50 protein-coding genes and 1 tRNA gene (2 of these 51 cut by a window edge) are annotated in these 56506 nt (G+C 65.2%); 23 read left to right on the top strand and 28 right to left on the bottom strand.

The annotated features are described in order from the left end of the window. Both cysN and cysD read right to left on the bottom strand, forming a co-directional pair. A protein-coding gene (gene cysN, locus DEM26_RS01045; RefSeq protein WP_109171519.1) for a sulfate adenylyltransferase subunit CysN crosses the window boundary here: on the bottom strand, positions 1-1301 show its 5' portion. 607 nt of this gene lie to the left of the window's left edge; 1301 of the gene's 1908 nt are visible here — the first part of the coding sequence; its start codon is at positions 1299-1301; its stop codon lies beyond the left edge, outside the window. 58 nt (positions 1302-1359) lie between these two features. Beyond that, on the bottom strand, positions 1360-2298 hold the full coding sequence (gene cysD / locus DEM26_RS01040) for a sulfate adenylyltransferase subunit CysD (RefSeq protein ID WP_075774335.1): 939 nt from the start codon (positions 2296-2298) through the stop codon (positions 1360-1362). An 80-nt stretch (positions 2299-2378) separates the two neighbouring features. Here cysD and DEM26_RS01035 point away from each other — a divergent pair, with 80 nt between their 5' ends. After that, complete coding sequence (locus DEM26_RS01035; protein ID WP_146194419.1) at positions 2379-3356, top strand: helix-turn-helix transcriptional regulator; 978 nt, start codon at positions 2379-2381, stop codon at positions 3354-3356. Here DEM26_RS01035 and DEM26_RS01030 read toward each other — a convergent pair. The 5 genes from DEM26_RS01030 to hemN form a co-directional block, all read right to left on the bottom strand. Continuing rightward, positions 3353-4102 carry a sulfite exporter TauE/SafE family protein gene (locus DEM26_RS01030; RefSeq protein ID WP_075774149.1) on the bottom strand — a complete coding sequence of 250 codons (750 nt, stop codon included), beginning with the start codon at positions 4100-4102 and terminating at the stop codon, positions 3353-3355. The genes DEM26_RS01035 and DEM26_RS01030 overlap by 4 nt on opposite strands. A 12-nt stretch (positions 4103-4114) precedes the next feature. Beyond that, positions 4115-5107 carry an acrylyl-CoA reductase (NADPH) gene (gene acuI / locus DEM26_RS01025; RefSeq protein ID WP_075774150.1) on the bottom strand — a complete coding sequence of 331 codons (993 nt, stop codon included), beginning with the start codon at positions 5105-5107 and terminating at the stop codon, positions 4115-4117. An 11-nt stretch (positions 5108-5118) separates the two neighbouring features. Beyond that, the gene (acuR, locus tag DEM26_RS01020) at positions 5119-5748 is read right to left on the bottom strand and encodes an acrylate utilization transcriptional regulator AcuR (protein WP_109171663.1); all 630 of its coding nucleotides are present in this window, start codon (positions 5746-5748) and stop codon (positions 5119-5121) included. Between the two features lie 31 nt (positions 5749-5779). Continuing rightward, the gene (locus DEM26_RS01015) at positions 5780-5947 is read right to left on the bottom strand and encodes a DUF2256 domain-containing protein (RefSeq protein WP_109171517.1); all 168 of its coding nucleotides are present in this window, start codon (positions 5945-5947) and stop codon (positions 5780-5782) included. A 104-nt stretch (positions 5948-6051) separates the two neighbouring features. Then, positions 6052-7407, bottom strand: coding sequence for an oxygen-independent coproporphyrinogen III oxidase (gene hemN, locus DEM26_RS01010; protein WP_109171516.1), 1356 nt, complete (start codon positions 7405-7407; stop codon positions 6052-6054). 60 nt (positions 7408-7467) lie between these two features. Here hemN and fnrL point away from each other — a divergent pair, with 60 nt between their 5' ends. Continuing rightward, positions 7468-8214, top strand: coding sequence for a transcriptional regulator FnrL (gene fnrL / locus DEM26_RS01005; protein WP_075774153.1), 747 nt, complete (start codon positions 7468-7470; stop codon positions 8212-8214). 12 nt (positions 8215-8226) lie between these two features. Here fnrL and DEM26_RS01000 read toward each other — a convergent pair whose 3' ends face one another. Further along, complete coding sequence (locus tag DEM26_RS01000; protein ID WP_109171515.1) at positions 8227-8637, bottom strand: hypothetical protein; 411 nt, start codon at positions 8635-8637, stop codon at positions 8227-8229. A gap of 380 nt (positions 8638-9017) precedes the next feature. Then, a complete protein-coding gene (locus tag DEM26_RS00995) occupies positions 9018-9857 on the bottom strand; it encodes a universal stress protein (protein ID WP_075774155.1) in 840 nt (279 codons plus the stop codon). A gap of 263 nt (positions 9858-10120) precedes the next feature. Here DEM26_RS00995 and ccoN point away from each other — a divergent pair, with 263 nt between their 5' ends. The 8 genes from ccoN (at position 10121) to ccoS (ending at position 18489) form a co-directional block, all read left to right on the top strand. After that, positions 10121-11725 (top strand): cytochrome-c oxidase, cbb3-type subunit I, encoded by a 1605-nt coding sequence (ccoN, locus tag DEM26_RS00990; protein WP_075774156.1) that lies wholly within the window; start codon positions 10121-10123, stop codon positions 11723-11725. A gap of 11 nt (positions 11726-11736) precedes the next feature. Continuing rightward, complete coding sequence (gene ccoO, locus DEM26_RS00985; protein ID WP_075774157.1) at positions 11737-12465, top strand: cytochrome-c oxidase, cbb3-type subunit II; 729 nt, start codon at positions 11737-11739, stop codon at positions 12463-12465. 13 nt (positions 12466-12478) lie between these two features. Further along, positions 12479-12679, top strand: coding sequence for a cbb3-type cytochrome oxidase subunit 3 (locus DEM26_RS00980; protein WP_075774158.1), 201 nt, complete (start codon positions 12479-12481; stop codon positions 12677-12679). Positions 12680-12710: 31 nt separating this feature from the next. Then, on the top strand, positions 12711-13595 hold the full coding sequence (gene ccoP, locus DEM26_RS00975; protein WP_088722400.1) for a cytochrome-c oxidase, cbb3-type subunit III: 885 nt from the start codon (positions 12711-12713) through the stop codon (positions 13593-13595). A 580-nt stretch (positions 13596-14175) separates the two neighbouring features. Beyond that, positions 14176-15624, top strand: a complete 1449-nt coding sequence (gene ccoG, locus DEM26_RS00970) for a cytochrome c oxidase accessory protein CcoG (RefSeq protein ID WP_075774160.1) — start codon at positions 14176-14178, stop codon at positions 15622-15624. Beyond that, a complete protein-coding gene (locus tag DEM26_RS00965; RefSeq protein ID WP_075774161.1) occupies positions 15621-16085 on the top strand; it encodes a FixH family protein in 465 nt (154 codons plus the stop codon). Before ccoG ends, DEM26_RS00965 begins: the two co-directional genes overlap by 4 nt. A 4-nt stretch (positions 16086-16089) precedes the next feature. Next, entirely contained in the window at positions 16090-18315 is a 2226-nt protein-coding gene (locus DEM26_RS00960; RefSeq protein ID WP_109171514.1) for a cation-translocating P-type ATPase, read from the top strand. Positions 18316-18327: 12 nt separating this feature from the next. Further along, entirely contained in the window at positions 18328-18489 is a 162-nt protein-coding gene (gene ccoS / locus DEM26_RS00955; protein ID WP_075774163.1) for a cbb3-type cytochrome oxidase assembly protein CcoS, read from the top strand. A gap of 191 nt (positions 18490-18680) precedes the next feature. Here the strand turns inward: ccoS and DEM26_RS00950 are convergent, their stop codons facing one another. Both DEM26_RS00950 and DEM26_RS00945 read right to left on the bottom strand, forming a co-directional pair. Beyond that, entirely contained in the window at positions 18681-20498 is a 1818-nt protein-coding gene (locus DEM26_RS00950) for a D-alanyl-D-alanine carboxypeptidase family protein (protein ID WP_233242984.1), read from the bottom strand. A gap of 258 nt (positions 20499-20756) precedes the next feature. Further along, a complete protein-coding gene (locus DEM26_RS00945; protein WP_088725683.1) occupies positions 20757-21455 on the bottom strand; it encodes an HAD family hydrolase in 699 nt (232 codons plus the stop codon). 120 nt (positions 21456-21575) lie between these two features. On the opposite strand from DEM26_RS00945, the gene clpS reads away from it, so the two are divergent. The 3 genes from clpS (at position 21576) to DEM26_RS00930 (ending at position 23911) form a co-directional block, all read left to right on the top strand. Continuing rightward, positions 21576-21902: an ATP-dependent Clp protease adapter ClpS gene (gene clpS / locus DEM26_RS00940; protein ID WP_109171513.1), complete on the top strand. Its 327-nt coding sequence runs from the start codon at positions 21576-21578 to the stop codon at positions 21900-21902. Between the two features lie 79 nt (positions 21903-21981). Further along, entirely contained in the window at positions 21982-23061 is a 1080-nt protein-coding gene (locus tag DEM26_RS00935; RefSeq protein ID WP_088719666.1) for a class I SAM-dependent methyltransferase, read from the top strand. A gap of 40 nt (positions 23062-23101) precedes the next feature. Further along, the gene (locus DEM26_RS00930; RefSeq protein WP_088725685.1) at positions 23102-23911 is read left to right on the top strand and encodes an SDR family NAD(P)-dependent oxidoreductase; all 810 of its coding nucleotides are present in this window, start codon (positions 23102-23104) and stop codon (positions 23909-23911) included. A 4-nt stretch (positions 23912-23915) separates the two neighbouring features. Here DEM26_RS00930 and DEM26_RS00925 read toward each other — a convergent pair whose 3' ends face one another. Continuing rightward, positions 23916-25121, bottom strand: a complete 1206-nt coding sequence (locus tag DEM26_RS00925; RefSeq protein WP_109171512.1) for a hypothetical protein — start codon at positions 25119-25121, stop codon at positions 23916-23918. 179 nt (positions 25122-25300) lie between these two features. Between DEM26_RS00925 and DEM26_RS00920 the strand changes: the two genes are divergently transcribed. Further along, entirely contained in the window at positions 25301-25861 is a 561-nt protein-coding gene (locus DEM26_RS00920) for a hypothetical protein (RefSeq protein WP_109171511.1), read from the top strand. A 4-nt stretch (positions 25862-25865) separates the two neighbouring features. Here DEM26_RS00920 and hemC read toward each other — a convergent pair whose 3' ends face one another. Beyond that, complete coding sequence (gene hemC, locus DEM26_RS00915) at positions 25866-26819, bottom strand: hydroxymethylbilane synthase (protein ID WP_109171510.1); 954 nt, start codon at positions 26817-26819, stop codon at positions 25866-25868. Positions 26820-26917: 98 nt separating this feature from the next. On the opposite strand from hemC, the gene hemE reads away from it, so the two are divergent. After that, positions 26918-27949 (top strand): uroporphyrinogen decarboxylase, encoded by a 1032-nt coding sequence (hemE, locus tag DEM26_RS00910; RefSeq protein ID WP_109171509.1) that lies wholly within the window; start codon positions 26918-26920, stop codon positions 27947-27949. 193 nt (positions 27950-28142) lie between these two features. On the opposite strand, the gene hemF is transcribed toward hemE, so the two are convergent. Beyond that, on the bottom strand, positions 28143-29042 hold the full coding sequence (gene hemF / locus DEM26_RS00905; RefSeq protein ID WP_075774171.1) for an oxygen-dependent coproporphyrinogen oxidase: 900 nt from the start codon (positions 29040-29042) through the stop codon (positions 28143-28145). A 115-nt stretch (positions 29043-29157) separates the two neighbouring features. Between hemF and DEM26_RS00900 the strand changes: the two genes are divergently transcribed. Then, positions 29158-29565, top strand: a complete 408-nt coding sequence (locus DEM26_RS00900; protein ID WP_075774172.1) for a hypothetical protein — start codon at positions 29158-29160, stop codon at positions 29563-29565. Positions 29566-29569: 4 nt separating this feature from the next. Here the strand turns inward: DEM26_RS00900 and DEM26_RS00895 are convergent, their stop codons facing one another. After that, on the bottom strand, positions 29570-30232 hold the full coding sequence (locus DEM26_RS00895) for an arylesterase (RefSeq protein WP_075774173.1): 663 nt from the start codon (positions 30230-30232) through the stop codon (positions 29570-29572). Positions 30233-30272: 40 nt separating this feature from the next. Between DEM26_RS00895 and DEM26_RS00890 the strand changes: the two genes are divergently transcribed. Further along, the gene (locus DEM26_RS00890; protein WP_075774174.1) at positions 30273-30971 is read left to right on the top strand and encodes an ABC transporter ATP-binding protein; all 699 of its coding nucleotides are present in this window, start codon (positions 30273-30275) and stop codon (positions 30969-30971) included. Further along, a complete protein-coding gene (locus DEM26_RS00885; protein WP_109171508.1) occupies positions 30968-33475 on the top strand; it encodes an ABC transporter permease in 2508 nt (835 codons plus the stop codon). The genes DEM26_RS00890 and DEM26_RS00885 overlap by 4 nt, the downstream gene beginning before the upstream one ends. Before the next feature lie 137 nt (positions 33476-33612). On the opposite strand, the gene DEM26_RS00880 is transcribed toward DEM26_RS00885, so the two are convergent. Both DEM26_RS00880 and DEM26_RS00875 read right to left on the bottom strand, forming a co-directional pair. Then, positions 33613-34074: a transglycosylase SLT domain-containing protein gene (locus DEM26_RS00880; protein ID WP_088719674.1), complete on the bottom strand. Its 462-nt coding sequence runs from the start codon at positions 34072-34074 to the stop codon at positions 33613-33615. Between the two features lie 102 nt (positions 34075-34176). Beyond that, on the bottom strand, positions 34177-36405 hold the full coding sequence (locus DEM26_RS00875; RefSeq protein ID WP_109171507.1) for a heavy metal translocating P-type ATPase: 2229 nt from the start codon (positions 36403-36405) through the stop codon (positions 34177-34179). 125 nt (positions 36406-36530) lie between these two features. Between DEM26_RS00875 and DEM26_RS00870 the strand changes: the two genes are divergently transcribed. The 3 genes from DEM26_RS00870 to mnmH all read left to right on the top strand — a co-directional run bounded on the left by DEM26_RS00870 (position 36531) and on the right by mnmH (position 38502). Further along, positions 36531-36737: a YgaP family membrane protein gene (locus DEM26_RS00870; RefSeq protein ID WP_075774178.1), complete on the top strand. Its 207-nt coding sequence runs from the start codon at positions 36531-36533 to the stop codon at positions 36735-36737. Between the two features lie 131 nt (positions 36738-36868). Further along, entirely contained in the window at positions 36869-37453 is a 585-nt protein-coding gene (locus DEM26_RS00865; RefSeq protein WP_075774179.1) for a L,D-transpeptidase, read from the top strand. Beyond that, entirely contained in the window at positions 37453-38502 is a 1050-nt protein-coding gene (gene mnmH, locus DEM26_RS00860) for a tRNA 2-selenouridine(34) synthase MnmH (protein ID WP_109171506.1), read from the top strand. Before DEM26_RS00865 ends, mnmH begins: the two co-directional genes overlap by 1 nt. A 174-nt stretch (positions 38503-38676) precedes the next feature. Here the strand turns inward: mnmH and selD are convergent, their stop codons facing one another. Further along, positions 38677-40842: a selenide, water dikinase SelD gene (gene selD / locus DEM26_RS00855; RefSeq protein ID WP_109171505.1), complete on the bottom strand. Its 2166-nt coding sequence runs from the start codon at positions 40840-40842 to the stop codon at positions 38677-38679. A gap of 137 nt (positions 40843-40979) precedes the next feature. Here selD and DEM26_RS00850 point away from each other — a divergent pair. Next, positions 40980-41056: transfer RNA gene (locus DEM26_RS00850), tRNA-Met, on the top strand. Positions 41057-41131: 75 nt separating this feature from the next. Here the strand turns inward: DEM26_RS00850 and DEM26_RS00845 are convergent. The 10 genes from DEM26_RS00845 to xdhA form a co-directional block, all read right to left on the bottom strand. Continuing rightward, on the bottom strand, positions 41132-43324 hold the full coding sequence (locus DEM26_RS00845) for an OmpA family protein (RefSeq protein WP_109171504.1): 2193 nt from the start codon (positions 43322-43324) through the stop codon (positions 41132-41134). A gap of 160 nt (positions 43325-43484) precedes the next feature. Next, on the bottom strand, positions 43485-44771 hold the full coding sequence (locus DEM26_RS00840) for an NAD(P)/FAD-dependent oxidoreductase (protein WP_109171503.1): 1287 nt from the start codon (positions 44769-44771) through the stop codon (positions 43485-43487). A gap of 211 nt (positions 44772-44982) precedes the next feature. Further along, positions 44983-46068 carry a BMP family ABC transporter substrate-binding protein gene (locus DEM26_RS00835; RefSeq protein WP_075774184.1) on the bottom strand — a complete coding sequence of 362 codons (1086 nt, stop codon included), beginning with the start codon at positions 46066-46068 and terminating at the stop codon, positions 44983-44985. Positions 46069-46123: 55 nt separating this feature from the next. Beyond that, positions 46124-47056 (bottom strand): ABC transporter permease, encoded by a 933-nt coding sequence (locus tag DEM26_RS00830; RefSeq protein ID WP_088719679.1) that lies wholly within the window; start codon positions 47054-47056, stop codon positions 46124-46126. After that, a complete protein-coding gene (locus tag DEM26_RS00825; RefSeq protein WP_075774186.1) occupies positions 47053-47388 on the bottom strand; it encodes a hypothetical protein in 336 nt (111 codons plus the stop codon). The genes DEM26_RS00830 and DEM26_RS00825 overlap by 4 nt, the downstream gene beginning before the upstream one ends. Beyond that, positions 47385-48464, bottom strand: a complete 1080-nt coding sequence (locus tag DEM26_RS00820; RefSeq protein WP_088734952.1) for an ABC transporter permease — start codon at positions 48462-48464, stop codon at positions 47385-47387. The genes DEM26_RS00825 and DEM26_RS00820 overlap by 4 nt, the downstream gene beginning before the upstream one ends. Then, positions 48461-49975: an ABC transporter ATP-binding protein gene (locus tag DEM26_RS00815; RefSeq protein ID WP_075774188.1), complete on the bottom strand. Its 1515-nt coding sequence runs from the start codon at positions 49973-49975 to the stop codon at positions 48461-48463. Before DEM26_RS00815 ends, DEM26_RS00820 begins: the two co-directional genes overlap by 4 nt. Continuing rightward, a complete protein-coding gene (xdhC, locus tag DEM26_RS00810; RefSeq protein ID WP_075774189.1) occupies positions 49972-50907 on the bottom strand; it encodes a xanthine dehydrogenase accessory protein XdhC in 936 nt (311 codons plus the stop codon). The genes DEM26_RS00815 and xdhC overlap by 4 nt, the downstream gene beginning before the upstream one ends. After that, positions 50904-53183 (bottom strand): xanthine dehydrogenase molybdopterin binding subunit, encoded by a 2280-nt coding sequence (gene xdhB / locus DEM26_RS00805; protein WP_109171502.1) that lies wholly within the window; start codon positions 53181-53183, stop codon positions 50904-50906. The genes xdhC and xdhB overlap by 4 nt, the downstream gene beginning before the upstream one ends. Continuing rightward, positions 53180-54550, bottom strand: a complete 1371-nt coding sequence (gene xdhA, locus DEM26_RS00800) for a xanthine dehydrogenase small subunit (protein ID WP_109171501.1) — start codon at positions 54548-54550, stop codon at positions 53180-53182. Before xdhA ends, xdhB begins: the two co-directional genes overlap by 4 nt. A gap of 245 nt (positions 54551-54795) precedes the next feature. Here xdhA and dnaE point away from each other — a divergent pair, with 245 nt between their 5' ends. Next, on the top strand, positions 54796-56506 hold the start of the coding sequence (gene dnaE, locus DEM26_RS00795; RefSeq protein WP_109171500.1) for a DNA polymerase III subunit alpha. The gene runs 1790 nt beyond the window's last position; the window shows 1711 of its 3501 coding nt (coding positions 1-1711); it begins with the start codon at positions 54796-54798; the stop codon falls past the right edge of the window.

The raw sequence follows: 56506 nt of genomic DNA, 5'->3' as shown, positions 1-56506 counted from the left end.
GCAGCCGCAGTCTGGTTGGTCATCTTGTCGATCAGGATGAACCCGCCCAGATCGCGGTTCTCGGCATAGGGGGCGAAGGGGATCTCGCGGTCGGTGGTGATGTTGGCCACGCCGATCGCGTTCAGGTCCAGCGTCTTCGTCGCCAGATGCTCCTGCGTGTTGACGTTCACCTCGTATTTCGGCTCCTGCACGGTCGCCGAGACGGTCTGCGTGCCGATTTTCAGCCAATAGGCGCGGCCTGGCAGCAGTTCGTTCTCGTCCATCCAGACGATGGTGGTCTCGAACTGGTCGGCCACTTCCAGCGGTTCTTTCGCGGAGACGATGATCTGCCCGCGCGAGCAGTCGATCTCGTCGACCAGCGTGATCGTGATGGATTCGCCCGCCACCGCCATGTCGCGGTCGCCCTCCAAGCTGACGATCCGCGCCACTTTCGAGGTTTTGCCCGAGGGCAGCACGCGCACCTCGTCGCCCGGACGCACGGTGCCCGACGCGATCAGCCCCGAGAAGCCGCGGAAGTCGAGGTTGGGGCGGTTTACCCATTGCACGGGCATCCGGAAGGGGCGCTCCTGATCGGAGGTCACGTCCACCTCGACCGCTTCGAGATAGGGTAGGAGCGACGGCCCCTTGTACCATGGGGTATTCTCGCTCGGGCCTGTGATGTTATCGCCCTTGAAGCCCGAGATCGGGATCGCGGTGAAGCCTTCGATGCCGATGCTGTCGGCGAAGGTTTGGTAATCGGCCACGATCTCGTCGAAGGTCGCCTGATCGTAGTCCACCAGATCCATCTTGTTCACCGCCAGCACGATATGGCGGATGCCGAGCTGGTGGACGAGGTAGGAGTGGCGCCGCGTTTGGGTAAGTAAGCCCTTGCGCGCATCGATCAGGATCACCGCCAGATCGGCGGTCGAGGCACCGGTGACCATGTTGCGGGTATACTGTTCGTGGCCGGGGGTGTCCGCGACGATGAACTTGCGCTTCTCGGTCGCGAAGAAGCGGTAGGCCACGTCGATCGTGATGCCCTGTTCGCGCTCGGCAGCGAGCCCGTCGACCAGCAGTGCGAAGTCGATCTCCTGGCCTTGGGTGCCGACGCGCTTGGAGTCGGCCTCCAGCGCGGCCAGCTGATCCTCGAAGATCATCTTGCTGTCATAGAGCAGCCGCCCAATCAGCGTCGATTTCCCGTCATCGACCGAGCCGCAGGTGATGAAGCGCAGCATGGTCTTGTGTTGATGCGCCTCGAGATAGGCGTCGATATCCTGCGCAATCAGCGCGTCGGTCTTGTAGATCGGATCGTTGGTCGTCATGTCGGCTCACCTGATAGGGTGGAAATGAAGGCGCGCGTGCGGCTCGGGAGGGGAGGGCTCAGAAATAGCCTTCCTGCTTTTTCTTCTCCATCGAGGCGCTCTGATCGTGGTCGATCGCGCGGCCCTGACGCTCGGAGGTGGTGGTCAGCAGCATTTCCTGAATGACTTCCGGCAGGGTCTGCGCCTCGCTCTCGACGGCGCCGGTCAGCGGGTAGCAGCCCAGAGTGCGGAAGCGGACCGAGCGCATCACCGGCTCCTCGCCGTCGCGCAGCGGGAAGCGGTCGTCGTCGACCATCAGGATCAGCCCGTCGCGTTCCACCGTCGGACGCGGAGCCGAGAAATAGAGCGGGACGATCTCGATCCCTTCGAGGTGGATATATTGCCAGATGTCCAGCTCGGTCCAGTTCGAGATCGGGAAGACGCGGACGCTCTCGCCCTTCGCTTTCTTGGCGTTGTAGAGGCGCCAGAGCTCGGGGCGCTGGTTCTTCGGATCCCAGCGATGATTGGCCGAGCGGAACGAGAACACGCGTTCCTTCGCGCGGGATTTCTCCTCGTCGCGGCGCGCGCCGCCGAAGGCCACGTCGAAGCCGTGCTTGTCCAGAGCCTGTTTCAGACCTTCGGTCTTCCACATGTCGGTATGCAGCGAGCCGTGATCGAACGGGTTGATCCCCTTGGCCTTCGCCTCGGGGTTCTGGTGCACGATCAGCTCCATCCCCGCATCCTTCGCGGCCTTGTCGCGCAGGTTGTACATCGCCTGGAATTTCCACGTCGTGTCGACATGCATCAGCGGGAAGGGCGGCGGCGACGGGTAGAAGGCCTTCTTCGCGAGATGCAGCATCACCGCGCTGTCCTTGCCGACCGAATAGAGCATGACCGGATTGTCGGCTTCGGCCACGACTTCGCGCAGGATGTGAATGCTTTCGGCTTCGAGCCGCTGCAGGTGAGTCAGGGTCTTGTTCATGCGGGAGGTCTCTGTCTGATCGCGGTTTTCCGAGATATAGGCGGCGGGTTTTGCTGGATAACCCCCCAAATGGGGGGTAAATACGGCTTATGTTGGGGCAGTCCGAGAACACACTGTTGATCAACGCGCTCTTCGCGGCGGCGAGCGAGGCGGGAAAGGCTGGCTGGGTGCGCTTTCTCGAGCGGCTCTGTTCGGTCGCCCATGCCGAGGGTGCGGCGGTGCAGATTCTCGCACCCGAGGGGGAGGGCGCGGGCTGGCAGGTCGGCAGGATCGCCTTGCCGGACGCCGCGCGACTCCACCCGATGCGACTGGATCGTGTCTATTCGCAGATCGACCTGCCGGGTGAAGTGGCGTGGCCCGAACCGCTCCGGGCGCTGAAGGTCGCGGCAGGGGGGGCGGGGCGCGTGGTGCTGATGATCGCGCGCTCGAACCGGGATTTCCGCGCGGCGGAGGCGTTGGCTCTCTCGACGCTCGCGCCGCATCTGGGGCAGGCGGTGATGATACGCGAGGCGCTGGGCGGCGAGCGGGCGCGAGCCGCGCGCGATGCCGAGGCCACGGCGGCGCTCGGCGCGGGGTGGCTGGTCCTGACGCCCGCGGGTACGGTGCTGGAATTCGATCCGCGCGTAGCGGCGGAATTCGATGCGGGAGGTTGGCTGCGGCTGCGCATTGGCGCGCGCCCGGAATTCGCCGATCCCGACGCCGCGCTGCGCTTTCGGCAGAGCCTCGCGAAACTCGGGGAAGGCGGGGCGGTCGTCCGGCCGATCCCGCTTGGCCCCGAGGGGCAGGGCGTGCTCCGGCTCGCGCCGGGGCGATGGCGGGGCAGTCCTGCACTGATCGGACATCTGCGCGCCATGCCACTGGCTGAGGCGCTGCCGGTCGCGCGTGTCGCGGGGGCGCTAGATCTCAACCGGTCCGAGGCGCGGCTCGCGGCGCTTCTATGCGATGGGGCGAGCCTGCGCGAGGCGGCCGAGCGGCTTGGCTGGACGCTGGAGACCGCGCGCTCGACCTCAAAGCAGATCTATGCCCGCGCCGGGGTCAGCGGTCAGACGGGACTGTTGCGCAAGATGTTCGGCTCGGCGCTCTGGCTGGGTTAGCCGCGTACGAAGAAAACCGCCGCCATCACCAGCCCGACCGCAATGATGAAGCCGCGCAGCAGCGCCATATTGGTGATCCGCTTCGACAGATGCGCGCCCAGGTAGCCGCCGACGGCGCTCGCGATACCCAGCACCAGAACCGCCTGCCAGTCGATCAGTCCGGCCACCGCGTAGGTTACGACCGAGACCAGCGACAGCACGGCCGAGACGAGGTTCTTCAGGCCGTTCATCGCATGCAGATCGGTGAAGCCAATCAAGCCGAGCGCGGCGAGCAGCATGATCCCGAGCCCGCCGTTGAAATAGCCGCCGTAGATCGTCACCGCGAGTAGCAGGGCGAAGGCGGACACGGCGCCCATCGTGCGGCCAGAGCGTTGCAGCGCCTTCAGCAGCATCGGCCCGAAGGCAAACGCCGCCGTCGCCAGCAGCAGAAGCCACGGCACCACGCCGGCGAACAGTTTTTCGGGCGTGATCAGCAGCAGGAGCGCGCCGAGGAACCCGCCCGCGACGGCGGCGATCAGGATCGTGCGCAGCGCCATCGGCCCCTTGTGGCGCAGCTCGTGACGGAAGGCCCAGGCGCTCGACAGATAGCCGGGCAGGGCCGCCAGCGTCGCGGTGGCATTGGCGGTGATCGGCGGCACGCCGGTCCAGACAAGCGCGGGGAAGGACAGGAACGTCCCGCCGCCCGCGACCGCATTCAAAGCGCCCGCCGCGAGACCGGCGAGCGCGAGGATCAGGAAAGACAGCATTTCTTACCGTAGTCAGCCGAGGTCAGGTGCGACCGGAACGACGATCCGCCCGCGAACCTTTCCATCGAGGAATTTCGGCGCGGTTGCAATCACTTCGTCCAAGGCGACTTCCATCTCCATAGCGGCGAGCTTCTCCATGTCGAGATCGGCAGCCAGACGACGCCATGCTTCGACGCGATCCTCGATCGGGCACATCACGCTGTCGACGCCTGCGAGCGTCACGCCGCGCAGGATGAAGGGCGCGACCGAGGTCGGCAGGTTCATCGAACCCGCGAGACCACAGGCGGCGACGGTGCCGCGATAGGCCATCATCGACAGAACATTGGCCAACACCTCACCGCCGACCACGTCGACCGCACCGGCCCAGCGTTCCTTGTTCAGCGGGCGCGGCTTGCCAGAAACGTCCTCGCGCGGAACGATCGACGATGCGCCGAGGCGCTTGAGGTAGTCTTCCTCTTCCGGGCGCCCGGTAACGGCAGCCACTTTATAGCCGAGCTTGCCCAGAAGAGCGATCGCGACGCTACCCACGCCGCCGGTCGCTCCGGTCACGACGATCTCGCCGCTCTCGGGCGTCACGCCATGCGCCTCGAGCGCCATCACGCAGAGCATCGCCGTGTAGCCCGCAGTGCCGATCGCCATTGCCTGACGCAACGAGATGCCGTCGGGCAGTTTCACCAGCCACTCGCCTTTCAGATGGGCGCGCTCTGCCAGCCCGCCCCAGTGTTTCTCGCCCACGCCCCAGCCGTTGAGCACGACCCGGTCGCCCTTGGCGAAATCGGGATGCTTGCTGGTCGCGACGATGCCGGAGCAGTCGATGCCCGGCACCATCGGGAAACTGCGCACCACGGGGCCTGCACCGGTGATCGCCAGTGCGTCCTTGTAGTTCATCGTCGAGTAGGCGACGTCGACCGCCACCTCGCCCTCTGCCAGATCGGGCAGGTCGATATCCTTGAGCGCGGCGCTCTGAGTCTCTTCGGGTTTCTCGATCAGGATGGCTTTGACCATGGGGTATCCTTTCAGCTTCGGGCGAGCCGCAGGAAGCCGTCGGTGAAACGGCGCAGCGGCTCGGGGTTGCGTTGAAGTTTCGTGCGCAGAACCGCGCCTTCCCAGCCGGTCCAGAACAGTTCTGCGAGTGCTTCGGGGTCGTGATCGGCGCCGATTTCGCCCGCCATTTGCGCGTCACGCAGGCAGGATACGGTAAGGTTTTGCCAGCGCTCGAACACCGCGATCAGGCGGCTGCGGAACTCTTCGGGCAGGCTGCCCATCTCCTGACCGAGATTGCCGATCAGGCAGCCACGGCGGAAGTCGAACCGCGCCATGCCCGCCTCGGCCTCTTCGGTGAAGGCGGTGAGCCGGGCGAGGGGTGCGAGGTCCGCGCGGTCGAAGGCGCGGCGCAGCTTGTCTTCGAAATAGGCGTCATAGGCGTCGATGAGCGCCGCGCCAAACGCCGCTTTCGTCGGGAAGTAGTGGTAGAAGCTGCCCTTGGTGACACCGGCAGCGGCGGTGATCTCTTCGAGAGCGACGCTTGCGTAGCCGCGCTCGGTCAATTGGGCGAGCCCTGCCTGGATCAGCGCCTTGCGGGCGTCCTGATCCTCGGGCTTGCGGCGCGGGCGGCCGCGGCGCGCGGGGGCTGGGGTAACGCTCATATAGAATAAATATACCATACGGTATGTAAAATCAACCGCCGCGAATGTCCCCCCTCGCCAGTGCGGCCTTTGCCGAGCCGCGGCAGCGATCGGAACAGTAGCGCACGCTCTCCCAGTCACGGGCCCACTTTTTGCGCCACGCGAAGGGGCGGCCACAGCTGGCGCAGAGCTTTGTCGGCAGGTCGGATTTGCGGCGCATCTTCATGCAATTCGATACGCGGTGGACGCGTGGCCGGATGACCGCCGGCCAAAGGAAAAGGGGCCGCGCGCGGCGACCCCTCCCTCGTCCGTCTTTCCCGGCGATCAGATCGCCGAACTATGCCCGGCTTTCGACAGATCGTAGGCATCGAAATGGCGCGCGATCATGCGGGTGAGCGGGCGCGCCTTCGCCGGAATGCGCAGCCCGTCCGCGTTCACCTGAACCATGTCGCCGAAATGCTCCGCGCAGGCGGCGAACATTGCGGCGAGTTCCTTCGGATCGGCGCCGTAATCCCGCACCAGCTCTGCCGCTTTCACTTCAAAATCGCACATCAGCGCCTCGATCAGCCGCGCGCGCATCTTGTCATCCGCAGTGAAGCGGTGCCCGCGCGAGGTCGAGAAGCGATCCGCCCGGATCGCAGCTGTATGGGCTGAAGTAGCTGGCGCGTTCTGTGCATAGCCTTGCGGGAAGCGCGAGATCGAGGACGCTCCGAGCCCGACCAGCGCCTCGGCCTGATCGTCGGTATAGCCTTGGAAATTGCGCCGTAACTGACCTCTCTTCTGGGCGGTCGAGAGCCCGTCGGTCGGCAGCGCGAAATGGTCGATTCCGATCTCGTCATAACCATCGGCCACGAACAACTCGCGCGCCACCTCGAACAGCTTCAGGCGCTCTTGCGGGGTGGGCAGATGGTCTGATGGGATCATCGTTTGGCGGCGCGCCATCCACGGCACATGCGCGTAGCCGTAGAGCGCCACGCGATCGGGGCCGAGCGACAGCAGCTTTTGCACCGAGGCCGCGATTTTCGTCGGTGTCTGGTAAGGCAGACCGTAGAGGATATCGGCGTTGAGGCTCGCGACATCGCGTTCGCGAATCATGTCGACCGCAGCTTTGGTTACCTCATAGCTCTGGTCGCGCCCGATCACGCCCTGAATCTGCGGGTCGAAATCCTGCACCCCGATCGAGGCGCGGTTCATACCCGACTCGGCGAGCGCGTCGAGGCGGGCGGCGTCGATTTCGTTGGGGTCGATCTCGACCGAGAATTCCGCGCCTTCGCCCATCGGTACCACGTCGAAGACCGCATCGGCGAGGCGGCGCATCATGTCGGGGGGCATCAGCGTCGGCGTGCCGCCGCCCCAATGCAGACGCGACAGCGTGACGCCGGGCGCCAGGCGCTCCTTGAAGAGGCGCAGCTCGGCCAGCAGCGTCTCGGCATAGGCGCGGACCGGTTCCTCGCTTTGCGTGCCTTGCGTGCGGCAGGCGCAGAACCAGCAGAGCCGACGACAAAACGGCACGTGCATGTAGAGCGAAATCGACGCGCCTTCGGGGATCGCCTCGATCCAATGCGCGAATTCCATGGGGCCGACATCGCCCGCGAAATGGGGGGCGGTGGGGTAGCTCGTATAGCGGGGCACCCGTGCGTCGAAGAGTCCGAGTCGGGTAAGTTGCGATTCCTGTTCCATGCGCGTATCTTTAGAGATAACACGCGCGACAGAATTTGACCCAGATCAAGCAATATCCATATGGCACATGATGACGTTCAGCCTGCTTCGCTCGCATGCGGAGACTGCCCGATCCAACATCGCGCGGTCTGTGCGCGATGTGACGCGGAGGAGCTCGAGCAGCTTGAGAAGATCAAATATTACCGAAGCTTCGAAGCGGGGCAGACGATCATCTGGGCGGGCGACCAGATGGATTTCGTGGCCTCGGTCGTCTCAGGGATCGCGACGCTGACGCAAACGCTCGAAGACGGACGTACGCAGATGGTGGGCCTGTTGCTGCCCTCGGATTTCGTGGGGCGCCCCGGGCGCACCCGTGCCGCGTATAACGTGACCGCGACGACCGACATCCTGATGTGCTGTTTCCGCCGCAAGCCCTTCGAGGAAATGATGGAGCGCACGCCCCATATCGCGCAGCGCCTGTTGCAGATGACGCTCGACGAACTGGACGCCGCGCGCGAATGGATGCTGCTGCTGGGCCGCAAGACCGCGCGCGAGAAGATCGCCTCGCTCCTGTCGATCGTGGCGCGGCGTGATGCCTCGATCAACATGAGCCCCAGCGCCCGGCAGATGGTGTTCGATCTGCCGCTGACGCGCGAAGCGATGGCCGATTACCTTGGCCTCACGCTAGAGACGGTGAGTCGTCAGATGTCCGCGCTGAAACGCGACGGGGTGATCGAACTGCAGGGTAAGCGCCACGTCACCGTGCCGGACATGGATCGGCTGCTGCTTGAGGCGGGCGATGACAGCGACGGCGGTTTCCTTATCTGAGTATACGTCCGGTCAGGGGGATACGCACTGCCGATAGGTGAGTGGCTTCATTCCGCTCTGCGAGATGTCCTGACGCGAAAGGTAGATGCCGGTGCTCGACAGGGTGAGCACGATATCGCGCTGCCATTTCTGCCCTTCGCCGGTGAAATTCCACGTGGCCCGAACCACGCGATCGGTCGCGCTGTCGATCTCAGCGAGCTTGGCTTGCGACTCGTAGAATTTCAGGCTGTCCGGCTTCACCACCATCAGGCCTTTGTTGTCATCGCGTGAGGCGTCGCAATCGGCCTTTGTCAGCCCCCAGCGTCCGACCATCCCCTCCGGCAGTGTCTTCGGCATCGTCCCGTCCTGTTTCGGCGTCATCTCCTGACAGGCAGACAGCAGGGCGAGGCTGGCGAGAAGGGCGGGAATGATATGGCGGGTCATTGGGGGCTCCGGTCTTTCGTCAGCCAGCCAACCCGCCAGCGCGGCCGGAGTTCCGTGCCGGACACAGATGTCGCGAGAAGGTCGTTATTTCGCACGCGTTCCGTCGCGGTTTGGACATTGTCGTAAGGTAAACAGAAGGAGGCTGCAGCGGGGAAGGGTTATGCGTATCCCGTTTACTTGTGTCTTTCTCGTTGTCGCCCCGGGCCCGAGTGTTGCCAACCGTATTGCAGAGAATGGCGCAATGCTCGGGTCTGTTTCACGACATCCGCGAAATCATGTCCGGCGCCGCGCGGGCAACGGGAAGGGCGTCGGGATCGGTCCCGAGTGACGAAAAACGGCGCCCCGAGAGGCGCCGTCGACAGTCTTGAAAGGCGGCGCGCTCAATGCGCCATGATCACCGGAACCTCGGCCATCTCGAGCATGTGGCGCGTCGCGCCGCCCAGGATCGCTTCGCGGAATCGCGAATGGCCGTAAGCCCCCATCACCACCGCATCGGCGTCGCTGTCGCTGATATGGCGGTTGAGCACGTCCGACACGCGCGGCATCGTCTTGGCGAGCACCGACACCTCGGCGTGGACGCCGTGACGCGAGAGCATCTGGCTGAGTTGGCCGCCCGGATCCGAGCGCTCGGGCCCATGCGCGGGCGGGTCGATCACGGTGATGTCGACCAGATCGGCGGATTTCAGGACGGGCAGGGCGGCCCGCACGGCGCGCATCGCTTCGTGCGACTGGTTCCACGCGATCACGACGCGCTTGGCAGGCATGTCGCCGTTATACCCGTCGGGTACGATCGCGACCGGAACCTGGCCCTCGAAGAGCGCGGCTTCGACTGCGGCCTCGATCTCCGGGCCGCGGCCCTCGCCATAGGGGCGGCCCATCACGACCAGATCGGCAAAGCGGGCGCGCTGCCCGACGACGGTAGCCATCGCCCCGATCTGCGAGACGACCGCATCGACGCCCCAGCGAATGTCTTCGGCTTCGAGGCGCGCGCGCACCGCGGCTTCCGCGTTGCGTGCGTCGTCTTGCGCGCGATCCATCGTTTCCTGTTGTACGAAGGCGGTCGCCCCCGCGTAGTAATATCCGGTCTGCGTGCGATCCACACCGAGGCAGAGCACGTCTAGGTGGGCGTCGCGCCGTCGGGCGACGGCCACGGCCGTGTCGATTTGTGTCGCGGCCGCCTTGGGATCCGTGACGATCGTGAGAAGTGTCTTGTAAGCCATGGGTCCTGTCCTTGCGCCATAAGCGATTAAGCATGTGAGACCAAAGCCTAACCCGAAGAGATCGGCCGCACTTTGACTCGGATCAAGAGACGTGATTGTCAGATCACAGAACTGCGACCGAATGGCGCAGTTCGATCGCGAGCATTTGATGCAGATCAAGGCATCGTGCATACCCTCGGACCACAAGGACTCCAGTCAGGCCCAGGAGGATTCTCGGTTCAAGAGAGTGCCGCAGGGGCAGACCAGACGAAGGGACGCACAAAATGTGGGATTATATCAAGCTGATCGCGCTTGGTCTTGTGGCGGTTCTGGCCGCCATTGCGGCCGGCTACGCGCGCGATCTTGCCTATCAGGTGAATGCTGTCGAGGTCATGCTGGCCGCGGCAATCGCGTTCATCTGGGTGCTTCGCACCATGGGGAGCCGCCAGCCGGTGGCTCACAACGAGTATTTCGACGGCGTGGTTCGCGCCGGGGTTATCGCGACGACCTTCTGGGGTGTCGTGGGCTTCCTGGTCGCCGTCATCATCGCTTTCCAGCTGGCCTATCCGGCGCTCAACTTCGAATGGGCGCAAGGCTACCTGAACTTCGGCAAGCTGCGCCCGTTGCACACCTCGGCGGTGATCTTTGCCTTCGGTGGCAACGCGCTGATCGCATCGTCGTTCTACGTGGTGCAGCGCACCTCGGCAGCGCGGCTGTTCGGCGGCAACGCGCTCGGTTGGTTCGTGTTCTGGGGCTATAACCTGTTCATCGTGCTCGCCGCGTCCGGCTACATCCTCGGCGCAACGCAGTCGAAGGAATATGCCGAGCCGGAATGGTATGTCGATATCTGGCTGACGATCGTCTGGGTCGCCTATCTGGTTGTCTTCCTCGGCACGATCTTCAAGCGCAAGGAACCCCATATCTACGTCGCCAACTGGTTCTACCTGTCCTTCATCGTGACCATCGCGATGCTGCATATCGTGAACAACCTGTCGATCCCGGTCTCGCTCTTCGGATCGAAGTCGGTGCAGGTCTTCTCGGGCGTGCAGGACGCGATGACGCAGTGGTGGTACGGCCACAATGCGGTGGGCTTCTTCCTGACCGCGGGCTTCCTCGGCATGATGTATTACTTCGTCCCGAAGCAGGCTGAACGTCCGGTCTATTCCTACAAGCTGTCGATCGTGCACTTCTGGGCGCTGATCTTCCTGTACATCTGGGCCGGTCCGCACCACCTGCACTACACGGCGCTGCCCGACTGGGCCTCGACGCTGGGCATGACCTTCTCGGTGATCCTGTGGATGCCTTCCTGGGGTGGCATGATCAACGGTCTGATGACGCTCTCGGGCGCATGGGACAAGCTGCGCACCGATCCGATCATCCGAATGATGGTGGTGTCGGTCGGCTTCTACGGCATGTCGACCTTCGAAGGCCCGATGATGTCGATCAAGGCGGTGAACTCGCTGTCGCACTACACCGACTGGACGATCGGTCACGTGCACTCGGGCGCGCTCGGCTGGAACGGCATGATCACCTTCGGCACGCTCTACTTCCTCGTGCCGCGTCTTTGGGCGCGTGAAGGGCTCTACTCGCTGAAACTGGTCAGCTGGCACTTCTGGCTCTCCACCATCGGGATCGTGCTCTATGCCGCGTCGATGTGGGTCGCCGGGATCATGCAGGGCCTGATGTGGCGCGAAACGGACAGCCAGGGCTTCCTCGTGAACGCCTTCGCCGACACCGTGGCCGCCATGCATCCGATGTTCGTGGTCCGTGGTCTGGGTGGTGTGCTCTACCTCACGGGTGGCATCATCATGGCCTACAATCTGTGGATGACCGTCGCTCGTCAGCCGCGCGTGGAATCGCGTTCGGTTGCCGCCGTGCCGGCTGAATAAGGAGGAGATCAATGGGACTTCTCGACAAACACGGCGTCCTTGAAAAGAACGCCACGCTCCTGCTGATCTTTGCCTTCCTGGTCGTCACGATCGGCGGCATCGTGGAGATCGCGCCGCTCTTCTACCTCGAAAACACCATCGAGGACGTGGACGGCATGCGTCCCTACACCCCGCTGGAGCTTACCGGGCGCGACATCTACATCCGTGAGGGCTGCTATGTCTGCCACTCGCAGATGATCCGCCCGATGCGCGACGAAGTGGAGCGTTACGGCCATTACTCGCTGGCAGCGGAGTCGCAATACGACCACCCGTTCCAGTGGGGCTCCAAGCGGACGGGGCCTGACCTCGCCCGCGTCGGCGGCCGCTACTCGGACGCCTGGCATGTGGATCACCTGACCAACCCGCAGTCGGTCGTGCCGGAATCGGTGATGCCGAAATACGGCTTCCTGCTCAATCGCATGGTCGATTCCAAGCATATCGACGAGCGGATCGCGACCGATGCGATGGTGGGTGTGCCCTACACGTCGGACATGATCGAGAACGCCAAGGCGGACTTCGCGGCCCAGGCCGATCCGAACAGCGACACCGACGGTCTGCTGGAGCGCTATCCCAACGCGGTGAACGTCCGCAACTTCGACGGTCGCCCGGGCATTTCCGAGATGGACGCGCTGGTGGCCTATCTGCAGGTGCTCGGCACCATGGTCGACTTCTCGACCTTCGAACCCGTGGCCAGCCGGTAAGGGGGGCTGATCAATGGACTATCATATCTTCAGGGAATTCGCGGACAGCTGGTTTCTGATCTTCATGTTCGTCTTCTTCCTGGCTGTCGTCGTCTGGGTCTTCCGGCCCGGCGCGCGCAAGACCTACGAAGATACGTCCGAGATTCCCTTCCGGTACGAAGACAAACCCGCCAATGCCTCGGAGGCCGGCGAGAGCCGGTCCTCCAAGGACTGACGGCGCCACGTTGTAAGGAGGCGTGGAAAACATGAGCAAGAGACCAAGCAAGCAAAAGCACGAGGTCGAGACCACGGGACACTCGTGGGACGGCATCGAGGAATACAACAACCCGCTGCCCAAATGGTGGCTGTGGACCTTCTATGCCTGCGTCATCTGGGGGATCGGTTACTCGATCGCGATGCCGGCATGGCCGATCTTCAAATCCGGCGCGACGCCGGGGATTCTGGGCTCCTCGACCCGCGCGAACGTGCAGGCCGAGATCGACAAGGTCGCCGCGGCGAACAAGCCGATCCAGGAGAAGCTCGTCTCGGTCGATCTCAACGAGATTTCGAACGATCCCGAGCTGAAGAACTACACCCAGAACGCGGGCGCCGCGGTGTTCCGCACCTGGTGCGCGCAATGTCACGGTGCGGGCGCGGGCGGCAACCCGAAGCACGGCTATCCGAACCTTCTCGACAGCGCATGGCTGTGGGGCGGCACGATGGAGGACATCCATTTCACCGTGACCCACGGCATCCGCAACGAGACGGACCCGGAAGGCGAGGCGCGGTTCTCGCAGATGCCGGCCTTCGGGAAAGATGGTCTTCTCGAGCCCGAGCAGATCGACCAGGTCGTGCAATATGTCCGCAAGATTTCGGACCAGGAGCATGACGAGGCGATGGCCGCGGAAGGCGAGACGATCTTCGCGGATAACTGCGCAGCCTGTCACGGTGAGAATGGCAAAGGCGACAACACCATGGGTGCGCCGAACCTCACCGATGCCGTCTGGCTCTATGGCGGTGACGTCGACACGTTGACCTACACGGTCACCAATGCCCGCTTCGGCGTGATGCCGAACTGGAACGAGCGTCTCTCGGAAGCGGATATCCGCGCCGTCGCGGCCTACGTTCACAGCTTGGGCGGCGGCCAGTAACGGTCGAAAACAAGAGAGATCCCGCGGGGCTTCGGTCTGGCGGGCCGCACCGGCACCCCGTCCTGTTCGCGCGTTTCCTGGGGGTGCCGGTGCCCAATTCCAGAGGGCCCCTTCGCGGGCCCTCTCGTTTGTCGAGGGTTACCTGCTGCCTAAGTTGGGGGGCGTTCCCGGGCAAAACAAGCGCCGTGCCAGCCGTTGCACGCCGTTGTGACCTCGCCGCGATGCCCGGGATCCTTCTGCGCGAAGCGCTGGGTGGCGGACCGGGGAGGCCGGCGGGGGTGCGACCGCGTTGGTCCGGGGCGAACGAAATGTCGCGGCCGGGCGGTGCGGCTTCCGTTTGAAGACAGCGCTCAAAAGCGCTATTACACGGGAGCGCGACCGGGCGTGAGGCGACCGGCGCAACGCCACCTGATGTCGTGGCTTTTCAAGCAGGCAGCACATGCCGATGACGAGTGAAAACACCAACCAGTGACGATTTCCTGTATGGGAGACCTGTCTTTTTGACGCAGGTCAAAGTCTTCACGACTGTGTCATACCAGAAGAACCGTTGACGCAGAATGATTTATGAACGGAGAGAGTCGTGAGCTCCACCGAACCAGTCGATCCCCCGCCGCTCTACGCCGCCCGCGAGCCGATTTTCCCGCGCCGTGTGCATGGCCAGTTCCGCAACTTGAAATGGGTGTTGATGGCGGTGATGCTCGGCATCTATTACATCACGCCGTGGATTCGCTGGGATCGTGGGCCGGAGCTGCCCGATCAAGCGGTGCTTCTGGACCTCGCGAACCGTCGCTTCTTCTTCTTCATGATCGAAATCTGGCCGCATGAATTCTACTTCGTCGCGGGTCTGCTGATCATGGCCGGTCTGGGGCTGTTCCTGTTCACCTCGGCGCTGGGGCGCGTCTGGTGCGGCTATGCCTGCCCGCAGACCGTCTGGACCGATCTGTTCATCCTCGTCGAGCGCTGGGTCGAGGGCGACCGCAACGCACGTATCCGCCTGCTGCGCCAGAAATGGAACGCCGAGAAGGTCCGCAAGCGGATCACCAAATGGGTGCTCTGGCTTCTGATCGGTGTCGCGACGGGCGGGGCCTGGGTGTTCTATTTCACCGATGCGCCGACGCTGCTGCACGATCTGTTCACCGGCAGCGCCTCGCCGATCGCTTACACGACGATCGCGGTGGCAACGCTCACGACCTTCGCTTTCGGCGGCTTCGCGCGCGAACAGATCTGCATCTACGCCTGTCCGTGGCCGCGCATTCAGGCCGCGATGATGGACGAAGACACGATCACGATCGCCTATCGCGAATGGCGGGGCGAGCCGCGCGGCAAGCTCAAGAAGGGGCAGCACGACCCGACGCAGGGCGATTGCATCGACTGCATGGCTTGTTTCAACGTCTGCCCGATGGGCATCGATATCCGCGATGGCCAACAGCTCGAATGCATCACCTGCGGGTTGTGCATCGACGCCTGCAACGAGGTCATGGACAAGATCGGCAAACCTCGCGGCCTGATCGGCTACATGGCCCTGAAGGACGAAGCGAACGAGCGTTCTGGCAACCCGGTCGTCAATGTCTGGAAGCACATCCTGCGCCCGCGCACCATCCTCTATTTCGCGATGTGGTCGCTGATCGGGGTCGGCCTCGTGGTCGCGCTGTTCATGCGCTCGCCCATCGATTTCAACGTGACCCCGAACCGCGATCCGCTCTTCGTGGTGGAACCGTCGGGCGCGATCCGGAACATCTACACGCTGCGGCTGCGCAACAAGGCGGGCGAGGCGACCGAGTTCAAGGTCTCCGTCAAGGCGCCCGATCCGGCCGACCAGAGCACGCTGAGCGTGTTGCTCGAAGGCCAGGACGGGACCACCGTGACGGTGCCCGCGGATGAAACGATGACCCAAAGGGTCTATATTGTCGCCGATCCCGGTTCGTCCATCGCCACCAGCGAACGCACCGAACTGACGATGTGGATCGAGGACATGACCAATACTGACCGCGTGTCGGAAACGACCGTATTCAACGGAAGGGTACAATGACCGAGATGGCGAAACCGCTGACCGGAAGAAAAGTGCTGATGATCGCGGTGGGCTCCTTCGGGGTGATCATCGCGGTCAACTTTGTCATGGCGTGGCAGGCGATCAGCACGTTTCCCGGCCTCGAGGTCGACAATTCCTATGTCGCCTCGCAGTCCTTCAACGAAGAAAAACGCGCGCAGGATGCGCTTGGCTGGACTGTGTCGCCGGACTATTCCGACGGCAAGCTCAGCTTCGTCATCCGCGACGAGAATGGGTTGCCCGCGCGGGTGGCCGAGTTCAAGGCGCTGGTCGGGCGGACGACCCATGTCCGCGAGGACATGACCCCCGATTTCGACTATGTCGGTGGCATCTTCACCTCCAAGGTCGACCTTGCTCCGGGCGTCTGGCTGGTGCATCTCGACGCGAAAGCCGCAGACGGCACGGAGTTCCGTCAGCGGATCGACCTCTTCGTGAAAGGCTGAACCGATGTCGGTGTCGCCCGCTTCGCCCACACGCAACGAACCGTTCGAAGACGAGCGCGTCTCGGCATCGGCCTGTCCGGCCTGCATCGCGGCCCCCTCGGCCGAGCAGATGGCGAAATCGGGTGACGTCAAGGGCGCACGGATCATGCTCTCGCTTCCCACGGCGCATTGCGCGGTCTGCATCACCGATGTCGAGCGCGAGCTGATGAAACAGCCGGGCGTGAAGTCGGCCCGGGTCAACCTGACGCTGAAGCGCGCCTCCGTCGATGCGGCGGGCGATGTCGAACCGGCGGGGCTGATCGCGGCGCTCGACAAGATCGGCTATGAGGCGCACGAGCTTGATCCCGGCATGCTGTCTGCGACCGAGGCCGACAAGCGCGGGCGCGACCTGCTGATGCGGATCGGCGTGTCGGGTTTCGCGATGATGAACATCATGATGCTCTCGATCGCGGTCTGGTCGGGGGCCGAGGATTCGACGCGCGACCTCTTCCACTGGATTTCGGCGGCGATTGCGCTGCCCACCACGATCTTCGCGGGCCAGCCGTTCTTCGCCAATGCCTGGTCTTCCCTGCGCGGCGGGCGTCTGGGAATGGATGTGCCGATCTCGCTCGCGATCCTGCTCGCGCTCGGGATTTCGCTGTTCGAGACGATGCATTCCGGTGCGCATGCCTATTTCGAAGCGGCGACGATGCTCACCTTCTTCCTGCTCGTAGGGCGCTATCTCGATTACCGCACGCGGGCCGTGGCCCGTTCGGCGGCCGAGGAACTGGCCGCGCTGGAAGTGCCGCGCGCGACCGTACTGCGCGACGGCGAGGAAGTCATCGTGCCCGTGGGCGAACTGGCTGTGGGCGACCTGATCCGGGTGCGCCCCGGTGGCCGCATCCCTGCCGATGGCGAAGTGACCGACGGCCAATCCGAGAGCGACCGCTCGCTCCTGACGGGTGAAAGCCTTCCCGTTCAGGTGCTGCCCGGAATGGCGCTCTCCGCTGGCGAAGTGAACCTGACCGGGCCGCTGACCCTGCGCGTGACGGCAGCCGGGCGCGACAGTTCGCTGCACCGCATGGCCGATCTCGTCGCGATGGCCGAGAGTGCGAAGACCAAATACACCTCGCTCGCCGAACGGGCAGCGCGAGCCTATGCACCGATCGTGCATATCCTGTCCTTCACCGCCTTCTGCGCCTGGGCGTGGATCACCGGCGGTGACTTCCGTCTGGCGGTGAATATTGCCGCTGCCGTGCTGATCATCACCTGCCCCTGTGCGCTGGGGCTCGCCGTGCCTGCGGTGGTGACCGCCGCATCGGGCAAGCTGTTCCGCAAGGGGCTGCTGATCAAGGACGGCACCGCGCTGGAGCGTTTGGCCGAGATCGACACGGTCGTCTTCGACAAGACCGGTACGCTGACCATGGGAGCGCCGCGTCCGCAGAACCTCTCCGATCTGTCGCCCGAGGCGCTCTCCGTCGCGATGGCGCTGGCCGAAGGGTCGAGCCACCCGCTCGCCCGCGCGCTGCACGAGGCCGCGGCAGGGCAGGGGGGCGTCCCCGCCACGCTCACCGATCTGCGCGAAGTTCCGGGCTACGGCGTCGAGGGCGTCTGGCAGGAGCAGCGCGTGCGGCTCGGCCGTGCGAAGTGGATCGGTGCCGAGGACGGCACGACCACCGCGACCCATCTCAAGATCGGCGATGCGACCCCGATCTCGATCCGCTTCGCCGACACGCTGCGCACCGGCGCCGAAGAGGCCGTGGCCGGTCTGAAGGCGCAGGGCAAGCAGGTCTGGCTGGTCTCGGGCGATGTCGAAGGGGCGGTGAGCGATCTCGCCGCGCGCCTCGGGATCGAGGCCTACCGCGCCGGCGCCTTGCCTGCCGAGAAAGCGCAGCTGGTAAAAGATCTCACCCAACAGGGCCACCGCGTGCTGATGGTGGGCGATGGGCTGAACGACACCGCCGCGCTGGCCGCGGCCCATGTCTCGGTCTCGCCTGCCTCCGCGCTCGACGCGGCGCGGACGGCTTCGGATATCGTGCTGCTGGGCAAGGACCTCGCGCCGGTTTCCGACGCCGCCTCGATCTCGGTGCGAGCGCGTCGCCGGATCAAGCAGAACTTCGGCATCTCCATCGTCTACAATATCTTCGCCGTGCCGCTCGCGCTGACCGGGCTTGCGACGCCGCTGATGGCGGCGCTCGCCATGTCGGCCAGTTCGATCACGGTGTCGCTTAACTCACTACGCCTGCGCTGAAAGGAGCCCCGCATGGAGGTTCTTCTCTATTCGATTCCGATTTCCCTACTGCTCGGCGGGATTGGCCTCGGGGCGTTTTTCTGGTCGCTCAAGACCAATCAGTATGACGACCCGAAAGGCGATGCCGAGCGCATCCTGTCCGACGAGTTCGACGACCGCCCGAAGCAGGATTGAGTGCCCGAAGGGCTCGGAGAAGGCCAGGGGCGATCCCGACAGACTTGCGCCCCCTTCGCCTTGGTTCAAATATCCCCGCCGGAGGCTCCCCCGTGGCGCTCCACGCGGCGGACCGCATGAGGCCCCGGATAAGAAAAAGCCGCGCTGACCAGGCGCGGCTTTCTCTCTTTGTCCCCGAGGGAGGAAGAGTCTCAGGGACCGACCACTTTGCAGTCCATAGCGCGTGCTTCGAGCCTTGCACAGGCCAGTTGCGCCATGTCCTGGGTCATTCCCACGAAATTCGCCTCGTATCCGGTCTTGCGCGTCGCGACCTTGCGCAGTGCTTCGCCCAGTGTGTCGCTTTCCATCAGCGCGGTGGTCAGCATGTGACGCTCCGCCGCGAAGCGCGAACCAAACAGGCCGAGGCTGACGCCCCAGTTGCGCCCGCCCGAGCTGGACACGCGCGCTACCACGCGCGGCTTCTGCGCCGGGCCGGGGGCCGGCGGGGTGAGCGCGGCGAGGATGATCTCGCTCTTGCGCTTCTCGGGAGCTGCGGCCATCTGCGCGGTCTCGGGCTGCGGATCCGTCGACTGCACGAAGCTGGACGGGGCCTTGGCGCCGTTGGCCTTGCCGTTTCCGTCGAGGTCGAGCGTATGCGCCTCGGCCAGCTCGACCGTCTCGGGCTGCGGTTTGGTGGACTGAACGAATTTCGGACCGTCCGACGCGCCGGGATCGTAGGAGGCTAGCTGCACGTCGCTCGGCTTTTCGGTGCCGTCCTGGCCCGCCTTGTCTGCAGCGACAGCGGCGTCATGCGCCTGTGCCTGCGCCAGCGGCGTGGCCTTGGTCACTTCGGCGGGCAGCGACTTGGTCACGTGCGCGATCTGGATGTCGCGCGGGTTGCGCTGCGGGCGGGGGCTTGCGGTGATCTCCGCGCCGATCCCGAGCGTGCCGGCATCGGCGACGACCACGTCCTCCGCGCCTGCCGCGCCGTCCTGAGCGCCTTCGGCCACGTCCTCGGGGATATCGGTCACTTCGTCCACCTGATCGGCCTGCACCGCAGCGGCGAGCGCGGTCGAGATTGCATCGCTATCCGCATTGGGCACGGTCGGACGGATATCGGGACGCGGGCTCTTCTTCGGCGCGAGATTCACCATCAGCATCGGCGATTGCGCAGGGGCGATGTATTGCGGGATCGCAGGGCGGATCGTGCGCGCGTGGGTCGGCGCGCGCTTGAAGCCCAGATCCAGCAGATCGGCCATTTTCGCGTTGCGCTGCGCGGTCGAAGTGCCGCCGAAGACGGTCGCGATGATGCGCTTGTCGCCACGCTTCGCGGAGGCGGTCAGGTTGAAGCCCGAGGCCGAGGTGTAGCCGGTCTTGATCCCGTCCGCGCCCTTGTAGGCAGCGAGGAACTTGCGGTTCGTCGAATAGACGGTGCGCACTTTCGCATCCGCCGAGCGGCGCGAGAAGATGTTGTAGTATTGCGGGAAGTCGAAGAACAGGTGGCGGCCCATGATCGTCATGTCATGCGCCGAGGACAGGTGGCCCTTGCGGGTCAGGCCGTTGGCGTTGACGAAATGGGTGTTCTTCATGCCCAGCTGCCGAGCGGTGCGGTTCATCCGCGCGGCGAAGCCTTCCTCCGAGCCGCCGATGTAATCGCCGAGAGCTGCGGCGGCGTCATTGGCCGATTTGATTGCAGCGGCGCGGATCAGGTAGCGCACGGCGATCTTCTGGCCGGGGCGCAGGCCGAGTCGCGAGGGCGGCTGGCTGGCGGCGTGCTTGGTGACGGTAACGATCGAGTCGAGACTGAACTCGCCATGCTCAATAGCCTGAAAGGTGATGTAGAGCGTCATCATCTTCGTCAGAGAGGCCGGATGCAGTGGCGTATCGGCGTTTTTGGAGTAGAGAACTTCGCCCGATCGCATGTCCATGACCATCGCCGCGTAAGGGGCGGCCTGCGCAGCGATCGGCGCAATGAGTGTCAGAAGGATTACGAATAGCCCATCACGGACCCAGCGCATCAGCGTGGTCACGGCTTCACCTATTTCACTGCCTCAATTTGACCCCTTGTGGTGGTACCGATCTTCGGCCGGTTTCCGGGGTTTATATTAGCGAGAAGCGTAGCACGGCTCTCTCAGGCTGAAAACTCCCTATTTTCAAGCACTTTCACTGCGACATTCATGCAATACCACAATATATGGTGGGGTCTTCGCGGAAATTCGTCTATCTGTGGTACTGGAGGCGCACGAAAGCGTGAGGTTAGCGGAGCGTGACGCCACGCAAAGCAGGGCTCAATTCGTGATTTTTGCGATCAGGTCCGGCAGCGCGCCGAGGTCCGGCAATTCCGCGAAGCGCGGATGCGCTGACGGAGCCTCCGCATGCTCGAAGGCCCATGTCAATTCATGGGGCACATGCACGCCCCAGCCGCCTGCCTCGATCATCGGGATCACGTCGGATTTCAGCGAATTCCCCGCCATCAGCCCGTGCTCCGCGCCTTCGGCGTGGCGCGCGAAAATCTCGGCATAGACCGGGGGCTTCTTGTCCGAGACGATCTCGACCGCGTCGAACAGATCGCCGAGGCCCGACTGCGCCAGCTTTCGCTCCTGGTCAATCAGGTCGCCCTTCGTCACCAGCAGGATGCGGTAGTCGTCCGACAGCGCCTCGATCGTCTCGCGCGCGTGCGGCAGCAACTCGATCGGATGCGAGAGCATCTCGCGCCCGGCGGCGAGGATCTCCGACAGGATCGTGGCGGGCACGCGACCCTCGCTCACCTCGATTGCGGTTTCGATCATCGACAGGGTGAAGCCTTTGACGCCAAAGCCATAATGCGTGATGTTGCGACGTTCCGCCGCGATCAGCCGCTCTGCCAGATGATCGGGTTCGGCGTGCTCGCGCAGCAATTCGGTGAAGCGCCCCTGCGTGAGTTTGAAGAAACGCTCGTTGTGCCAAAGCGTGTCATCCGCATCGAAGCCAATCGCCGTCAGCTGCATCGTCCCGCCTTTCTCGCTGGAGGTGTTGAGGGACTTTTCATATGTCACGAAGACCCTATATTCCGCCAGAGCCCCTCAACGAATCCTGATGCCGGAGCGCCCTTGACCGAGCCTCTTTACATGATGTCCGACGACGACCGGGACGACAGCGATAACGATGCGTCCCTCGCGACCAAGACGCGGCCGAAGACGCAGCGCCCGCCGATGTACAAGGTGATGCTGCTCAACGACGATTACACGCCGATGGAATTCGTCGTGCATATCCTCGAGCGGTTCTTTGGGCTGAACCACGCACAGGCGTTCGAGATCATGCTGACCGTGCACAAGAAGGGCCTCGCTGTGGTCGGCGTCTTCTCTTTCGAGGTGGCCGAGACGAAGGTGGCGCAGGTGATGGATTTCGCGCGCCGCCACCAGCACCCGCTGCAATGCACGATGGAGAAGGAATAAACGCCGCCAAAGCGGTTCCTTGCAAATTCAGTCGCGCCCGCCTATCTGGCGGGCTCGTTTCTTTCAGAGGGTTCCCTGCATGAGCCATCCGCGACTTTCGCTCGCTCTCGAGATGCCCGAGGCGCTTCCGCCCGAGGGAGACATTGCGCTGTTTTCGCCCGTGGGCACGCTGGACCTTGGCGGCCTGCCGGTTGATCGCCTCGTCGCGATCCAGCCCGAGAAACCCGATCACGACGTTCTCTCACAGCGCGGCCTCCGCGTCTCGCCGAGCGCCGAAGGCAGCTATGCCGCCGCGATCATCTTCGCGCCCCGCGCCAAGGCGGAGGCCCGCGCCCTGATCGCCGATGCGTGCCAGCGTGTGGCTCCCGGCGGGCCGATCTATGTCGACGGGGTGAAGACCGAAGGGATCGACTCGCTGCTCAAGGAATTGCGGGGACGGGTGGACCTGTCCGCGCCGATCGCGAAGGCCCATGGCAAGATCGCATGGTTCGCGGCAGACCCAGATCTGCTGAGCGACTGGGCGGCGCAGGATATCCATCCTGTCGAAGGTTTCGTGACCCGTCCGGGTGTGTTTTCCGCGGATGCGGTGGACGAGGGTTCAGCGCTTCTGGCCGAATGCCTGCCCGAGACGCTGCCCGCGAAGGTAGCCGATCTCGGCGCCGGCTGGGGCTGGCTCTCGGCGCAGATCCTTGCACGTAAGGGCGTCGAGCGTCTCGATCTGGTGGAATCGGATGCGGTCGCCCTGGACTGCGCGAAACGCAATATTTCCGATCCGCGCGCACAGTTCCTTTGGGCGGATGCTACGCGCCATGCGCCGGAAGAGCGCTACACTGCCGTCGTGATGAACCCGCCCTTCCACGGGGCTGCACGCGGCGCAGACCCGGCGCTGGGGCTGGCCTTCATTCAGGCTGCGCGTGGTATGCTGTCGCTTTCGGGCACGCTCTGGATGGTGGCGAACCGCCATTTGCCCTATGCCGACGCGCTCGCCACCGCGTTCCACGAGATCGAAGAGATCACGCCGCCCAGCGGCCCCTCCACCCGTTTTCGTATCATCCGCGCAGCCAAGCCGATCCCGGCCGGAAAGACCCCGGGGAAATCTGCGGGCATGCGCGCCACAGCCGAGCCGAAACGTACCCTTGCCCCTCGCAAGCGGCGCTAAGCTCGCCTAACCTGCCTCAACATCCACGAGGAGACACCCAATGTCCCTTTCTGTTTCCGGCAAGACCGTCATCGTCACGGGCGCAGCCCACGGTATCGGTCAGGCCATCGCGCGCCATTTCGTCGATCGCGGCGCGCAGGTGATGTTCGCCGATATCGATGAAGAAAAGCTTGCTACCGAACTGGGCGACACCGCCAAGACCGAAGGGCCGGTGCGCTATTTCTCGGGCGACCTGTGCGAGAAGCTGGCGGTGAAGAACCTGCTCTCGGCCACGGTGGACGCGTTCGACCGGATCGACATTCTGGTGAATTGCGCACGCACCTTCGCGCCCTGCGACCCGCTCGAACCGTCGGTGGACGTACTCGACTCGATGCTGTCGCAGAACATGAAATCGGCTTTGCGGGTCAGCCAGATGACCGCGAAGCGGATGATCAAGCAGGCCGAGGAAGAGGGTCGCACCGAGGGTGAGATCGGCTCGATCATCAATGTCTCGACGCTGGCCTCGAACCGCACCCAGCCCGAGTTGATGGCCTATTCGATCGCCTGCGCTGCGCAAGATCAGGCGATCCGCTCGCTCGCCGTGGCGCTCGCGCCGAAGCGGATTAGGGTAAACGGTGTCAGCTTCGCCTCGGTGATGAGCCGTTCGCTGCAGGATGCGCTGAAGGAAAACGACGACTGGCGCGAGGCGATCTGCGAAGGCACGCCGCTGGGCCGGATCGCACCGCCGTCGGAACTGGCCGAGACGGTGCAGTATCTGGCGTCCTCGGGGGCGAGCTTCGTCACCGGGCAGATCATCAATGTCGATGGCGGACGCAGCCTTCTGGACCGCGTGCAGGTTCCGGCCTTCTAAGGGGTCAGGACCGCGCCGCGCGCCGGTCCATCGCCCAAAGCGCGCCCGCGCCTGCAACGCCCAGAAGCGCACCTGCCGCCGCGGCCAGCTCATAACCCGCAATAGCCGTGCCGATGGCAAAGATGGCCGCGGAGAATCCATCGCCTGCCAGCTTTTGCAGCGCCATCAGCGAGGCTCCTGCGCCGGGCCGGTTCGACAGCAGGTCCTGTAGATAGGCCATCGGTTGGGTCAGAACGACCGCGCCGCCGATCGCGCCGGGCAGGGCGAGAAACCAGACATAGGGCGTTGCAGCCAGCACCGGGATCAGTCCCAGATGGGTCGCGTAAAGCGCGGCTCCCGCCCAGATCATCGTCGTCCGCTCGATCCGTCCCAGAACAAGCGGCAGCGCCAGCATGAAGGGCACTTCCAGCCCCGCCATCAGGCCAGCATAGAGCGCGGTATCGGCGGCCCCACGGCCCGGCGTCGCCTCGAAGACCAAGCCCATCACCACGAGATAGAGCATCACCGCCCCGTTGATCGTGCCAAGCGCCACGACGCGGGCAAGGATCGGCAGGTTCGCCATCTCGCGCAAGGATTGCCGGAAGGTCAGCCCGGATTTCGGGTCGGGCCAGCGCGTCGCCCCGTCACGCGGCCAGAAGAGGAAGGTCAGCGCGAGGATCGTGGCCCCGAGGGTCAGCGTCACCGGGTAGATCGAGGTCAGCTCCGCCCCCTGATCGAAGATCACCGACCAGATCGGCAGCACCACGACCCAGGGCAGCGCGAAAAGTGCCCGCAGGGTCGAGAGGATCGCGGGTCGATCCTCTGCCGGATGGGTCGAGGCCGCCAGACGGGACAGCGCGAAAAGCTGCCCGAAGATCGACGCCGAGAGCGGCAGGATCAGCGCGTTGGCGATCACGAAGACCACCCAATTGTCGCCCGCCAGAACCAGCCCCGAGCCCGCGATCAGCATCGCCGAGGTGCCAAGCGCGATGGCCCGGCGGTTCGCGCGCTGATCGGCGAGGATGCCAAGTCCGACCGAGGCCGAGACCGACAGCACCGAGGCGACCATCAGCACTCCCGAATAGGCGCGATCCGACAGGCCGAACACCTTGATCGCCAGCGCCGAGACATAGGGCCCCATCGTCGCCGCATGGGCGCCGAACAGCACGAGCAGCACGGCGGCGAGGCGCAGGGCGGGATCGGACAGGACAAGGTGGATCGGGCGCAGCATGGCGCCGCTTTGCGCTTTCGGGCGACCAAGTGCAAGAGGGAGGCGTCAAGCCTTCCTCGTGGACCTACAAAGACTTAGCGAAAAGCCCGGCGGAAAACCGCTCTCGGGAGGGAACGGCGGTGCCGCAAAGCTCGTTCAGAAGACAGGGCGGAGAGGTTGTATATGTAAAAGGAAGTGTCATGCTCTCGCGTCATATCGCACTGAAGTTCGATAATGTGATCCGCAATATCTTCGTCCGCGCGGAGGTGCCGCCATCGCAGGTGTCGACACCGCGCCTCGGGCGGCTGGAGGATGCCGAAACTGCCTTGGAACAGGATTGCGCCCGCGTCGTGCTGGCGATGCCACGGGACGAGCGCGATGTGCTCTGTCTGACCTATGGCCTTAGCGGTCACGCCCCGATCCCGCCGCACCGGGCAGCCGATGTGCTGGACTGGACTCTGATCCATACGATGACCGTCGGCGAGGGGGCGATCCTGCGGCTCCGCAACGCCAACTCCGCCCGCATCGCTTTCGAACCGCTGCTCGAGAACCTGCATCCGCGTCTTCTGGCGGCGGCCGACGAGATCTATGAAATGCGTCTGGCCGAGGTGCCGCGCAAGCGCCGCGACAAGGTGCTGAAAAACCTCTGGTGCGATATCAGCCCGCTAGAACGCCTCGCCTTGCGCGGCTTCGGCGATGGCGAAATCCCCGAGATGGAGCGGGCGCTCGAGCGCCGCGCGGCGGGTCAGCTTCTGTGCTGAGTGCTCAGCGCCAGTCGAAGAACCCTTCGCCCGCCTGAGACAGCAGATCGCGCGCGAGGTGTTCGCCCATCGCGGCGCCCTCGTCGATATTGCCCCAGCGCTCGCCCGCGAGCGCCTCGGAGCCGTCGGGACGTAGGATCTGACCGCGCAGCCAGAGCCGGTCGCCCTCGATCAGTGCGAGCCCGGCAATCGGTGTCTCGCAGGAGCCGTCCAGCGTCGCGAGGAAGGCGCGTTCCGCCAGTAGGCGCTGCTCGGTCACCAGATCATGGATCGGGGCCAGAAGCGCCTCGGCGCGAGCATCGGCCATCCGGCGCTCGATCCCGATCGCGCCCTGTGCGACAGCCGGCAGCATCTCTTCGGGGGCGATGGGCCCGCGCGCCGAGTCCTCCATCCCCAGACGCCGCAGCCCCGCATAGGCGAGGAAGCTCGCAGCCGCGACACCGTCCGCCAGCTTCTTCAGCCGGGTCTGCACATTGCCGCGAAACTCGACCAGCTTCAGATCGGGCCGCACATGGGCAAGCTGCGCCCGGCGACGCAGGCTGGAGGTGCCGACCGTCGCCCCTTCGGGCAGGGCCATGATCGAGTCGTATTCCAGGCTGACGAAGGCATCGCGCACGTCTTCGCGCGGCAGATAGCAATCGAGTACCAGCCCCTCGGGCTGCTCGGTCGGCATGTCCTTCATCGAATGCACGGCGATATCGATGCGGCCATCGACCATCGCCTCTTCGATTTCCTTCGTGAACAGGCCCTTGTTGCCGATCTCTTTGAGCGGTTTGTCCGCTGCGATCATCGCCCGGTCGTCGCCCGTGGTCTTGATCACCACGACCTCGAAAGCGTCTTCGGGCAGGCCATGCGCGGCCACCAGCCGGTCACGGGTCTCATAGGCCTGCGCCAGCGCCAGCGGCGAGCCGCGGGTGCCGATCTTGAGCGGGGATTTCGCATCGGGCATCTGTGTCATGGCCCCGGAATATCCGCGACAGATGGACCTTGCAAGAAGCCCCGCGCTTGACATGACGCCACAGGTCGCGTCGAAGGGGGCAAAGAGGAGGCGCCAGAATGACCGAAAAGACGATCCTGCGAGCTTTGAAAGGCGAAGTGCTGCCGACCCCTCCGGTCTGGATGATGCGGCAGGCGGGGCGCTACCTGCCGGAATATCGCGCGACGCGGGCGAAGGCGGGCGATTTCCTGTCGCTGTGCTACACCCCCGAACTGGCCGCCGAAGTGACGTTGCAGCCGATCCGCCGCTACGGCTTCGACGCGGCGATCCTGTTCGCCGACATCCTGCTCCTGCCGCAGGCTCTGGGCGCCGATCTGTGGTTCGTGACAGGCGAGGGCCCGCGCCTCTCGACGATTACCGGGGCCGACGATTTCGCCAAGCTCAAGACCAAGGACGACATCCATGAGACGCTGAATCCGGTCTATGAGACGGTCTCGATCCTCTCGGAAGAACTGCCGAAAGAGACCACTCTGATCGGTTTCGCCGGCGCACCGTGGACCGTCGCGACCTACATGATCGCGGGGCGTGGCACGAAGGATCAGGGTCCGGCGCATGCGCTGAAGGCCGAAGACCGCGAGACCTTCGTGAAAATCATCGACCTGCTGACCGTCTCGACCATCGAATACCTTTCGAAACAGGTCGAGGCCGGGGCCGAAGTCGTGAAGATCTTCGACAGCTGGGCGGGCTCGCTCAAGGGCCAGGATTTCGAGGACTTCGCCGTCGAACCGGCGCGCAAGATCATCGCCGAGATGAAAGCGCGTTTCCCGGGTCTGCCGGTCATCGCCTTCCCGCGCGAGGCGGGCGAGGGCTATATCGGCTTCCATCAGAAGACCGGCGCCGATTGCGTCGCTCTTGACAATTCGGTGACACCGGAATGGGGTGCAGAGCATGTCCAGGTGTCGGGCTGCGTACAGGGCAACCTCGCATCCTCGCATATGGTCACCGGAGGTCAGGCGCTGATCGACGAGACCCGCCACGTGGTGCAGGCCTTCAGCAAGGGGCCGCATATCTTCAATCTCGGTCACGGGATCACTCCCGATGCCGATCCGGAGAACGTGGCGCTGATGGTCGAGACGATCCGCAACGGCTGACACGCGATTTCGACCGAGAGCGCGCGCGTCCGAGTATTCGGGCGCGCAACTATCTCTTCCTCTTGGCAAAAATATCCCGGGGTGAATTCGCGTAAGCGATGAGGGGCAGCGCCCCTCTTTTCTTTCCGTTTACGTGCCTGCGCGCGGGTGGGGCAGCGCCCCTCCACCTTGCGCCCATGAGGCCATCAGCCCTTCAATACCACTTCGCGACGGGCGGCAGGCTCATCAGGACCGCATCCGCATTGTGGCCGGTTTCCAACCCGAATTTCGTGCCCCGATCATAGACGAGGTTATATTCGGCATAGAGCCCGCGATGACGCAACTGGGCTTCGCGGTCCTCTTCGGACCAGTCCTGCACGCGGCGTTTCTCGATCAGCGGCTGGAAGGCGGGCAGGAAGGCCGCGCCCACCGATTGGGTGAAGGCGAAATCGTCCTCCCACTCATCGGTGTTCAAATCGTCGTAGAAGATACCGCCGACGCCACGCGCGCGGCCGCGGTGGGGGATGAAGAAATACTCGTCCGCCCAGGCTTTGAAATGGTCGTAATAGGTCTTGTCATGAGCGTCGCAGGCGGCCTGCATCTCGGCGTGGAAATGCGCGGTGTCCTCGTCATACTCAAGACACGGATTGAGGTCCGCGCCGCCGCCGAACCACCACGCGCCGGGCGTCCAGAACATCCGGGTATTCATGTGCACGGCGGGGCAATGCGGGTTCTGCATATGCGCGACCAGCGAAATGCCTGCGGCCCAGAAACGCGGGTCTTCCTCCATCCCCGGCACGCCGCGCGCGGCCATCGCCTTTTGCGCGCGGGGGGCCAGTTCGCCCCAGACGGTGGAGATGTTCACGCCGACCTTTTCGAAGACGCGACCGCCGCGCATTACGCTCATTTTGCCGCCGCCGTGGTCCTCGCCCGCGGGGCCCTTGCGCTCGGTCGGGGTGACTTCGAAGCGACCCGGCGCCTGCTCGGACAGCGGACCTTCGGTATGACTGTCCTCCAGCCCCTCGAACGCCGCCACGATCCGGTCGCGCAGGTCCGAGAACCACTGGCTCGCGCGGGCCTTGCGGGCGTCGAAATCCTCAACCGTGTCTGTCATGCGTCGGGCCTCCCAAATCTCTGGCGTGATCCTTAGCAGGCGTGGGCGGGTGCGGGAAGGGCGCGATTGATCGCGGGCGGAAGCGGGCGTAGGCTGAACGCGAAGGAGACCGCCCATGCGCCACGCCCTGATGCTGATCCCGCTCGTCCTGCTCGCCGCCTGCGGCACCCCGCAGGAGCGCTGTATCCGGCAATCCACGACCGAACTGCGCCGCGTCACCGATCTGGTCAGCGAGGTGCAGGGCAATCTCGCGCGCGGCTATGCGTGGCAGAGCTACGAGACCACGTCGAGCCGGTGGGAAATCTGTGGCTACGACACGATCACCAAGGGCGACAAGCTGATCCAGAAGCCGCGCATGTGCCTCGAGGATTACACTGTGACGCGCCAGCGACCGATCCCGATAGATCCGGTAATCGAAAAGCGCAAACTTGAGGCTCTGTTGAAGCGGCAGGCGGAACTGTCGAAGGCCGCCGAAGCGCAGATCGCAGCCTGCAAGGCGGCTTATCCCGAAGAGGAGAGCTGAGCGCTCAGCTCCCTGGCTTCACCTTCGCCAGAAGCTCCAGCACCTTCGGCCCCAGCGCCGCCACCACCTTTTTCACGCCGGCAGGCGAGGGGTGGATATTGTCGGGCTGCATCAGGTTGGTCTTCGCGCGCTCCTCGATCGAAGTCTCCGTGATCGGGGCGAGAAGGTTGGGCACCAGAACCGCATCGTATTTCTTCGCCAGGTCGGGATAGATCGCGTCGAAATCCTTCTGGTATTTCGGGCCGAAATTCCCCGGTGCGGGAAGGCCTGCCAGCAGTGCCGGAATGTCCTTCGCCTGCAGTTTCGCGAGGATGCCGTCGAGGTTCGCGCGCGCCTGTTCCGGGGGCAACCCCCGCAGCAGGTCGTTGCCGCCCAGAGCCACGATCACCGCATCGGGCTGCGGCGTCAGGAGCCAGTCGATCCGCGACAGCCCGCCCGCCGTCGTATCGCCGGAGACGCCGCCATTGATGACGCTGACATCCTGCCCGTGATCGCGCAGCCAGCCCTGCAGCTGCGGGACCAGCCCGTCGGTCGGATTATCGAGCCCGTAGCCTTGGGTCAGCGAGTCCCCGAGCGCGAGGATCGACACCTCCGCCATCGCGGGCACAGCGCTCAGAGCCAGCCCTGCGGCGATAAAACCGGCCGCGATCCGCTTGCGTATCCCCATGCGCGGCCCATATCCCTTTGAAGCAAAAGAAAGACGGCGCATGAGTGAAACGATCCTTGAGTTGAAAGACGCGCGGCTCGCGCTCGACGGCAATACCGGCCCGGTCGAGATCCTCAACGGGATCGACCTCAGCATCGCGAAAGGGGAAAGCGTCGGGCTTACGGGGCCGTCTGGATCGGGCAAATCGTCGCTCCTCATGCTGATGGGTGGGCTGGAACGCGCCACCTCGGGGTCTGTCACCGCTTTGGGTCACGACCTCTCGAAGCTGTCCGAGGATGCGCTGGCGCGGTTTCGTCGGGGTAATATGGGGGTGGTTTTCCAAAGCTTCCACCTCATCCCGACGATGACGGCGCTGGAAAACGTCGCGATGCCGCTGGAAATCGCAGGCGTGGAGCGCCCGTTCGAGCGCGCCGCGGCAGAGCTGGAGGCCGTCGGGCTGGCGCATAGGCTCGATCACTATCCCAGCCAGATGTCGGGCGGCGAGCAGCAGCGCGTGGCGCTGGCCCGCGCGGTCGCGCCGCGACCTGCGATCCTGCTGGCGGATGAACCCACCGGCAATCTCGACAGCGCCACGGGCGAGACGATCATCGAGCTGCTTTTCGGCCTGCAGGAGAAACACGGCGCGACGTTGGTGCTGGTGACCCACGCGCCTGAACTGGCCTCGCGCTGCGACCGGATCGTGGAGCTGCGTGATGGAGAAGTCGTGGGCGATCACATTGCAACGGGCACCCCCGCATGAGCCTCGCGCTCTCCATCGCCCGGCGCGAGCTGCGCGGCGGCATTCGCGGCTTCTGGGTGATGCTGCTCTGCCTGATGCTGGGCGTGGCGGCGATCGCCTCCGTGGGGCTGGTGCGGTCCGCGATCGAACGTGCGCTGTCGGATCAGGGCGCGGTTCTGCTGGGGGGCGACGCGCAATACGAATTCACCTATCGCCGCGCCAAGCCCGAGGAGCTGCAATGGATCACCGACCGCGCCACGGCGGTCTCGGAGGTGATCGACTTCCGCTCGATGCTGTCGACCGGCACCGATCCCGCCGACCGCGCGCTGACGCAGGTGAAGGCGGTGGACGGGGCCTATCCGCTGACCGGCAAGCTGCAGCTTGATCCGCCCGTCGCGCCTGACGCGTTGACGGGGCAGGGCGGCTTGCCGGGGATTTTCCTCGATCCGATCCTCGCTGACCGTCTGGGCCTGAGCTCTGGTGACAAGGTGCAGCTGGGCGGGCAGGATTTCGTGATGATGGCGCGGATCGTGCGCGAGCCGGATTCGACCGGGACGGGGATGGGCCTCGGTCCGCATTCCATCGTCTCTCTGTCGGCCATCGAGAACACGCCGCTGCTGTCGCCCGGCTCGCTCTTCGAGACGGAATACCGCGCGACGCTGCCGCCAGACACCGACCTCGCCACCCTGAAACAGCAGGCCGAGACCCGGTTCGACGGTGCAGGAATGCGCTGGTCCGACCGCCGCCGGGCCGCGCCGGGGGCGGAGCGTTTCGTGCAGCGGCTGGGCTCTTTCCTCGTGCTGGTCGGGCTTGCCGGGCTGGCCGTAGGCGGGGTCGGCATCTCCGCCACGGTCGCTGCGTGGATCGAACGCAAGGCGCCCACCATCGCGACCCTGCGCGCGCTCGGCGCGACCGGAGGCACGATCCGCGCGGCGTTTCTGCTGCAGCTCGCAGCCCTCGGCCTCGCGGGCATTCTCGCCGGGCTCGTCCTTGGCGCCGGTCTCGTACTCGGCGCATCCGGGCTGATCGAACGCTCGCTGCCACTGCCGGTCGAGATCGGCCTCGATCCCGGCCCGCTGGGCGAGGCCGCGCTCTACGGCGCATTGGTCGCGATGCTGTTTGCGCTCTGGCCGCTCTCGCGCATGTCGAAGATGCGCGCGGCGACGCTTTACCGCGACACCGGCGCAGGCCGCCGCCTGCCGGGCTGGCCCACGCTTCTGCTGACGGCAGCGCTTCTGACGATCATCGTCACCGTCTCGGCGTGGTTCTCGGGTCTCTGGACGCTGACGCTGGCGAGCCTCGGCGGCATCGCCGCGGCGCTTCTGATCCTGACGCTCGCCGCCAGCCTGATCCGCTGGCTCGCGCGTCGCGCCCAGCACCGTGCCCGGGGCCGCCCCGTGCTGCGCGCAGCCCTTGCCGCTATCGGCGGGCCGCGCTCCGAAGCTCGCTCGGTCATCCTGTCGCTCGGCCTCGGCCTCTCGGTTCTGGCCGCCGTGGGACAAGTCGACAGCGGCTTGCGCGGTGCGATCGACCGCGATCTGCCGAAGGTCGCGCCGGCCTATTTCGTGATCGATATCCAGCCCGACCAGATCCAGCCCTTCACCGACCTGCTGGCTGACATGCCTGCAGTCACGAAGGTCGAGAGCGTGCCGATGTTGCGCGGCGTGATCACCAAGATCAACGGCGAGGATGCGCGCAAGACGCATGGCGAGCATTGGGTGCTGCGCGGTGATCGCGGCGTGACCTATGCCGAGACCCCGCGCGAGAAGATCACCGCGGGCGAGTGGTGGCCGAAGGACTATAACGGTCCGCCGCTGGCCAGCTTCTCGGCCAAGGAGGCGCAGGAGATCGGCCTGAAGCTCGGCGATACGATCACGGTGAACATCCTCGGGCGCGACATCACCGCGAAGGTGACCTCGTTCCGCGATGTGGATTTCTCGACCGGCGGGATCGGTTTCGTCCTCACGCTCGATCCGGCGGCGCTGCGCGGTGCGCCCCATACATGGCTCGCCACGATCTACGCGCCGCCAAGCGCCGAGGCGCAGGTGATGCGCGATCTGGCGGAACGCTTCCCCAATATCACTGCTATCCGCGTGCGCGACGCCCTGCAGCGCGTGACCGATGCGCTCTCGGCCATCGCCCGGGCGACCTCGCTGGCCGCGGGTGTGACGCTGCTCACCGGCTTCGTCGTGCTGATCGGGGCGGCGGCGGCGGGCGAGCGCGAGCGGGCCTGGGAGGCTGCGATGCTCAAGACGCTCGGCGCCACGCGCGGCGCGATCCTAGCGAGCTTCGCGCTGCGCTCTGCGCTGATGGGTGCGGCGGCGGGGCTGGTCGCGATCCTGTTCGGTGGGCTCGCGGGCTGGGCCGTGGTCGATCTGGTGATGGGCGCGGAGTTCCATTTCGCCCCGATGCCTGCGCTTCTGATCGTGGCGGGCGGTGTGATCGCGACGCTGCTCGCGGGTCTGGTCTTCGCTTTGCGCCCGCTTGCGGCCCGGCCTGCCGGGGTGTTGCGCGCGCCTGAGTGAGGGCAGCTTTGCGTGGAAAGGCCGGATGCCTCCGGCGGGGATATTTCGGCCAAGCCGAAGAGAGAGCGTTTTGCTTCGCCTTGGCGCAAATATCCCCCGCGGAGCGTCCCTCAGTTCGAGGACGCGCAGGTCGCGGGTCAGCGCAGACCGGTTTCCCGGAGCAGGCCGCGCCGCTTGGCCTCGTAATAATAGCCGCGCGAATACCATTTGACCGCGCGATCTTCAGAGCCGTCCGAGACCAGCCATGCGCCGCGCAGGTATTTCACGGCGTATTTCAGGTTCGTCGAAGGGTCGAGCAGGTCATGCGGCTTGCCGCGAAAGCCCATGCCGCGTGCGGTTTGCGGCAGGATCTGCATCAGCCCGTAATAGGGGCCGTTGCGGGCATCGGCGCGGTAACGGCTCTCGCGCTGGATGACTCGGTGGGTCAGGGTGCGCGGAACGCCGTAGTGGTCCGAGTAGCGGTTGATCAGGGCGCGGATTTCCGGCGTCTCGTTGCGGTGGAGCGGCAGCGCATAGGCCGGTTTCGGCATCGGCCGCGGCGAGCCGCCGCAAGCTGCGAGGGCGCTCAGCGAGAGAATGAAGAGGCGACGAGTCAGCATGCGGGCGCTCCAATCGAGGTCTTCCGCAGCTAAGCGCCCTCCTTGCCGCTTGGGAAGGGTGGAGTTCCGGCCTCGGCGCGCTCTTGCCGATCCACGCCCGGATCACCGCAGGGCGCGGCGCAGGCGCAGCGCGTTGGTGACCACGAAGACCGAGGAGAAGGCCATCGCGCCCGCCGCCAGCATCGGTGACAGGCCGGGCCCGCCGAAGGGCACGAGGATGCCCATCGCGACCGGGATCAGCGCGACGTTATAGGCGAATGCCCAGAACAGGTTCTGCCGGATATTGCGCATCACCGCGCGCGACAGTTCCAGCGCCATCGCGACGCCGTTCGGATCGCCGCGCATCAGCACGACCTCGGCGGCCTCGATGGCGACATCGGTGCCGGTGCCGATCGCGAGGCCCACATCGGCGGCCGCCAGCGCAGGGGCGTCATTGATACCGTCGCCCACGAAGGCGACCGGTCCGATCTGGCGCAGGCTCTCGACTGCATCGCGCTTGCCGTCGGGCAGCACCTCGGCCTCGATCCGGTCTATGCCAAGATCGTGGCCCACGGCTTCCGCGGTGACGCGCGTGTCGCCGGTGACCATCGCCACCTGTTTGCCCGCCTTGTGCAGAGCGTCGATCGCTTCGCGCGCCTCTGTCTTGATCGGGTCCGACAGCGCCATCAGCGCGACTGGCCGGTCGTCGAGCGACATCCACACCGGGGTGCGGCCTTTCGCGGCCAGCGCCTTCGCACGTTCGGCATAGGGCGTGATATCGGCTCCGGCCTCTGCCATCGCGCCGGCATTGCCGATCCAGAGCTTCGCGCCTTCGGCCTGCGCGCGCAGCCCCTTGCCGGACAGCGCCTTGACGCGTTTGACCGGTGCATGGGTAATACCGCGCGCTTCGGCCTCGGCGAGGATCGCCCGGGCCAGCGGATGTTCCGAGCGCGCCTCGGCGCCTGCCGCGAGCGCGAGGATTTCCGCCTCGGGCAGGTCGGCGAGCGGCTCGAGATCGGTCAGGGCGGGGTGGCCTTCGGTCAGCGTCCCGGTCTTGTCGAAGCCCACGACCGCGACTTCCGAGAGGCGTTGCAGCGCGTCGCCACGGCGGAAGAGCAGGCCCAGCTCGGCGCCGCGTCCGGTGCCCACGAGGATCGAGACCGGTGTCGCCAGCCCCATCGCGCAGGGGCAGGCGATGATCATCACCGAGATTGCGGCGACGAAGGCGTGCGAGAAACCCATCCCGGCGATCATCCAGATCGCGAAGGTCAGGAGCGACAGCGCCATCACCACGGGCACGAAGACGCGGGTGACTTTGTCGACCAGTGCCTGCACCGGGAGTTTCGCGCCCTGCGCAGCTTCGACCATCGCGATGATCCGCGACAGGACGGTGTCGCCGCCGGTTGCGGTGACGCGGTAGCTCAGCGCGGATTCGCCATTCACCGTTCCGCCGGTGATCGGATCGCCTTCGGATTTCGCGACGGGCACGGGCTCGCCCGTCAGCATGCTCTCGTCGATATGCCCCGCGCCTTCGGCGATTACCCCGTCGAGCGCGACTCGTTCGCCGGGGGCGAGCAGCAGAATGTCGCCGGGCACGAGTTCCTCGATCGGCCGTTCCTCGACCCCGTTTTCGGTCTGCACACGCGCGGTCTTGGGTTGCAGACCGATCAGCCGCGAGATCGCCTCGCCGGCCCGGCCCTTGGCGCGCGCCTCAAGCCAGCGACCCAGCAGGATCAGCGTGACGATGGTCGCCGCCGCCTCGAAATAGACGCCGCGCGCGGCCTCCGGCAGAAGGCCGGGGGCAAGCGTGACGAGGGCGGAATAGACAAACGCGGCGAGCGAGCCCATCGCGACGAGCGAATTCATCTCGGGCGCGCCGCGCAGCAGGGCGGGGACGCCGATGCGCAGGAAGACGCGGCCTGGGAAGGCCAGCACCAGCGCGGTAAGGATCATCTGCACCCACCAGCTTGCTTCGATCCCGATCGTGCTGGCGATCAGGTGATGCATGCCGGGAATCATATGCGCGCCCATCGCGAGCACGAAGACCGGGGCGGTCAGCGCGAGCGCGGTCAGGAACTGCCGCCGGAGCTGGCGCGCCTCCTGCAATTGGCGTTCGGCGGCGCTGGGGCCACTGGCCATCTCCTCTTTCAGACGGCCCGGATAGCCGGCCTGATCGAGCGCAGTTTTGAGGCTCTCGAGATCGGCGGGCCCGTCGAATTCGACATGGGCGCTGCGCGCCATCAGGTTGGCCGAGGCGTTTTGAACGCCGGGTTGTGCCATCAGCGCGCGTTCGACCCGACCGGTGCAGGCCCCGCAATGCATGGCGTCGATTATGAAAGTGGCTTCGCTCATGGGACGTTATCTGATCCCGCGCGGGGCTGCGGTCAAGCGTCGCGAGACATATGCAATCAATTGAATTTGTCTTGAGGAGATGCTATATTCTGCCTCAACGTAACCTTTTCGTGGAGTACCCTCGAATGAACCTCGACCGTGCGATTTTTGCCTTTGCTGGCGTGATGATCCTGATCTCGCTGCTGCTGGCCGTTTATGTCTCGATGTATTGGCTCTGGTTTACTGCCTTCATCGGCGCGAACCTGCTGCAATCGGCCTTCACCGGTTTCTGCCCGGCTGCAATGATCTTCGGCAAGTTCGGTGTCAAATCGGGCTGCGCTTTCGGTAAGTAATCGACAAAGCGGCAACGATTGGCGCTGGTCTTTTCCGGACCCGAGACCAAATCTTGAGAGGGTGGGGCGGCTTTGCTAGCCTCGCCCTTGGCTTTTCTTGAATGAAGCCACGGGATTTGCAGGAGTTTGAGATGGATCGCCGCGCCTTTCTTCTTTCGTTGGCCGCCTTGCCCTTCGCAAGCCTGCCCGCCTTTGCCGCAACCGAACCCGCGCAAAGCGTCGAGACCGGACCGGCCAAGCGCTGGCCGATCGGCTCGCAATATTACCCGACGAAAGTGGCGGTGAAGCCGGATCTGCCGGTGGGCTCGATCATCATCGTTTCCGACAAGTTCTTCCTCTATCACATCATCGCGCCGGGCGTTGCGATGCGATACGGCGTGGCGGTCGGCAAGGCGGAACTGACATTCCGCGGCAAGGCGACGGTAGCGCGCAAGGTCAAATGGCCGAGCTGGACCCCGACGCCAGAGATGATCGAGCGTAACCCGGCCTACAAGAAATACGCCGACGGCATGAAAGGTGGGCCGGAGAACCCGCTCGGCGCGCGGGCGATGTATCTCTATCAGAATGGGCATGACACGGCGATCCGCATCCACGGCACGACCGAGCCGCGGTCGATCGGGCATGCGGTCTCGAACGGCTGCATCCGGATGGTGAACGATCACGTCATCGAGCTGTTCAACAGCGTTCCCGTCGGCACGCAGGTTACTGTCTACTGATGAAACTTACCTCGATTGCCGAGGTCGCCGCGCTCGATTTCGACACGATCATCGATGTGCGCTCGCCTTCGGAATTCGCCGAGGATCATATCCCCGGCGCCATCAACCTGCCCGTGCTCGACGATGAGGAGCGCGCCCGCGTCGGCACGATCTACAAACAGGTCGCGCCCTTCGACGCGCGCAAGATCGGTGCGGCGCTGGTGGCACAGAACGCAGCCAAACATTTGCAGGGTCCGCTGGCCGACAAGGAAGGCGGCTGGCGTCCGCTGGTCTATTGCTGGCGCGGCGGACAGCGCTCGGGCTCTTTCGCGACGATCCTGAAGCAGGTCGGCTGGCGCGTGGAGCTGGTCGAGGGCGGCTACAAGGCGTTCCGGTCGCTGGTGGTGGAGGCTGGAAAGGCGGCGATGCCCTGTCCGGTGGTCGTACTCGACGGCAATACCGGAACCGCGAAGACCGACATTCTGAAAGCGGCACGGGCACAGGGCGCGCAGGTGATCGATCTGGAGGGGCTGGCCAATCATCGCGGTTCTCTCTTCGGGGCGATGGAGGGCGGGCAATCGAGCCAGAAGGATTTCGAGACCCGGCTGATCATGGAGATCGCGGCGCTCGACCCGGCGCGACCGGTGCTGCTGGAGGCGGAAAGCTCAAAGATTGGCGATCTCCAGCTGCCGAGCGGGATCTGGGCTGCGATCAAGGACGCGCCGCGTGTGCGGGTCAGGGCGCCGCTGGCGGAGCGCGCGGAGTATCTGGCGCGGGCCTATGCGGATATCACGGCGGATCCAGATCGGCTGCTTGGGGTGCTCGATCAGTTGCGGCCCTTCCAGCCCGCCGAGCGGGTCGCGGCATGGCAGGCACAGGCGCAGGCCGGTGAATATGCGGCGCTGGCGGGCGAATTGATGCGCGACCATTATGATCCACGCTACGAGAAACACCGCGCGCGTCATGTGGAGCAGGAGCGGGTGATCGAGGCTGAGAGTCTCGCGCCGGAGGCGATCGAGGGGATAGCTGCGCAGGTGGTAAGAGAGGCGCAGGAGATGGCGGAGCGCTAAGGGGCGTGAGCCCTTGGCAAGGGGCGACCAGCCTGGGCCGCGCCCGACCCTCCCCCCGGGAGCGCACATTGGCAATGTCATCGCGAGTAGGAATGTCTTCCGGGCTTGCGAGATAAAGCGCCAAGCCATCTGCCGGTCAAAGCGCCCCCCCAAGGGTCGGGCGCGTCCCGTCTCTCACCGCACCCGCAGGAACGCCGGGCCGTCCGCAATCGACCCGATCCGCGCGGCGCGGTAGCCTGCCGCTTCCAGCTTTGCCAACACCTCCGCCGTCTGCGCCTCCGGCACGCTCGCCAGCAAGCCGCCCGAGGTCTGAGGATCGTGCAACAACTCCGTACGCGGCCCCGGCGGCGCGGTCATCCGGCCCGCGCAATTGGCGATGTTTTGCGGCAGGAGCGTCGAGTGTTCGCCCGCTTCCGCCAAAGCTTCGGCGCCCTCCAGCAGCGGGATCGCGTCAAGGTCCAGCTCTGCCGAGACAGCCGACGCCTCGCATAGTCCCAGCAGATGCCCTGCGAGACCAAACCCCGTTACATCCGTCATCGCAGAGGCCACGGGCGCGAGGATCGCGGAGGCGCCGGCGGAACTGCGGCCCATGCTCTCCAGCGCGCCTGCCACCACGTCGCCGGGAGCGTGCTTCGCCATCTCGGCGGCGAGGATCACGCCCGTTCCAAGCGCCTTGGTCAGGATCAGCGCCTCACTCGGACGCGCTCGGTCTTGGCCCAGCGGTCGCTCTGCCAGCCCGGTCACGGTGAAGCCGAGTGTCAGCTCCGCGCCCATCGAGGTATGCCCGCCGACGAGATCGCAGCCCGCTTGGCGGAACGCCTCCGACGCGGCACCCAGCATCTCGCGCAGGGCCCGCGCGCCCAGTTCCTCGGACTGGCGAGGCAGTGTGACCTGCGCCAAGGCCGCCTGCGGTGCCGCGCCCATCGCCCAGGCGTCGCTCATCGCATGCAGCGCGACGATCCGGCCCAGAAGCCACGGATCTTCGGTGAAGGCGCGGACGTGATCGGTGGTGAAGACCTGTGCTTGCGAGCCGCAGGACAGAACGGCGGCATCGTCGCCCGGACCGCTCAGCACATCCGCGCGTGCAGGTGCGGGCAAGTCAGATAGCGCCTCGCGCAGCGCCTGACCGCCCAGCTTCGCGCCGCAGCCGCCGCACATCGGTTTGCTGCCCAGCACCTCCGCGATTCCCTGCGCGTGCTCGCGTGGCAGGGGGGGGGGCGGCATCGCTGGCAGGTCATGGACCTTCGCCATGAACTTGCGGTCAATCCTGTTCTTCCAGTGCCAGAGCCACGCGCCGTTCAACGGCAGCCCCCATTTATCGGCCACCGCCAGCTTGCCGCCTGCGGAGATCAGTTTCAGATAATCGCGCTGCGGCTGATAGGTCTTCATCTCTCCGCCCGAAGCGGCAGCGCGCAGGTTTGCGAACAGCGGCTTGGCCTCGCGCACCGCATAGACCCCTGCCTTGGGACGCGGCGCGTGGCTGAGATGGGCGATGTCGCCTGCGGCGAAGATCGCGGGGTCCGAGCTTTGCAGCGTCGGGCCGACCGTGACGAAACCGTCGGTCAGATCGAGTCCGGTTTCGGGTAGCCAGTCGGCGGGTTTCGTCGACCCCGTACCGATGATGAAATCGGCCTCGGCTGTGCGGTCGCCTTCCAGAAGGAGCCGCCCTCTTTCCGCCCCGATCAGCGCCGCGTCAGTCTCGATCTTCACGCCGAGCCGTGCGCAGTGTTTCAGCATCGCATTCCGGGCGCCGGTGCCGAGCGCGCGCAATGCCTCGGGGGCGGCCTCATAGACCGTTACCTGGGCCTGTGGCAGACGGTGGGCACAGGCCATTGCAAGCTCCACGCCCGCCACGCCGCCGCCGACCACGGCGATCTTTGGCGACTCGGGCGGATTGGCGGCGAAGGCGTCCCAGGCATCGGCGAAAGCGTCGAGCGGTTTCGCGGGCACGACATGCTCGCGAAATCCCGGCAGCTGCGGCATCTCTGCCGTGATCCCGATATCGATCGAGGCCACGTCGTAGGCGATCGGCGCACGCCCCGGCACTTCGATCAGCCGCCGGGCCCGATCGATTCCCGTCGCGCGCCCCAGAACCAGCCGCGCGCCAGCATGTCTTGCGAGCTTCACCAGATCGAGCTGCAACTCGTCGCGGGTATAATGCCCCGCCAAATGGCCCGGCAGCATCCCCGAATAGGCGGCGGAAGGCGCGGGGTTGATCACTGTCAGCCGCACGCCCGGAAGCGGCTTCATCCCCCACATCCGCAGCACCAGCGCGTGGGTATGACCGCCCCCGATCAGAACGATATCGCGTGTGAGGGGCAGGGCAGGGGCGGCGTGCATGGTCTCTCCTTTTCTCCTCCTGCCTAGCCTTTGCGCACGGCTTCGCCAATTCCCAATATGCCGCAGCGAAATGGGGGCAATTTTCCCGCAAAACGTCCTTGACTGGACGATCCGCTTTGCCTAGTTAGCCCCCCAGTGGCTAGGTAGCTCAGCTGGTTAGAGCACACGACTCATAATCGTGGGGTCGGGGGTTCAAGTCCCCCCCTCGCCACCACTACTCCCCTCTTTCGGGAGAGATGCGAAAAGGGCGCCCCGCAGGGCGCCCTTTGCTTTTGTCTCTGGTTCAACCTTAGTTCGAGGCGGTGCGCAGAAGATCGGTGATCCGGCGCACGACGGCACGGCGGTTGGCTTCCGAGGGGCCTTCGGTCTGCACTTTCAGGTCCTGTTCGCCATAGCCCTGCACCACGAGGTTCTCGGCGGGCACGTCGAAATACTCGCTCAGTGCCAGCGCGACCGATTCCGCGCGACGGTCCGAGAGCGCAAGGTTGTAGGCGGCGCTGCCGACGGCGTCGGTATGGCCTTCCACGAGGAACAACTCACGCGGGTTCTCGTCGATGCGCTGTTGGATCGCCTGTCCGAGAGCCGAGAGGGCCTGCGCTTGATCCGGCTGGATCGCTGCCGAACCAGTCTCGAAGTTGATGTTCTCGACCGTAATTGCGGGCGCGAGTTCGCGGACCGGGGTGATGTTGCGCACCTGCGAAAGCGTGAAGGTACGGTCGACGCCACTCTGGCGGGTCAGCGCTTCGCGCAGTGCCTGTTCGTTGCTGGAAGACACCGTCGCGACGGGCTTGGGCTTGGGGAGCGCCGAGACATCTACAGGGTCTGCGCCCTGCGCGTCATTGACCAGCAGGTATTGCGTCCCGTCGGGCTGGACCAGCGTCCGCTTGAGGATTCGGCGCTGCGCGTCATAGACGGTGACGATCTGGCTGCCGTCCGGCTTGGTCACGATCGTGCGCGACGAGCCGTCCGCATAGTCCTGCGTGCGAATCTTCGACCCGGGCTGACGCAGAAGCGCGTTATCGTCCTTCACCAACTGATAGGATCCGTCGGGCTGCTGCACCACGACGCGGTCGCCCGAATTCACGGCTACTTTCGAACCGTTGTTCAGGATCGCTCCCACGGCGAGCGCACCGAGACCGGAGAGCGCCGCGGTTTCGAGCGTGCTCAGGCCGTCCTTCTTCTTCGTCGAATCGGTCTGGGCCGTGGCCTGCGCCTGTGCGTCGGGCTTGGCGTCGACCGTGGTCGAGAAGTCTTCCGAGGCGCTGCGTGCAGTGTCCTCGGTCACCGTTTCTTCGGTCGCATTGGTGGTGTCGGTGCTGTCGGCCGGTGCGTTGAGCGCCTCGTTCTGCACAGCCTCGCCCTGGATCGCGGCCTTGGTGTCTGTCAGCGCGTTCTCGAGCAGCTTCGTCGCCTCGGCGGTCGAGCTGGCCTGCGTGTTCGCCTGTTGATCCGTTTGCGCCTCGGCACTCGCGTCAGCACTCGCCGCATCGGTGGTGTTCGCGTCGGCGTTCGTCGAATCTGCGGTCGTCGCCTCTTTCGGTTGGACCACCTTCGGCTCGACGTCGGAACCCGATCCGCCATTGCCCTCCTGCACGACCTGAGTGTCGGAGGTGGTATCGGTCGAGGTCTCGCCAGCGGGTTTCGCCTCGGGTTCAGCCGTCGCGGTGCTCTCCGGCTGAGCCGCCGAGTTCTGCATGGCGTTTTCGGTGGTGTCGGTCACCGGGGCAGGGGCGTCCTGCGAGGTGGTTTCGGGGCTCATGGTGTCCGTCGCCTCGGCATTCGTCTGGCCTTCTGCAGCAGTCGAACCGTCAGCGGTGGCGTCGGTCGAACCGTCAGCCGTCGCGCCGGTCGAGCCATCGGTCGCGGCGGTCGCGGACCCGTCGGTCTTCGCGGTCGTATCGGCTGAAGTCGTGCCCTCGCCGTTCGCGGTCGCGGCACTGTCGGTCTCGGCGGGCGCCGCGGCCTCGGGCTGCGCATCGGTCGATGCGGCGGCGTCGGGCGCGGCAGACGTATCTGCATTCGTGGCCGTATCGGTATCGGTCGTCGCGGCAGCGGCCGCGTCGGCGTTGGCATCGGTGCCCGTGGTCCCGGATTGAGTGGTCACATCCGCGCCGCCTTCGACTGCGGCTTTCGCGCTGGCGTCGGGGGTGTCACTGCTCGCGGCCGGGTCCTGTTCGGAGGGCGGGGCTGCGCCTTCGATCGCCGCTTTCGCAGCCTGATCGGCTTCGCTGTCGGACATCGGCGCATCTGCATTCGCCGGATCGGTGCCTGCGGCGGCTTCGGCGGAGCCGTCGGCATTCGCCGCATTGGCCTCGCAATCGGCTTTCGCCTGCTCCATCGGGGTGCCGTCTGCGACTGCTTTCGCAACGCATTCCGCAGCGGCGGTGTTACTGTCCTGGGCAAGCGCACTGAACGGCAGGATCGCCGGGCTCAGCGCGGCAAGGCCGGCAACGAGCGCAGTGGTCGTCTTCAACGTCTTCATGTCGTCTCCCTTTCATACGGCATCTGGCCGTGTATCGGGGGACCAAACGTTTCACGGAGGCGTGTGTTCCGGCGCGTCACCACCATCGGCGTGAATCAGCGCGGGGCGAGCCCGCAGGCCCGCCCCGTGAATTGAAAACAGAAATGGTTGCCGACCCGGCTCAGTGAGTCTTCTTCACCGCCTTCAACTTGTCGATGCCGAGCATCTTCATCGCGGTCTTCTCGTAGAACGGCTCCGAGGTGCCCTTGCGCAGCTTGCGCAGGAAATATTTCTCGAACCCGATCTTGGCGAGATGGACCCATTTGCCCTGGCTCGACCAGTTGACGTTTCGCGGCGGAAGCTGAGGCTGGGCCACGAAGGCGATGCCACTGTCGCCGAAATCGGCCAGACAGATCGCGTTCCAGGTGCCGGTCTCGTCGGGTTCTTTGCCGCGCACGATATTGCCTAGGTTATGCGCGGTGGCGGAGACCATCGACTCGATCATGAAGCCGGTTTTCGGCACGCCGCAGGGTACCGGGGTCGGCCCCATGGGCGGGATCGCGATGCCGACGCCGATGCCGAAGACGTTCGGATATTTCGGGTTGCGCTGGTGCTTGTCGACGATGACGAAGCCGCGCGGATTGACGAGACCGTCCAGCCCCATGACCGCCGGGATGCCACGGAAGGGTGGCAGCATCATCGCGTATTTGAACGGCAATTCGTGGGCGGCCTTGATCGAGCCGTCATCGGCGATTTCCTCGACATGCATCACGCCGTCCTCGACCTTCTTCACACGGCTCGAGACCATCCACTTCATGTGCTTGTTGCGCATTTCGGATTCGAGAAGGCCCTTGGTGTCGCCCACGCCATCAAGACCGAGATGGCCGACATAGGGCTCGGAGGTGACGAAGGTAATCGGCACCTGATCGCGGATCTTCGCGCGCCGCAGCGCAGTGTCGAGGATGAAGGCGAATTCATAGGCCGGGCCGAAGCACGAGGCACCCTGCACCGCGCCCACGATGATCGGGCCGGGATTTTCGCAGAAGCGTTTGAAGGCGGTGCCGGCCTCCTCGGCGTGATCGATGTGACAGACCGAATGCGTGAAGCCGTCAGGGCCGAGCCCCTCGATCTCGTCGAAGGCCAGTTCCGGGCCGGTGGCGAGGACGATGTAATCGTAGGAAACCTCGCGGCCATCCTCCAGTTCGACCTTGTTGTCATCGGGATGCAGGCGCTTGGCCGCGACCGGGATGAACTTGATGTTCTTTTTCTTCATCGTCGGTTCGAGATCGACGGTGATGTCCTTGCGGTCGCGCCAACCGACGGCGACCCAGGGGTTCGAGGGCACGAAGTGATACTTCGGGTCCTTGGTGATGACGGTGATCTCGTCTTCCTTGCGGACCTGGTCACGCAATTCATAAGCCATGATGGCGCCGCCAAGACCCGCGCCAAGTACCACGATATGTGCCATTGCCTTCCTCCCACTCCCTAACGTCAACCGCTCTATCTACCGATAGATGCAAATTATTGAATGTGTCAAGTTGCTCGACACTTCAAATTTTGCGCCTGAATCCTGGGGGCGGCAACGATGACGGTCAATGAGAAGGGGGGTAGAGGCGGCGCGAGCATGAAAAAGGGCCGGCGCCTGGCCGACCCTTTCGTCTTTTCGTTCGTGCAATCGCTTACTTCGGCGGTTCCGCGGTAATGCCCTCGACATAGAAGGTCATCGAATGAAGCTGGTCGTCGGTCGCGACATCGCCTGCCTTGAGGAATTCGCTGCCGTCCTGCTTGTTGAGCGGACCCGCGAAGGGATGGACCTTGCCCGAGGCGATGTCGTCCTTGAGCTGCAGCGCCTCTTTCTTGACGTCGTCCGGCACCGCCGAGGAGATCTCGCCGATCTTCACCATGCCGCTGTCGATGCCGCCCCAGGTGGCTTCCGATTTCCAGGTGCCGTCCATGACGGCGCCGACGCGTTCGATGTAATAGGGCGCCCAGTTGTCGATGGTCGAGGAGACGCGCGGCATCGGCGCGAAGGACGACATGTCCGAGGCCTGACCGAAGGTGATGACGTTGCCCGCTTCCTGAGCTTTCGCCTGCGGCGCGGTCGAGTCGGTGTGCTGCAGCAGAACGTCCACCCCATCGGCGATCAGGGCTGCGGCCGCGTCGGCCTCTTTCGCCGGGTCGAACCACGAATAGGCCCAGACGACTTTCATTTCGACGTCCGGGTTCACCTTCTTCGCCGCGAGGTAGGCGGCGTTGATGCCCTGATAGACCTCCGGGATCGGGAAGGAGCCGATATAGCCGATCTTGTTGGTCTTGGTCATGCGACCGCCGATCGTGCCCTGAATGGCGCGACCTTGGTAGAACTTCGCGTCATAGGTCGCGAGGTTGTCGGCGAGCTTGTAGCCGGTGGCGTGCTCGAATTTCACGTCGGGGAATTTCTTGGCGACGTTCACGACCGCGTCCATGAAGCCGAAGGAGGTCGCGAAGATCAGCTTGTTGCCGTCCAGCGCAAGCTGGGTCAGCGCGCGCTCGGCATCGGGACCTTCCGGCACGTTCTCGATGAACGAGGTTTTCACCTTGTCGCCGTATTTCTCTTCGATCGCCTGACGACCCTGGTCGTGCTGGTAGGACCACCCCATGTCGCCGACGGGGCCGACATAGATGAAGCCGACTTTCAGCGGCTCGTCAGCGGCGAAAGCCGGGACGCCTGCGCCCGCGACAACGGCCGTGGCGGCGGTGGTTTTCAAAAAGGATCTGCGGTTCATCGCGTTACTCCAAGTTGGGTGGCGGGCCTCTTGATGGGGCCCTTCGAGATATGCCTCAGCTCGAGGCGTGGAAAGACTTGCCGAGGCTGGCAGGGGCGGCCTGCACGCCGTGGCGGTGGATGGCGGAGAGGATGACCAGCACCACGATGGTGATGACGTAGGGGGCCATCGACAGGATATGCACCGGGATCGCGTAGCCCGCGGCCTGCAGCTGCAATTGCAGCGCGGTGATGCCGCCGAATAGGTAAGCGCCCAGCAGCACGCGCCACGGCCGCCAGCTTGCGAAGACCACGATGGCGAGCGCGATCCAGCCCGCGCCAGCGGTCATGCCTTCGGTCCATTGCGGCACGCGCACGAGGCTGAGATAGGCACCGCCCAGACCGGCCAGCGCCCCGCCGAAGGCCAACGCGGCAAAGCGGACGGCGACGACGCGGTATCCCAACGCGTGTGCTGCGTCATGACTTTCGCCCACCGCGCGCAGGATCAGCCCCATGCGGGTTGAGCGCAGCACGTACCAGACCACGGCGACGAGGATCAGCGAGAGATAAACGATCCAGTCATGCGAGAACAGGATGCGGCCCAGCACCGGAATATCCGAGAGCGGCCCGAAATCGATCTTCGGCGTCGCGGGCGGCCGCACGCCCTCATAGCCCTTTCCGATCAGCGCGCTCAGGCCAAGTCCGAACAGCGTCAGTGCAAGGCCGGTCGCGACCTGGTTCGACAGCAGCTTCTGCGTCAGAAAGGCGAAGAGCGTCGCCAGCAAAGCGCCGGCAATCGCCCCCATCAGGAAGCCCAGAACCGGGCTTCCGGTGGCGACGGCGGCAGCAAAGCCCGCGACCGCGCCCATGATCATCATCCCCTCGACGCCGAGGTTCAGCACGCCCGATTTCTCGGCCACCAATTCGCCGGTGGCCGCTAGCAAAACCGGGGTCGACGCGCCCATCAGAGTCGCCGTCAGGGTGATGATGTCGATGCCGCCCACGATCATAGCGTGCCTCCATGTCCCCAGAACAGAACCGGCCCCCAGGCCAGATAGCCCCCGACGAGGCCGATGACGAGCCCGGCCATCGAGGCGTAACGCTCGCGTCCGTGCAGGGTGGGGCGACGGGGCTCTTCGCTGTCAGGGCGCGCGCCGATGCGGTAGATCACCGCCCGCGACGCGCCAACCGCCAGTTCGAAAACCACCATCATAACCACGCCGATCACGACGAAGGCCCAGAATGCCTGCGCCACGGCGAGCAGATAGTACAGGCCTAGCCCCATCACGACGCCGCCGAGAAAGATGACCGCCAGGCGCAGCGAGGGGAGTTTGCCCGTCATGCCGCGACCCTCCCGAAACGGATGCGGAAGTTGGTCAGCACATCGAAGGCCAGCAGGAAGAACAGCAGCATCCCCTGAAATACCTGGATCGCCGCCGAGGGCAGGCCGAGCATCAACTGCGCCATGTCGCCGCCGATATAGGTCAGCGCCATCAGCAGACCCGCCAGCAGGATGCCGATCGGGTGCAGGCGACCCAAGAAGGCCACGATGATTGCGGTGAAGCCATAGCCCACGTTGAAGCTGTCGGTGATCTGACCCGAGGGACCGGAGACTTCGAACATGCCCGCGAGGCCCGCAAAGGCGCCGCCCATGCCAAGCCCGAGGATCACCAGCCGCGCCGGCATCACGCCTGCGAAGCGAGCGGCGCGCGGGGCCTCGCCTGCGACGCGGATGCGGAAACCGGTGATGTGGCGATGCATCAGCCCATAGGTAAAGATCACCGCGATCAGCGCCGCGACGACGCCCCAATGCATGCCTGTGCCCGCGATCAGCTCGTGGTTGAAGGCAGAGGGGTAGTCCTGCAGGTTGCGCGATCCGGGAAAGCCGAAGCCTTCGGGGTTCTTGAGCGGCCCGAAGGCCATGTAGGCCAGCAGGTTCTCGGCCACGTAGACCAGCATCAGCGAGACGAGAATTTCAGAGGTGCCGAACATCACTTTCAGCACCGCGGGGATCATTGCCCAGAGGAAGCCGCCAAGCGCGCCGAGCACGATCATCACCGGGAACAGCCAGTGGCTTTCGGCCGGGTACATCTTCAGCGCCAGCCACGCCGAGAACAGCGCGCCCATGATGTATTGCCCCTCCGCGCCAATGTTCCAGATGCCCGCGCGAAAGCCCACGGCGAGCCCGCAGGCGATCAGGATCAGCGGCCCGGCCTTGACCAGCAACTGGCCACGGAAATAGGCCGCGTTGCCGCCGAAAAGCGGGTCCCAGAAGATTACGCGGATCGCCTCGACCGGGTGCTTTCCGAGCATCGCGAACAGGATGCCGCCCGCGATCATGGTGGCGATCACGGCGAGGATCGGTGTGGCGTAGGACCAGAAGCGAGACGGGGTGGGGCGCCGGACGAGAGTGATCATACCGCAGCCTCCTGCATCCCGTGCGCGCCACCGAGCATCATGCCGATCTCTTCGATCGTCAGCCCCTGCGTCGGGCGCGAGGCGCTCAGGCGGCCTTCGTTCAGTGCCGAGAAGCGGTCGGAGATTTCCATAAGCTCATCGAGGTCCTGGCTGATCGCGATCACCGCAGCCCCTTTCGCGGCCAGATCGAGCAGCGCTTGCCGAATCGACGCTGCGGCGGCGGCATCGACACCCCATGTCGGCTGGTTCACGACCAACACGGCGGGGTTTTGCAGCACTTCGCGGCCGATCACGTATTTCTGCAGGTTTCCGCCCGACAGCGCCCGGGCGGCCACATGCGCGCCGGGGGTGCGCACGTCGAAGGCTTGAATGATCTCGTCGGCGAAGGTTTTCGCCGCACCCTGATCTACGAAGCCGTTGCGGGTCAGCGGCTTGCGCATTGTCCCGGTGAGAATCGCATTCTCCGTCAGGCTCATCGCGGGAACGGCGGCATGGCCGAGCCTTTCCTCGGGGGCCGCCAGCATCCCCTTCGCGCGGCGTGGATTCGGCCCGAGGCCGGAGATGTCTTCGCCCATCAGGCTGACGGTGCCGGGGGCGGAGGGCCGTTCTCCCGACAGGGTCGCCAGCAATTCTTCCTGACCGTTGCCTGCGACGCCGCCGATGCCAAGCACCTCGCCCGCGCGCAGCTCGAAGCTGAGATCCTTCAGCGACGGACCGAATTGCGACATCGGTGCCAGCGACAGCCCATCGACCTTCAGCACCACATCGCCCAGTTTGCGCTCGGCTCGGTCGGTCACTTTCAACTCCGCACCGACCATCAGCTCGGCCAGTTCGCGCGCGGTCTTTTCGCTCGGGTTGCAGCTTGCCACCACCTTGCCGCCGCGCAGGATGGTCGCGCCTTCGCAAAGCGTGCGGATTTCCTCGAGCTTGTGGCTGATATAGAGGATCGCGGTGCCCTCGGCGGAGAGCTTGCGCAGCGTGTGGAACAGGATTTCCACCTCCTGCGGCGTCAGAACCGAGGTCGGCTCGTCCATGATCAGAAGCTTCGGGTCCTGCAGCAGGCAGCGCACGATCTCGACGCGCTGACGCTCGCCCGCGGAGAGGTCTCCGACCAGACGGGCAGGGTCCAGCGGCAGGCCATAGGCGGTGGAAATCTCGCGGATACGTTTGGCGAGTTGGCGCATCGGCGGCGGGTTTTCCATGCCGAGCGCCACGTTCTCGGCGACGTTCAGCGCCTCGAAGAGCGAGAAATGCTGAAACACCATCGCGACGCCTGCGGCCCGCGCCGCGCGTGGATCGGCTGGCGCGAAGGGTTGGCCGGCGAAATGCATCGTGCCGGAATCGGGCTTCACGAGCCCGTAGATCATTTTCACCAGCGTCGATTTGCCGGCGCCGTTCTCGCCCAGCAGGGCGTGCACTTCGCCCGGACGCACCGAGAAGCCGACGCCATCGTTGGCCACGACCCCAGGATAGGCTTTCGTCAGCCCGTCGATCTTGAGCAGCTCCGTCACCCAGCGCGTTTCCCTTTCCCCGTCGCCACCTTCGCGGCGTTCAGCTCCTTCACTAGCCCGGTCGCGACCCCAAGAGCAATGGCTTGAGGATGCTTCCCCAAGGTCGGATCGCCTATCGGGCAGGCAATGCGTGAAATTTGTGCATCCGAATGACCCAGGGCGGCAAGACGTTTGCGGAAGCGGACCCATTTGCTGTCCGATCCGATCAGGCCGAGCCCGCCGACCCCGTGAGCGAGCAGCCGGTGGCAGAGTTCGAGGTCGAGCGCATGTGAATAGGTCAGCACGAAATGGCGCGCCTCGGTCGGGGCGAGAGAGACAAGATCAGCCGGGTTCTCTGCGATCAGCGGCGTGACGCCCTCGGGGAGTGTCTCGGGAAACCGCTCGGACCCGCTATCGGCCCAGAAAAGTGCGAGGCCGGGCAGGGGGGCGAGCGCACCGATCAGCGCGCGCCCGACATGGCCCGCGCCCCAGATCCAGACCGGGGTGGCGGGTGGTGCGACCCGCTCGATCAGCCAGGTCTCCACCAGCAGCGGCGGTGCCTCGCCGCGATCCCGGGCGCGCGCCAGCGCGCGGGTGACGGCCAGCGGCTCGGGCGCGCCCGGCGTCAGCGGGCGCGCGTGCCAATCGCCTGTAATCTGCGCGACGGTGTTCCGGTCCATCCGCTCGTAGCCCAGCACCACGGCCCCGCCGCAACACTGGTTCATGGCCGGGCCGAGCGGGATTTTCTCGACCCCAGTCAGCCCGCCCCGCGCCTTTGCGATGGCGGAGAATTCCAGCGCGCCGCCGCCGATCGTGCCCTCGACGTGATCCGCCCAGACCAGCATCTCCGCCCCGTCTTCGCGCGGGGTGGAGCCTTGGGCGCGCGCGACCACCACGCGGGTGAACGGTCCGCGTTCCGCCGCGCGGGCGAGGGCTGCGGGATCCAGGCTCATGCGTCGCCCCTTGCCCGGTGCACGGCAGCGAGAACCGCCTCGGGCGTCGCGGGCGCCTGCAGATCGGGCCAGTGCGGGCCGCAGGATTTGCACGCGTCCTGCAGCGCGAGGAAGGCCGAGATCGCCAGCATGAAGGGCGGCTCGCCGACCGCCTTGGAGCGATAGATCGTGTCCTCGCGGTTCGGTGCGTCCCAGAGCGCCACGTTGAACACACGCGGGCGGTCCGAGCAGGCGGGGATCTTGTAGGTCGAAGGCGCATGGGTGCGCAGTCGGCCTTTATCGTCCCAGACCAGTTCCTCGGTCGTCAGCCAGCCCGCGCCCTGAACGTAGCCGCCTTCGATCTGGCCGATGTCGATAGCCGGGTTCAGCGAGGCGCCCGCATCATGCAGGATGTCGGTGCGCAAGATGCGGTTCTCGCCGGTCAGCGTGTCGATCACGACCTCGGTCACCGCCGCGCCATAGGCGAAGTAGAAGAACGGGCGGCCCTGCCCCTTGATCCGGTCCCAGCTGATCTTCGGCGTGGCATAGAAGCCGGTCGAGGAGAGCGACACCCGCGCCTCATGGGCCAGCTTCACCAGCTTCGCGAAGGGCAGGGCATGCTCGCCCGCGCGCACCTCGCCATTGGCGAAGCTCACGTCTTCGATGGCTGCGCCGGAGCTTTCGGCCATGAACGCGGCGAGCCGCGCCTTGATCGTCTCGCAGGCGGCCTTCACCGCCATGCCGTTCAGGTCGGCCCCCGAAGAGGCCGCCGTAGCGGAGGTATTGGGCACCTTGTCGGTGGCGGTCGCGGTGATGCGCACGTCCTCGTCCGTCACGCCAAAGACCGAGGCCGCGACCTGACAGACCTTGCGGTGCAGGCCCTGACCCATCTCGGTGCCGCCGTGGTTCAACTGTATCGAGCCGTCGGCATAGACATGCACCAGCGCGCCCGCCTGGTTCAGCTGGGTCAGCGTGAAGGAGATGCCGAACTTCACCGGCGTCAGCGAGATGCCGCGCTTCAGCGTCGTGTTGGCGGCGTTCCATTCGGCCACGCGGGCTTTGCGGGCCGCGAACTCGGCGGATTGCTCCAAGCGCTCGGTGATTTCGGGCAGGATGAAATCCTCGACCGGCTGGCCGTAATGCGTGCTCTGCACGCCCGCTGGGTCGTAGTAGTTGCGCTTGCGCAGATCGAGCGGGTCGATCCCCATCACATGCGCGAGGTGATCGAGCGCGGCTTCCGTTCCGATCATGCCCTGCGGGCCGCCGAAGCCCCGGAAGGCCGTCGCGCTTTGGGTGTTGGTGCGCAGCCGGTGGCTCTCGATCTTCACATTCGGCAGGTAATAGGAACTGTCGGTATGCAGCATCGCGCGATCGCAGACCGGCAGGCTCAGGTCGGGCGACCAGCCGCAGCGGGCGAGATGGGTGAACTCGGCCGCGACGATCTTGCCCTCGGCATCCGCGCCAAGGCGATATTTGATCCGGAAATCATGGCGCTTGCCGGTGATGATCATGTCGTCGTCGCGGTCGTAGCGCATCTTGCAGGGCCGCCCGGTGGCCCGCGCGACGACGGCGCAGGCGATGGCGAGCGCGTTGCCCTGGCTCTCCTTGCCGCCGAAACCGCCGCCCATCCGGCGCATCTCCACGCGGACGTCATGCATCGCGCAGCCAAGCGCGTCGGCCACCTTGTGCTGGATTTCCGACGGGTGCTGCGAGGAACAGCGGATCACCATTCCCTGATCGTCGGGCAGCGCGAGGGCGGCCTGACCTTCGAGGTAGAAATGCTCCTGCCCGCCCATGTCGAAGCTGCCTTCGACGATATGTTCTGCCTGCGCGAAGCCCGCGCCGGTATCGCCGCGCGCCCAGGTGACCGGGCCGCCTTCGAAATGGCTGTTGGCCTCGAGCGCCTGTTCGACGGTCAGGATCGCCGGGCGCGGCTTGTAGTCGACATTCGCGAGCCGCGCCGCTTTGCGCGCGGCATGGTGGCTGGTCGCGGCGACCACGAAGATCGGCTGACCGACATAATGCACGACACCTTCGGCCAGAACCGGTTCGGGCTCGGGCGCGGGCGAGGCATTGTTGGCAAACGGCATGTCCTCGGCGGTGAGCACCGCGACGACGCCCGGAGCGCTGCGCACCGCGCTCAGATCGAGCGAGGCGATCTCGGCATGGGCTTCGGTCGAGAGGCCGAAGGCGAGGTGCAGCGTGTTGCCGGGGCAGGGGATGTCATCGACGTAGCGCGCCGCTCCGGTGACGTGCAACTGCGCGGAATCGTGGGGTTTCTTGGTGCCGACGCTCATGGTTGCACCTCCAGAATGGAGAGGGCGCCTTGGGCGTTGCGCACATAGCGGATCAACATCGCCTTGGCGGCCTCCATCCGGTAGGCATCCGAGGCGCGCATGTCGGTGAGCGGCGTGAAGTCCTGCTCCAGCGCGGGCAGGGCGGCCGTGACCGCCTCCTCGGTGAAGGGCTGGCCCTCAAGCGCCGCTTCCAATTCCGTTGCGCGTTTCGGGATACCCGCCATGCCGCCAAAGGCGATGCGCGCGGACCGGATCGTGTCGCCCTCGCGCGAGATATTCAGCGCGCCGCAGACGGCGGAGATGTCCTGATCGAACCGCTTCGAGAGTTTGTAGCAGGCGAGATCGGGCACGGATTTCGGGAAGCTGACGCTTTCGACGAATTCGCCGGGCGCGCGGTCCTGTTTGCCGTAGTCGAGGAAGAAACTCTCCAGCGGGATCGTGCGGCGCGTGTCACCCTTGCGCAGCGTCAGCTCCGCGCCCATCGCGATCAGGACGGGCGGGCTGTCACCGATGGGCGAGCCGTTCGCGATATTGCCACCGATCGTCGCCGCCTGACGCACCTGTTCGGAGGCGAAACGGCGGAGCAATTCGGCAAAGCTCGGGAGCGTGTCGCGGATCGTCTCGCGCAACGTCGAGAGCGTGATGCCCGCGCCGACGATATAGCGGTCGTGGGTTTCCTCGATGTTCTGCAGGTCCGTGCAGTTGTTCAGGAAAGCGACTTCTTTCAGGTCTCGCAGCTGTTTGGTGACCCAGAGACCCACATCAGTCGCGCCCGCGATCAGCGTGGCGTCCGGATGAGCGAGATACCACTCCGCCAGCGCATCCGCGCTTGCGGGAAGGAAGACATGATCGGCCACAAGCGCGACGTCTGCCAGATCGGGCGGCGTGTCGTGCATCCACGCGGGCACGGGCGCGTCCTGAGCCGCCTCGGCGGCGCGGATGATCGGTGCGTAGCCGGTGCAGCGGCAAAGGTTGCCCGCCAGCAGATCGTCGTGATCGCGGCGTCCATTGAGATGACCCGCCGCCATCGAGGCGATGAAGCCCGGCGTGCAGAAACCGCATTGCGAGCCGTGATGGTCGACCATTGCCTGCTGAACTGGGTGCAATTCGCCCTTCGGCCCCGCGACGCCTTCGACGGTGCGCAGCGCGCGCCCGTGCAGATGGGGCATCATCATCAGGCAGGCATTGAGCGGTTTGGCCCCGTTGGCGTCGGTCACGATGACCGAACAGGCACCGCAATCGCCCTCGTTGCAGCCCTCCTTGGTGCCGGTCAGGCCTTCGGCGCGCAGCCAGTCGAGCACAGATTGCGTCGGATCGGTAATCGCCACCGTCCGGGTTTCTCCATTGAGAAGAAACGTGATCTCCATAAGAAAAATCCGCCGCCTTACCAGTCGTCCCTGCGGTCCCCCTCGATGCGGCGTAGAACGGGACCTGCCCAGCAAAGCCGATGCGGACGGGCTTTGGCAAGGGATTCTCGATCATGCGCTGCTCGAATCTTGATCCGACGATCTAGATTTGGGCGTCGAGCGACGCCGAACGGTCGAACGCGAAGCGTCTGGAGGACGCGGCGAGAGGCTGGCGCGGGGCGACACGACCAGCTAAATCTGGTGGCATGACCAGCCCCCGATTCATTCATCTGCGCGTCCATACCGAGTATTCCCTGCTCGAAGGCGCCGTGCCCGCAAAGAAACTCGTGAAGATGTGCGAGTCGGCGGGGATGCCCGCCGTCGCCGTGACCGACACGAACAACATGTTCGCGGCGCTCGAGTTTTCCGTGACCGCGACGGGGGCGGGGCTGCAGCCGATCGTCGGTTGTCAGGTATCGCTCGAATTCGATCCCGCCAAGCCGGGCGAGCGTCCGCGCCTGCCTGCACCGATCGTTCTGCTGGCCCAGACCGAGCGCGGCTACGAGAACCTGATGAAGCTGAACTCGTGCCTCTATCTCGACAAGCACGGGGCGCAGACTCAGGTCACTCTGGAGGAGCTGGAGCGCTATTCCGAGGGGCTGATCTGTCTCTCTGGCGGTCCCGACGGTCCGGTTGGACGGCTGATCCGGAACGGCGCGAAGGACCGCGCCAAGGCGCTTCTGCAACAGCTCGCCGGCATCTACCCGAACCGGCTCTATGTCGAATTACAGCGCCACCCGGGCGAGGGCGGCACGCTGACCGAGGCCGAGATCGCGACCGAGCGGCCATTCGTCGAATGGGCCTACGAGCTGGGTCTGCCGCTGGTCGCGACCAACGACGTCTATTTCCCGAAGCCCGAGATTTACGAGGCCCATGACGCGATGATCTGTATCGCGGAGGGCGCCTATGTCGATCAGATCGAGCCGCGCCGCCGTCTGACCCCGCAGCATTATTTCAAGTCCGAAGGCGAGATGGTCGCGCTCTTCGCCGATCTGCCCGAAGCGGTGGAGAACACGGTCGAGATCGCGAAACGCTGCGCCTTCTCGACCTACAAGCGGGCACCGATCCTGCCGAAATTCGCCGATGACGAGGTCGAGGAACTGCGGCGTCAGGCGTGGGACGGGTTGCGCAACCGCCTCGACGTGATCCCGCATGCAGCGCCGGTCGAGGATTACGAGGCGCGGCTGAAATTCGAACTCGACATCATCGAGCAGATGGGCTTCCCGGGCTACTTCCTGATCGTTGCCGACTTCATCAAATGGGCCAAGGATCACGACATTCCGGTCGGGCCGGGGCGCGGCTCGGGTGCAGGTTCGCTGGTCGCCTACGCTCTTACCATCACCGACCTTGATCCGCTGCGCTATTCGCTGCTGTTCGAACGCTTCCTCAACCCGGAACGTGTTTCGATGCCGGACTTCGACATCGACTTCTGCATGGATCGCCGCGAGGAGGTGATCCAATACGTGCAGAAGAAATACGGGCGCGAGAAGGTGGGCCAGATCATCACCTTCGGTGCGCTGCTGTCGAAGGCCGCCGTGCGCGACGTGGGGCGCGTGTTGCAGATGTCCTACGGCCAGGTCGACAAGCTGTCGAAGCTGATCCCGGTCGAAGGCGTGAAGCCCGTCAGTATCGAGAAGGCGCTGGCCGACGAGCCGCGTCTGCGCGAGGCGGCCCGCAACGAAGAGGTCGTGGCGCGGCTTCTCGATTACGCAAAGGCGATCGAAGGCCTGCTGCGCAACGCCTCGACCCACGCGGCGGGCGTCGTGATCGGCGACCGTCCGATCGACGAGCTGGTGCCGCTCTATCAGGATCCGCGCTCGGACATGCCCGCGACCCAGTTCAACATGAAATGGGTCGAGCAGGCGGGTCTGGTGAAGTTCGACTTCCTCGGCCTAAAGACGCTGACGGTGATCCGCT

The organism is Thioclava sp. NG1 (assembly GCF_003122275.1).
Lineage (GTDB): Bacteria > Pseudomonadota > Alphaproteobacteria > Rhodobacterales > Rhodobacteraceae > Thioclava > Thioclava nitratireducens.
The sequence above is the reverse complement of the archived record's forward strand: the minus strand, read 5'-3'. Positions and strand labels throughout refer to the sequence as shown.

Excerpts from the sequence above, each read along its gene's own strand:
- DEM26_RS00830 (WP_088719679.1), bottom strand. The coding sequence starts at position 47,056 with ATGATCGTGGGCGGCATCGACATCATCACCCTGACGGCGACTCTGATG.
- DEM26_RS00925 (WP_109171512.1), bottom strand. The coding sequence starts at position 25,121 with ATGCTGCGCCCGATCCACCTTGTCCTGTCCGATCCCGCCCTGCGCCTC.
- clpS (WP_109171513.1), top strand. The coding sequence starts at position 21,576 with ATGATGTCCGACGACGACCGGGACGACAGCGATAACGATGCGTCCCTC.
- DEM26_RS00980 (WP_075774158.1), top strand. The coding sequence starts at position 12,479 with ATGGACTATCATATCTTCAGGGAATTCGCGGACAGCTGGTTTCTGATC.
- DEM26_RS01000 (WP_109171515.1), bottom strand. The coding sequence starts at position 8,637 with ATGACCCGCCATATCATTCCCGCCCTTCTCGCCAGCCTCGCCCTGCTG.
- hemF (WP_075774171.1), bottom strand. The coding sequence starts at position 29,042 with ATGACAGACACGGTTGAGGATTTCGACGCCCGCAAGGCCCGCGCGAGC.
- xdhA (WP_109171501.1), bottom strand. The coding sequence starts at position 54,550 with ATGGAGATCACGTTTCTTCTCAATGGAGAAACCCGGACGGTGGCGATT.
- fnrL (WP_075774153.1), top strand. The coding sequence starts at position 7,468 with ATGGCACATGATGACGTTCAGCCTGCTTCGCTCGCATGCGGAGACTGC.
- DEM26_RS01030 (WP_075774149.1), bottom strand. The coding sequence starts at position 4,102 with ATGCTGTCTTTCCTGATCCTCGCGCTCGCCGGTCTCGCGGCGGGCGCT.
- DEM26_RS00870 (WP_075774178.1), top strand. The coding sequence starts at position 36,531 with ATGAACCTCGACCGTGCGATTTTTGCCTTTGCTGGCGTGATGATCCTG.
- ccoP (WP_088722400.1), top strand. The coding sequence starts at position 12,711 with ATGAGCAAGAGACCAAGCAAGCAAAAGCACGAGGTCGAGACCACGGGA.
- DEM26_RS00845 (WP_109171504.1), bottom strand. The coding sequence starts at position 43,324 with ATGAAGACGTTGAAGACGACCACTGCGCTCGTTGCCGGCCTTGCCGCG.
- DEM26_RS00995 (WP_075774155.1), bottom strand. The coding sequence starts at position 9,857 with ATGGCTTACAAGACACTTCTCACGATCGTCACGGATCCCAAGGCGGCC.
- DEM26_RS00835 (WP_075774184.1), bottom strand. The coding sequence starts at position 46,068 with ATGAACCGCAGATCCTTTTTGAAAACCACCGCCGCCACGGCCGTTGTC.
- xdhB (WP_109171502.1), bottom strand. The coding sequence starts at position 53,183 with ATGAGCGTCGGCACCAAGAAACCCCACGATTCCGCGCAGTTGCACGTC.
- DEM26_RS00820 (WP_088734952.1), bottom strand. The coding sequence starts at position 48,464 with ATGATCACTCTCGTCCGGCGCCCCACCCCGTCTCGCTTCTGGTCCTAC.
- DEM26_RS00920 (WP_109171511.1), top strand. The coding sequence starts at position 25,301 with ATGCTCTCGCGTCATATCGCACTGAAGTTCGATAATGTGATCCGCAAT.
- xdhC (WP_075774189.1), bottom strand. The coding sequence starts at position 50,907 with ATGAGCCTGGATCCCGCAGCCCTCGCCCGCGCGGCGGAACGCGGACCG.
- ccoS (WP_075774163.1), top strand. The coding sequence starts at position 18,328 with ATGGAGGTTCTTCTCTATTCGATTCCGATTTCCCTACTGCTCGGCGGG.
- DEM26_RS00945 (WP_088725683.1), bottom strand. The coding sequence starts at position 21,455 with ATGCAGCTGACGGCGATTGGCTTCGATGCGGATGACACGCTTTGGCAC.
- DEM26_RS00825 (WP_075774186.1), bottom strand. The coding sequence starts at position 47,388 with ATGACGGGCAAACTCCCCTCGCTGCGCCTGGCGGTCATCTTTCTCGGC.
- ccoO (WP_075774157.1), top strand. The coding sequence starts at position 11,737 with ATGGGACTTCTCGACAAACACGGCGTCCTTGAAAAGAACGCCACGCTC.
- DEM26_RS01015 (WP_109171517.1), bottom strand. The coding sequence starts at position 5,947 with ATGCGCCGCAAATCCGACCTGCCGACAAAGCTCTGCGCCAGCTGTGGC.
- DEM26_RS00935 (WP_088719666.1), top strand. The coding sequence starts at position 21,982 with ATGAGCCATCCGCGACTTTCGCTCGCTCTCGAGATGCCCGAGGCGCTT.
- mnmH (WP_109171506.1), top strand. The coding sequence starts at position 37,453 with ATGAAACTTACCTCGATTGCCGAGGTCGCCGCGCTCGATTTCGACACG.
- DEM26_RS00930 (WP_088725685.1), top strand. The coding sequence starts at position 23,102 with ATGTCCCTTTCTGTTTCCGGCAAGACCGTCATCGTCACGGGCGCAGCC.
- selD (WP_109171505.1), bottom strand. The coding sequence starts at position 40,842 with ATGCACGCCGCCCCTGCCCTGCCCCTCACACGCGATATCGTTCTGATC.
- DEM26_RS00960 (WP_109171514.1), top strand. The coding sequence starts at position 16,090 with ATGTCGGTGTCGCCCGCTTCGCCCACACGCAACGAACCGTTCGAAGAC.
- hemN (WP_109171516.1), bottom strand. The coding sequence starts at position 7,407 with ATGGAACAGGAATCGCAACTTACCCGACTCGGACTCTTCGACGCACGG.
- DEM26_RS00840 (WP_109171503.1), bottom strand. The coding sequence starts at position 44,771 with ATGGCACATATCGTGGTACTTGGCGCGGGTCTTGGCGGCGCCATCATG.
- hemE (WP_109171509.1), top strand. The coding sequence starts at position 26,918 with ATGACCGAAAAGACGATCCTGCGAGCTTTGAAAGGCGAAGTGCTGCCG.
- DEM26_RS00895 (WP_075774173.1), bottom strand. The coding sequence starts at position 30,232 with ATGGGGATACGCAAGCGGATCGCGGCCGGTTTTATCGCCGCAGGGCTG.
- DEM26_RS00880 (WP_088719674.1), bottom strand. The coding sequence starts at position 34,074 with ATGCTGACTCGTCGCCTCTTCATTCTCTCGCTGAGCGCCCTCGCAGCT.
- DEM26_RS00885 (WP_109171508.1), top strand. The coding sequence starts at position 30,968 with ATGAGCCTCGCGCTCTCCATCGCCCGGCGCGAGCTGCGCGGCGGCATT.
- DEM26_RS00865 (WP_075774179.1), top strand. The coding sequence starts at position 36,869 with ATGGATCGCCGCGCCTTTCTTCTTTCGTTGGCCGCCTTGCCCTTCGCA.
- ccoN (WP_075774156.1), top strand. The coding sequence starts at position 10,121 with ATGTGGGATTATATCAAGCTGATCGCGCTTGGTCTTGTGGCGGTTCTG.
- hemC (WP_109171510.1), bottom strand. The coding sequence starts at position 26,819 with ATGACACAGATGCCCGATGCGAAATCCCCGCTCAAGATCGGCACCCGC.
- DEM26_RS00890 (WP_075774174.1), top strand. The coding sequence starts at position 30,273 with ATGAGTGAAACGATCCTTGAGTTGAAAGACGCGCGGCTCGCGCTCGAC.
- acuI (WP_075774150.1), bottom strand. The coding sequence starts at position 5,107 with ATGGTCAAAGCCATCCTGATCGAGAAACCCGAAGAGACTCAGAGCGCC.
- DEM26_RS00900 (WP_075774172.1), top strand. The coding sequence starts at position 29,158 with ATGCGCCACGCCCTGATGCTGATCCCGCTCGTCCTGCTCGCCGCCTGC.
- acuR (WP_109171663.1), bottom strand. The coding sequence starts at position 5,748 with ATGAGCGTTACCCCAGCCCCCGCGCGCCGCGGCCGCCCGCGCCGCAAG.
- DEM26_RS00875 (WP_109171507.1), bottom strand. The coding sequence starts at position 36,405 with ATGAGCGAAGCCACTTTCATAATCGACGCCATGCATTGCGGGGCCTGC.
- DEM26_RS00965 (WP_075774161.1), top strand. The coding sequence starts at position 15,621 with ATGACCGAGATGGCGAAACCGCTGACCGGAAGAAAAGTGCTGATGATC.